The following is a 57,671-nucleotide window of genomic DNA, read 5'->3' as shown; positions in this document are numbered from 1 at the left end:
GCGGGGCCGCCGGGGCTGATCGGAACCGTCGCTCACGGCGACTCCCTTCGTCGTACCTGGCCATCCAAGTCGTTCAACATTACCGACAAACTTGTATGTATGTTAATCGAACGCCGGCTGCGGCGGGCGATGACCAGCGAGGGAGCGTCTTATTTATGCAAGGCGCGTTCGACCTGGGCGATCCGGTCGTCGGCGAAGTCCAGCACGATCTTCGTCGGGTACAGCGCGACCTTGAGCACCCGAATCAAGGGGTCCACGACGCCGATGAGCGTTTCGAGGCTCGTCATCGTTCTGGCCAGCGTCGTAGTGGTTTCGGCCAGGTTGTTCAACGTGAGGTTTAGCGAATCCAGAGAGTCATCGAGGCGCTCCAGGCTCGAATCGAGGTGATCGAGCATGCCGCCGACCCGATCGGTGAGATCGTGCACCTGGACGGCCATCGACTCGATGCTTCCGACGGTGCCGTCGATGTTCAGAGCGACGTTGGCCAGCTTGCGGATCTTGCCGGTCGGCGCGGACCGATGCCCGTTGCTGGTATAGACCTCCGCCATTGGAGTCACCTTTCCGTTGCTGACAGCGTAGGCGACGGGTTTGTGGGGGTCGATGAGCTATCCCGCCACGTGGTCATTTGATGCTCTTTTGTGACGTAGCGCACAGGCGCTGCTCAATGTGCCGATGCATGCTGTGAGGCGTGCGATCCGGCCCGTCGGCCGAAGAACGAGGCTTCGCCGAGCCGGGTTCCACTGCTGTAGCCCTTGCCGTCCTGAGCAATGTTCGACGCGCTGGCGCCCGCCGCATAGAGGCCGGATATCGCCTGCCCGGATTCGGTAAGGACACATCCGTCGGAGTCAGTGCGGAGCCCGCCGAGTGTGAACCCCGCGTAGATCGCCTTACCAAGGGTGAGGTCGAATGCGCCCCACGGCCCGGTTCCCTGCGGTGCAAGGTATTTCGGGTACTTGTGAAAGTCGGGGTCCTCTCCCCTGGCGGCGTGCTCGTTGTATCGCTGCAGCGTCTTCTCCAGATTGCCGGCCGGGATGCCCAGGGCTTTCTCCATTTCAGCCACGGTCTCCCAGCCGTCGATGAATGGTGTCAACGGCAGCGTCGGGCGATCCATATGTTCGGAATCGACGATCAGATAGGCGGCACTCTCGGGCTGGTCCATCACGAACCCGGAGGTTCGCGAGTGGTAGGAGTCCTCGGCGACGAACCGTTCACCGTTCTTGTTGACGATGATTCCGGTGAGCAGGCCCGAGGGCGGGTACACCGGTGCGGTCACGAAGATCTGATTCATGTTGCGGGTGTCCGCACCCGCGGACACCCCGAGCCTGATGCCGAGTCCGTCGTCATAGGTGCTCCCCAGCACGAAGGGCTTCTCGGCGAGCTTGGGGGTGTATTCGGCCACCATGGCGGGGTTCATCACGAATCCACCCGCCGCGATGATCACCGACTTGGCCCGTATCGCACCGGTTTCGGAGAAGCGCTTCCACGTGGCACCGACGACTGCGCCCTGCTCGTCGAGGATGAGCGCGGTGGCGCCGGTCTCGTAGCGGATGGGAACGCCGAGCTCGCCGGCACGCTGGGCGAGTAGTTCCACCACCATGCCTGCGCCGCCGGTATCTCCGGGCCTGGGGACCTTGTGACCGCGGGGTGCGGGGACTGCTTCATCGCGGTACGGCCAGACCAGCTCGTTACCCGTGAACATCAGCCCTTCGGTATTGGGCTGGATGACGGCCTTCTCCGGGTAGAAGCTGCGCTCGAACTGAAATCCCAGTGCCTCAAGCCAATTGAAATGCTCGACGCTCCCGTCGCAGTACAGCCGGATCTTCTCTGGATCGGGGTCGGGCGATACCGCTATGAGGTACTTGTACATCTCGTCGGCGCTGTCTGCGTGCCCGGTGGCCTCCTGCACCGCAGTGCCGCCGCCGAGGTAGAAGTGCCCGCCGGCCATCGCGGTGGTACCGCCCGCGGCGGCGGCACGTTCGAGCGCGAACACCTGCGCACCGGATTCGGCAGCCGAGACGGCGGCGCACCCGCCTCCCATGCCGAAGCCGATGACGAGCACGTCTACGTCATCCGACCACTCGGTGATGTCTTGGACCGCCACGGTTTCCGGTATCGCTGTCGTCATGCCTGCTCACTCTTGATGTAGTCGTAGAACGCCCGTATCTCGGGCGGGACGAAGGCCAGTTCCATATACGGCAAGGCGGCCGTGGGCGCCGACAGGTAGGCAAAGCGCATGCCACCGGGCATCACACCGTCCTGAATCACCTCCATGCCGTGTGCCTTGGCATGGTCGAGCGCGGCGTCAAGGTCGGGTGGTTCCACGCACACGTGGTGCAACCCTGTGGGATTGCGATCCAGGTACTCGGTGTAAATGCTCGTCCCGCTGACCGGGAGGATCAGTTCGAGCTGCATGTCGTCGAGATAGCTCAGCGCGATGGTCGCGGTGAAATCAGCAGGTGTGCCACGGTAGGTGCAACTGTCCGGGCCGAAGTGCACATCTGGTATTCGCGTCCATTTCTTGACCCCGAATACGGTGCTAAGCATGCCTTCGGTGGCATCGAGATCGTCAGTAACCCAAGCAATTTGGGTAACGGGTCCAAATCCAGGTACATCCGGCGACACTGCCGATGTGGTCATGGGCCGATAGTAGCGTCCGCTGTGGCGTGCGCCACGTCAGCCCGCGGTATAGGCCTCCGTGGTGCGATCGGCCATGCGGCGGGCTTGCGCTGGATCCATACCCGAGGCGATCGCGGCCTCGTACCACCGCTCGCTGGAGCCCGCCATGAAGGCGCGCCCCTCATCGCTGGCCGCCCACGCCATACCCTCCTCGGGGGTAATGCGGTCTTCGGGCGACGCGAGATATCCGGCCAGCCCGAGAAGTCCGGAATCCCAACCGACTCCGACGGCACCCGGCCCGAACTGCAGCCAGTGTTCGTCGTCATCGCTGATATCGGATATGTGTTCGAGGGTGAAAGTGGCCCGGTCGCCGGATTCCGGTGTGATCGTCACCTCGATCCAGCTCATGCCGCCGCATTCCCATGTCGCCGTGAACGAATGAGGTGCATCGCAGGTCAGTACTGTGCCAGAAGCGTTACCTTCCAACGAATAATGTCCACCCAGGCGCAAGTCTCCCGCGATCGGCAGGAACCAGCGCGGGATGCGCTCGAGGCTGGTACAGGCATCCCAGAGGTCCTCTGCGTCGGTGTCATAGGTCTGACTGACCGTCACGACGCGTGCCGCGCGGGCCTCGAATGTCTTGGTGCCCAGGGTGCGGCGGACGGAGTTGAGCTGGTGCTGAACATCGATCATGTGGCGTTCTCCTTCTGGGTGTCAGTGGTCCGGCGTTGCCGCTTGCCACGGGCGATCTCGGTGGCCAATGCGTCCAAGTGTGGTGTCCAGTTGCTACGGAAGGTGTCGAGCCAGCGGTCCACCTCGCGCAGCGGAGCGGTATCAACGCTGTACAAGCGGCGGGTCCCCTCGGCACGTACGAGGGCAAAGCCGTTGTTGCGCAATACCTTGAGATGCTGCGACACGGCCGGTTGGCTGATCAAGAACTCTGATCGGATCACGTCGGTGATGGCGCCGGAGGACATCTCCCCCTTGTGGATCAGTTCCAGAATGCGCCGGCGCACCGGGTCTCCGAGTATGTCGAAGGCATGCACGTTCGCATATTAAAAGGAATGAATTATATAAGTCAAGAGTGAAATACTAACCCCAGGTCAGCGGGTCGAGCTGCAGGTAAAAGCCCAGACGCTCGGGATCGGCCCGTGTTCCATAGACCTGCTCGAATCGCGCATGAGCGTTGGCGGCGCGGGTGTCTTCGGGCCAGGTTTCTCGGGAGTTGGCGAACAAGAGCGCGAGATCGGCGTGCCGGTCGGCGAGCCCGAGCCTGCCGAGGTCGATGAAACCGGCTACCGAGAAGTCCTTCGGCGCGATGACGATGTTCGGCAGGCACAGATCCCCGTGACACACCACCACATCGGATTGTTCCTGGCCGAGGCGTTCGGGCAGAGTGCTTTCCACCCGCGCCAGGAGGTCACGCGCCGGAACCGAACGATCCGCGTCCGGCAGGAAGTCCGGGTTGACGGCTTCACGAGCTACCACGGCGCGCGCCATGGCCATCATCGCGCCCAGGGTTCGCGTGAAAGGGCAGCCGGACGTCGGCAGCGCATGCAGCCGCCGCACCGCGTCCGCGATAGCGGGCCAGGCTTTGTCGAGATCGTCCGCATCGAGCTGGTCGGCGGAGATGCCCTGAACGGCCGAGGTCACCAATACCGGACCGTTCGGCCCCGTTGACCAGTCGAGCACCGTGGGGCTCGGGATGTGTTGAGCGCTTAACCATTCGATCCGGTCGCGCTCCGCCTGAAGGTCCGTCTCAAGGTCCGCCAGAAGGTTGACGCTTCCCGTTTTCGCATAACGAGCGCCGTCGGGTGACCGGTAGACCACGGCGCCGGACTCCCCCGTCGTGACGGACTCCCAGGCCGAGAGGTCGATCAAACGCCCGTCCAGGCCGAATCGAGTCGGTGTGCGACGTCAATTGTGCGCGCCGCCATGGCCTTGGGGTTGTCAACCTCGTTGGCGACGTACTTGGCGATGAACCGGCTGATCAGCTGGTCAACCCCCGCCAAGATGCGCAGCAGCTCCCCACGGATGGTGGTCGAGGACACATCCACCGTGATATCCGAGGGTCCGGGCGGCGCGACGTCGATGATCAGCTGCAGCGGCGCGGCGGCGCGGGCGGTGGCCTTCAAGTTGATATTGCCCGCGACCTTGAAACGGCTCTTGTCGAGCTTCAGGTCGATCAGCAAATCGATGGCCAGCGGCACCTGGATATCGAAGGTGATGATGTCGCCCGCGTTCCGGGTGACGATCGGGTCCTGGATCTGGACTTTTGCGGTCACCTTCGCGATCTTTCCCGGCCCTTGAGCCATGGGGCCGACCTCGAACGGTTCGCCGGCGATCGACGCGACCGCGGCCCTCACCCGGGCTTCGCTGACGGCTATCTCGAAGAACGCCCGACCGAACTCCTCGTAAGAGAGGTACTGATGGCTATCCGTGCCCATGATGAGAACTACGTTCTCATGGACCGGCGCCGAAGTGTTAACTGCCGGCGCCTCCGTGTGTCGAGAATCGTGTGCCTTGAGCTGCGGCAACCGCCGTCGCTTCCACAGCAAATAGGTGACAGTGGTTACAGGGCCTAATCAGGTATTCATGCTTTGCGCCGTGGCCATGCTCAAGCAGTAGATCGTGTCGAGCCAGAAATCTCCGACAAGCTCGCGGAACACCTTCCTTCGACCGAGACTCCACCCGCTACAGGATGTAGAGCAGTTCCTGGTAGGTCGGCAGCGGCCACAGATCGTCGGCCACTATTCCCTCAAGCACATCAGCAGCCGCGCGCACCGCATCCATTCCGGGCAGCAGGCTCTTCGCATGCTCTGCCTCCTCCAGCGCGCTGGTCGCGGAATCACTCTCGATTCCCTTCCGTAGATCGGCAAGCGCGTTGACCAGATCGGAGATCGGAGCTGACACGTCCTCCAGCAATGTGGTGCTGGGTTCCATCCCGGCGGCCTTCAGCGCAGCGACATTCTGTGCGAGCTCGGTCTGGTAGCGCAGTGCCGCGGGCAGCACCACGGTCGAACCCAGCTCCAAGGACAGCTTCGCCTCGACATGAATGGTCAGCGCGTACTGCTCAAGACTGATCTCGTATCGGCTGTGCATCTCGCGATCGTTGAAGACCTTGTACTTATCGAACAGCTCAAGTGCATCCGGCTTGATCAGCTCAGGCAGCGCGTCCAATGTGGTCTTCAGATTCGGCAGACCACGAACGGCAGCCTCGCTCTGCCACTCGTCCGAATACCCGTCTCCGTTGAACACCACCGCACCGTGTTCGGTGATGATGTCGGTGAGGAGCTGCTGAACGGCCTTGTCGAAGTCGGTGCCGTCGGCGACCTCCTTCTCCAGGATGGTCGCAATGTAGTCCAGCGAATCGGCCATGATGGTGTTGATCGTGACCATCGGTGCCGCCACGGTCTGCATCGAGCCTGGTGCGCGGAATTCGAAGCGGTTGCCGGTGAAGGCGAACGGGCTGGTGCGGTTGCGGTCGCCCGGATCGGTAGGCAGGACCGGCAGCGTGTCGACGCCGATGATCATGCTGCCCTTGCCCTTTGATGATGTCGCCGCGCCCTTGGCGATCTGCTCGAACACGTCGGCCAGCTGGTCCCCGAGGAAGATCGAGATAATGGCCGGCGGGGCCTCGTTCGCGCCGAGGCGGTGATCGTTGGTGGCTGAGGCCACTGAGACCCGAAGCAGGCCGCCGAACTTGTGCACGGCGCGGATCACCGCGGCGCAGAAGACCAGGAACTGGGCGTTCTCGTGCGGGGTATCCCCCGGCACCAACAGACTGCCGAACTGCGAGTTGCCCAGCGAGAAGTTGACGTGCTTGCCCGAACCGTTGACACCGGCGAAGGGTTTCTCGTGGAACAGGCACTCCATGCCGTGCTTCTTGGCGATCGTCTTGAACGTCGTCATGAGCAGCTGTTGGTGGTCGGAGGCGATGTTGGCGCGCTCGAACATCGGAGCGATCTCGAACTGGCCGGGGGCGACCTCGTTGTGTCGGGTCTTGGCCGGGATACCGAGCTTGAACAGCTCACGTTCGGTATCCATCATAAAACCGAGAACGCGCTCGGGCACCGCACCGAAATAGTGGTCGTCGAACTCCTGGCCCTTCGGGGGCTTTGCGCCGAACAGCGTGCGACCGGCGTTGATCAGGTCGGGGCGGGCCAGGAAGAAGTGGCGATCCACCAGGAAGTACTCCTGCTCAGGACCGCAGAACGACACGATGTGGTCGAAATTGCTGTGGCCGAACAGTTTCAGGATGCGCTCGGCGTGCTCGCCCATCGCCTGCTGGCTGCGCAGCAGCGGGGTCTTGTGGTCCAGCGCCTCACCGGTCATCGACACGAACACGGTTGGGATACACAGCGTGTTGCCATTGGGATTTTCGAGGATGTAGGCGGGGCTGGTGACGTCCCAGCCGGTGTAGCCGCGAGCCTCGAAGGTATTGCGCAAGCCGCCGCTGGGAAAACTGGAGGCATCCGGTTCGCCCTGGATTAGAGTCTTGCCCGCGAACTCAGCCAGCGTCGCACCGTCGCTGACCGGCTCGAGGAAGCTGTCATGCTTCTCGGCGGTCAGACCGGTAAGCGGGTAGAAGACGTGGGCGTAGTGCGTTGCGCCCTTCTCAAGTGCCCAGTCCTTCATCGCTGAGGCGACGGCGTCAGCCACGGCCGGGTCCAGCTTGGCGCCCTTTTCGATAGTGGCGGTTACGGATTTGAAGACGGACTTGGGGAGGCGCTGTTGCATGACAGCCTTGCTGAAGACGTTCGCGCCGAACACTTCACCCGGCTCTTCGCCGACCACAAAGCTGATCGCTGGAGGCACATAGGCCTCGACATTATTGATTGCCTGCAGACGGACAGCATTTCCGCTCAATTGAGTTCCTATCGCTATGAGGGGCCCGCAGCCGATTCGTGGCCGACGAACGTGGCTACGTTAGAGACGACCGATATCCGGCATGTTTCCCGCACATCAACAGCAGAATGCCGAGCAGCGGAACGCCACCGGCGTGCTGTTCCAATTTCGGCTCACGCTGATTGCTTCACGGAGATGCAACACGCCCGCGCCGTGTTCGACACATCTGCTGCGCATTGTTCTGGCCGCGGCTCTTACGCCGTACGCCCCTGAGATCAGTCGAGAGGAATGCCGCTAGTGGATGGTTTCCCAGTAATGGGTGTCCCGAATACCGGGGACACCGCGTGGATGTTGGCCAGCGCTGCGCTGGTACTGCTGATGACACCCGGTCTGGCCTTTTTCTACGGCGGCATGGTCCGTGCGAAGAACGTGCTCAACATGATCATGATGAGCATCAGCGCGATGGGCCTGGTCACGGTGCTTTGGGTGCTCTACGGGTACTCGTTGGCGTTCGGGAATGACGTATCCAACTTGTTCGGTAATCCGACGCAGTTCTTCGGGTTGAAGGGCCTTATCGGCGGTAACGGTGCTGATGCGGTGGCTGCGGATCCGGCCGGTGGTGTTGATGCGGTGGCCGCGGTGCAGGTGCCGTTGGTGGGCACCATCCCGGCGACGGTGTTTGTGGCGTTCCAGCTGATGTTCGCGATCATCACGGTGGCTCTGATCTCAGGTGCGGTGGCGGATCGGTTGAAGTTCGGATCCTGGCTGCTGTTCTCGGGGTTGTGGGTCACGGTGGTGTATTTCCCGGTCGCGCACTGGGTGTTCGCGTTCGATAAGGCATCGGCTGAACACGGTGGCTGGATCGCCAATAAACTTCTTGCAATCGACTTCGCCGGTGGTACCGCGGTGCATATCAATGCCGGTACCGCGGGTTTGGTGTTGGCGCTGATTTTGGGTAAGCGCAAGGGTTGGCCGGGTACCCCGATGCGGCCGCATAATCTGCCGTTCGTGATGTTGGGTGCCGGGCTGCTGTGGTTCGGTTGGTATGGGTTTAACGCCGGATCGGCAACCAGCGCTAATGGTTTGGCCGGAGCCACGTTCGTGACGACCACGGTGGCCACGGCGGCGGCGATGCTGGGCTGGCTGCTTACCGAACGTATCCGTGATGGGCATGCGACCTCGTTGGGTGCGGCCTCGGGGATCGTGGCCGGTCTGGTGGCTATCACGCCGTCGTGTTCTTCGGTCAATGTTGTTGGCGCCCTTGCCATCGGCACCATCGCAGGCATCGTGTGTGCGTTGGCGGTGGGTTTGAAGTACAAGCTGGGATTTGATGACTCGCTCGATGTGGTGGGCGTGCATCTGGTCGGTGGCATCATCGGTACGTTGTTGATCGGGTTGTTCCTTGCACCCGGTACCGGGGCGGCGGGCACCACCGGGGTCAAACTTGGCTTGTTCTATGGCGGCGGACTAGAACAGTTGGGCCGTCAAGCCATTGGCGCCGGGGCGGTCCTGCTCTATTCGGCGATAGGCACCGCTATCGTTGCCTTTATCGTGAAGTACACCATTGGCCTGCGCATCAGCGACGAGGGAGAGGCGGCTGGCGCCGACGAATCCCAACACGCTGAAGGCGCATACGATTTCGTCGCGCTCGGCGTCGGATCAGTTATAGGGAATTCCGGAGTCTCCCACTCAGAGGGACGCCCCCTCATCTCCAACAGAGAGGCATGAGGGACATGAAACTCGTCACCGCGATCGTCAAACCATTCACCCTCGAGGACATCAAGACGCAACTCGAACAAACCGGCAATCCCAGCATGACGGTCAGCGAGGTGCAGGGCTACGGCCGGCAAAAGGGCCACACCGAGGTGTACCGCGGCGCCGAGTACCAGGTCGACTTCGTCCCGAAGGTCAAGATCGAGGTCCTTGTCGACGACAGTGCCGTCGACAAGGTGGTGGAGATCATCGTGACCGCCGCACGCACCGGCAAGATCGGCGACGGCAAGGTATGGGTGAGCCCCGTCGAGTCTGTGGTGCGGGTGCGCACCGGCGAACAGGGCGCCGAGGCCCTCTAGTATTTCTTCTAACACCCGATGGACATCCGGGCGGCTGGACAATGGCCGCACAGTAGACAGATGGTGTTTCGGCTCAATTGATTTCGTCTGAATGCAGCTCTTCGCGTTGTTTGGCGTGTACAGCGGGTGTAGCACGGATAGCCGTGCGTTCCGGCTTAGCATCCTCGGCCGCAAGATAATTCCGAATTTGCGGTCCGGAGTGTGAAGCTGCCTTCTACGCGCTAACGTCATCAAGAGTGGAGAGACATACCATCGTCTACGGCAAGGACGCGCTAGCGATCCGGATCGCCGAAGAACTCTGGACCGCCGGTGTTGCCGTCGCCGCTTTAGACAGTGTTGACGGTCTGGGCGCGGTGGGGATAGCGGGTGCCGCCGCGATTGTGTGCGCCGGGTCCGATGATGCGCAAAACCTCGAAATTGCGCTGCTGGCAAGACAACTCAACCCGACAGTGCGCGTTGTTACCCGTATGGTCAACGACGTACTTCGCGAGGCCGTCGCGGTGGACGGCGGGCCGGGTGCGGTGCTCGGTGTCGCCGACCTCGCCGCTCCGTCGGTAGTGGAGGCGTGCCTGCGCCGTACCACCCACACCATCTCAGCGGCCGGCACCGACTTCATCATTTCCGGTACTGATGCACCGCGCGACGGCACGTTACGCGAGTTGTACGGCGACCTCGCTCCGGTCGCCGTTGTGCACGGGCACAGCTCGCCCACACCCGACCAGGTGGTGGCGTGTCCCGGACGAGACTTGCAGGTGCGCCGCGGAGACTGGACAGCCATGATCGGAACCGTCGAGGAGATTGCCGCCCAGGGAATTACGCCAACGTCGGGCACGGCACCTTCCCGGTGGCGGCGCTCGCGAGTGTCACGGTTACTGCTCGGGATACGGGCATTCCGGGAGGATATGAATCCGATCTTTTTCCGCGCGCTGGGGACCGCGATGGCGTTGTTGGCCGGGGCTACAGTGCTACTGCGGTACACGTATCAGCGGCCTGGGATGAGTTACGTGGACGCGCTGTACTTTTCGACCGAAACCATCGCGACTGTGGGCTATGGGGATTTCAGTTTCGCTAACCAGCCGACCTGGCTGAGGTTATTCAGCATCTTCCTGATGTTCGCTGGGATCGCGACGACGGCGGTGGTCATGGCATTCGTCGTGGACCTGCTGTTATCGCAGCGCATCGCCCAGAACTCGGGACGGCGCAAGGTTCGGAACCTCACCAACCATGTGATCGTGGTTGGCCTCGGGTCATTCGGCATCCGGGTGGCCCAAGATTTGAAGGCCGCCGGGCACGATGTCGCCGTGATCGAACAGTCCGAGAACAACAGGTATCTGGCGACTGTCGCCAATCTGGGGATCCCGGTGATATTCGGCGATGCGAGCCTGCCGCAGACATGGGATGCAGCACAGATCGACGAGGCGCAGGCGGTTGCGGTGCTCACCCACGACGATATGGTCAATATCGAGACGGGCATCGTGTTGCGGAACCGGTTGGGCGCCAGATGGTCCGATGTCCCCGTGGTGCTGCGGATCTTCGACCGCAATCTGGGCACTGCGGTGGCTCAGCGGTTCGGGTTCGGCAACGTCCGCTCGACCGTCGATCTTGCGGCGCCATGGTTTATCGGTGCTGCGATGGGGCTGCACGTGCTGAGCACCTTCTCGGTCGGTCGGCAATCCTTCACCGTTGGTGGGGTCTTCGTGGAGGCGGACAGTGAGCTGGACGGCATGCGGATGGCCGATTTATCCACGCAAACAAGGGTTATCGCGATCAACCGGAGTGGCGGGCCAATTCGGTTGCGCCCCCGTCGAGAAACGCAGCTAGCTGCCGGGGATACCGCCTACATCGTTGGACCGTATCGTGAGCTGCTGGAGACGCTTCGGAAGGGGCGTGCGGCCAGCGCCGCGTGAGGGACCGGTCTCACCGGTGCGTTTCGGGAGAGACCGGCCCGCTTTTGGACCGACACCGCGGTAGGCCGGCCTTCCTGCGACGCCGGACTTGTGTTCGCATCCGAGTTCGGTACTCCAGTCGATCCCCGGAACATCTTGCGGACGATTCAGATCGCGGCGGAGAAGGCAGGCATGACGGGATCGGCGTTCCCACGTTCCGGCACTCTGCTGCGGTCGCTTGGCTCGAGGCCGGTGTCGGTATCAAGGCTGTCGCTGATCTGCTCGGGCGAACGGTCCCCGGCAACATGTCCGTGAGACGTTGCCATCCACGCTCCTCCGGGTAGCAGAAAAGGCGGTCCGGATTTCTCCGAAACCGCCCCTCAACTGCAAGAACTCTGGTCGGGCTGACAGGATTTGAACCTGCGACCACTTGACCCCCAGTCAAGTGCGCTACCAAGCTGCGCCACAGCCCGCCGCCGTTGTTAACGGCAGACGGAAGCCTACCGTAGGTCTAGTCAGATCCCGAACTCGGTTTCGGTGCCGCGACGACGGTTCTTCGAAATCACTTGTGTCACAACAAAATCATCCGCAACATTTGGCGGTTACTTGTCGGAGTGGCGACCTACTATTCGAACATGAGTTCGATAATCGACGTTGACGCAGATCAGGTCCTTGCCGGGCTCGCCTCCGCTGTCGATGCGCTGCAGGCAATCGATGCTCAGACGCTCACGCAATATGACCGCCTCGTCGTTCTTCGCGACGTAGAGACGCTTATGCGACGAATTCCCGCGGCCACACATTCGATCGTCAACGAGCTTGTGGTCGAGCATGTTCCGGGGCGATTCGGTGGCGCCAATCTGGCGGATGTGCTGGCCGACGCCCTGCTGATCACCCGTTCGGACGCGCGCAGGCGCATGCGGGATGCCGCGGAGTTGGCTCCGAGTGCCGCCCTAAGCGGCGAACCGATCGAACCGGTGCTCGCGGCTACCGCCGCGGCGCAGCGTGCGGGCACTGCCGGGCACGATCACATTGCGGTCATTCGCCAGTTCTGGGACCGGCTCCCCCGTGCCGTCGATATGGAGACCCGGGTGGCCGCTGAGAAGCAGCTTGCCGAGCTCGCGGGAACGCTCCGGCCGGATGAGCTCCGCAAGGCTGCGGACAGGCTCCTGGCGTATCTCGACCCCGACGGCGGCCTCACCGAAGATGCCGACCGCGCCCGACGGCGCGGGTTCCGCATGGGGCGCCAAGGCGCGGACCTCATGACGCCCGGGACATTCGACCTCGACCCGGAGCTGCGCTCCTATCTTGACGCGATCTTCGCAAAGTACGCCGCGCCGGGTGCGGGTAACCCGGACGATGAAACACCCTGTGTGGATGATGATCCCGATGTTGACGCAGCGAAACGCGATACGAGATCCGTCGCGCAACGTCAGCATGATGCCCTCAAGGCGGTCTGCCGGTCCGCATTGTCTTCGGGTGGGCTTGGGCACCATCGCGGGCTGCCGGTGACGGCGGTAGTCACCATGACGCTGCGGGAGCTCGAGGCGGGCGCGGGAGTGGTGGTGACCGGCGGTGGCTCGCTGTTGCCGATACCGGATCTCATTCGGATGGCAAGCCACGCTCACCACTATCTGGCGATCTTCGATGACGACGGCCGTGCGCTCCATCTCGGGCGCACGAAACGGATCGCCACCGAGGATCAGCGAATTGTGTTGACCGCCAAGGACCGTGGCTGCACCTATCCGGGGTGCGACCGGCCCGCGTATCACTGCCAGGTGCACCACATGAACGAGTGGGCGGTCGGCGGCAAGACCGATATCGACGATCTCACGCTTGGCTGCGAAGAGCATCACAAACTGCTAGGGACCGAGGATTGCCACTGGCAGGCCGTTCGTGGCCCAGACGGCCGAACGTGGTGGATCCCGCCGGCACACGTCGATCCGTCCCGCATTCCGCGCGCCAACCGGTTCCACCACCCCGACGGCTATCTGCGGGAGTAGAACGACATCGGCCCCGCCGGGGGTTAACCCGACGGGGCCGATGGGGCCAAGAGGCTTAGAACTGCCAGGCCGGAGTGGTTACTCCGGGACGGTCAGCACCTGACCCGGCTGGATCAGGTCGGGGTTGGAGATCCCGCTTGCATCCGCGATCTTCTGGTACTGGTTGCCGTCGCCGTAGAAACGCTCGGAGATGGCCCACAGAGTGTCACCCGAGACCACGGTGTAGGTGCGGGGCTCCGGGGCGGGAGCCGGCGTCTCAACGGCTGCGGGAGCAACCTCGACAGACTCGGCAGCGGGAGCGGCCGGGGTGTCGGTCTGGGTGCCCGAAGACCAGACGGAGTCCGCGCCTGCGTAGAGAACCAGGTTGCGGTCGTCCTGCAGAACCAGCTTCACGTCGGAGCGACCCTCGGTGTTGCTGCTCCACAGCGCGCCACCACCGTTGTCGTAGACGACGAAGTTGCCGTCGCCCTGTACCTCTGCGTGGCCAGCGGTGTGTCCACTGGTGTCTGAGGCCCAAACGGGGCTACCGCCGTCGTTCAGGACCAGGTTGCCGTCGTCCTGCAGAGTCAGCGAGTACGCGCCGTTGTTCGACGTGAGGCTTTGACCGGCTTCCAGCTTCTGGCCTCCGGTAAGTGTGTCCGCCACTGTGTTGCGCCTTTCGGTAGGTGGTTTTGGTACCGCCGCAGGATGGTAGACGGTTAAACCAGCCTAGGTCGGCAAACCGGAAAAGTGGGCGATTCGGATCGGGTAGATCTCAACGTGAACGCGAATATTCGGTGAACAGAGCCTGAGAGGGCAATGTGCATGAGGTCTTTTGGCTTGTGCCCGTTGCTATCTCATTGACAGTTAGCGTTTGGGTCCGCGCTTCTCGCGCATCCGAATGTTGATCCGGATGGGAGTTCCGTCAAAACCGAAACTTTCGCGCAACCTGCGTTCTAGGAAACGCCGGTATCCCGCTTCGAGGAAACCGGTGGTAAATAGCACGAATGTGGGTGGTCGGGAGGTGGCCTGCGTCGCGAACAACACTCGCGGCTGTTTCCCGCCACGCACCGGGGGTGGCGTCGCGGCAACCACTTCCTTGACCCAGGTATTCAGCTGACCGGTGGAAATCCGTCTATCCCATGATTGCAGCGCAGCCTCTAAGGCTGGCACGAGCTTCTGCACGGCGCGCCCGCTCTTGGCCGAGATATTCACGCGTTGTGCCCATTTCAGCTGTGAAAGCTGAAGGTCTACTTCACGTTCAAGGAGGTCGAGACGGTCTTCGTCAACCAAGTCCCATTTGTTGAACACGAGCACCAATGCACGTCCGGTCTCGATCACCATGGACAGCACCCGTTGGTCCTGCTCGGTGATGGGCTGCGATCCGTCGAGGAGAACGATCGCGACCTCGGCGGCCTCGATGGCTCCATGGGTCCGTAGTGAGGCGTAGTACTCGTGACCGGAGGCTTGCCCCACCTTGCGACGCAGTCCCGCCGTATCGATGAAACGCCAAGTCTTGCCGCCGAGTTCGATCAATGTGTCCACCGGGTCGACGGTGGTCCCCGCGGTCTCGTGCACCACCGCGCGTTGGTCTCCGGAGAGTCGATTGAGTAGAGAGCTCTTGCCCACGTTGGGTTTTCCGACGAGCGCCACGCGGCGGGGGCCGCCCTCGGCGGATCCCCGCGCGGAAACCTTGGGCAGGTCGGCAACGACGCGGTCGAGCAGATCCGCCACGCCGCGACCGTGCATCGCGCTGATCGCCATGGGCTCCCCCAGTCCCAGCGACCACAGTGTGGCGGCGTCGGCCTCGGCGCGGTCGCTGTCAACCTTGTTGGCCGCCAGGAAGACTGGCTTACCGGAGCGGCGCAGCAGCTTGGCCGCGTCTTCGTCGGTGGAGGTTGCACCAACTGTGGCATCTACCACCAGGATGATCAGGTCGGCAGTCAACATCGCGTGGCGCGCCTGTTCGGCGACGAGCTGCTGCAGGCCGGTCGCATCGGCTTCCCACCCGCCAGTGTCCTGCACGGTGAAGCGGTGATCCAGCCACTGGGCGTCATAGGAAACTCGGTCGCGGGTCACCCCGGGGATGTCCTGGACGACGGCTTCGCGCCGCCCGATGATCCGGTTCACCAATGTCGACTTGCCGACATTCGGTCGACCGACCACGGCCACCACCGCGGGCGGTGCCGACGGCTCTTCTGATTCCTCACCGTCTTCGAATTCGGTCAGTTCCCAATCATTTTCGTCAACCCATGTGCCATCGGTCATCGTGATACCCCTGCTCTGCTCTGGACCAGTTCCAGCAGGTGGGCCACCACTTGGTCCTGCGTCATCTCGCTGGTGTCGATTTCTACCGCGTCCTCGGCCGGGCGTAATGGCGACACCGCCCGCGTGGAGTCCAAGTGGTCGCGGCGTTGGACGTCGGCCAGGACCCGGTCGTATTCGTCGGCCTTGCCGTCGGAAACGTTCTGCGCATTGCGGCGCCGTGCCCGTGCCTGTGCCGATGCGGTCAGGTAGATCTTCACGTCGGCCTCCGGCAGTACCACGGTGCCGATATCGCGGCCCTCGACAACGACCGCTTCGGGACCTTCGGCCAGCTCGCGCTGCCGCTGTACCAGGCGCTCGCGCACCGCGGGCACCGCTGAGACCGCCGAGACCGAGCCGGTCACCTCCGTGCCGCGGATGGGCACCGAAACATCCTCGTCGGCAAGCAGAGCCGTCTCCACATCGGGATCGGAGCCGACGGACATCGGAACCTGTTCGGTTGCCGCCGCAATGGCCTCAGGGTCGGTGAGGTCGACGCCGGCGCGCAGCACCCAGAGCGTGACGATCCGGTACATCGCACCGGTATCCAGGTATGCGGCACCGAGTTGCCGCGCCAATTCCTTGGCTACCGACGACTTGCCGGTGCCGGACGGGCCGTCAATGGCGACCACAACACGGGTCGGTACGCGATGTTCTTCGCGCGAGTCGCTCGTCACAGTCCCACCGCTTTGTACAGCGAGCCGATCTCGTCACGGCCGAGGGCGCGCAGGCTCCCCGGGCGCTGATCGCCCAGCGTTACTTCGCCAATCTTGGTGCGCACCAATTCCAATACCGGATGGCCGACGGCGTCGAACATGCGTCGCACGATTCGGTTGCGACCCTCGTGGAGAGTCACCTGAAGCATCGTTCTGCCGCCTATTTCCCCGCCGAACTTGAAGTCGTCCACCTTGACGGGCCCGTCGTCCAGGGTCACACCCGCCCGCAGCCGTTTGCCCAGGCCCCGCGGGACGGTTCCCGCCACGGTTGCCACGTAGGTCTTGGGCACCTCGAACGACGGGTGCATGAGCCGATGCGTCAGCTCTCCGTCATTGGTCAACAGGATCAGTCCCACGGTGTCGGCGTCCAGGCGTCCCACGTTGCGGACGCCCTGATTCTTGCGGACGCGCTCCTCGATCAGCTTCCCGATGCACGGGCGCCCCTGCTCGTCGGACATCGTCGACAGCATGCCGAAGGGCTTGTTGAGGGCCAGATACACCAGCTCGGAGTTCATCACCACGCGCACACCGTCGACGCGAACCACGCTGGTTGCCGGGTCGATTCGCCTGCCCTGTTCGGTGACGATCTTGCCGTCCACCTCGACGCGGCCCTCGTAGATCATCCGCTCAGCTACCCGGCGTGACGCAATTCCCGCTTGCGACAACACCTTTTGTAGCCGAATGCCTTCTTCTTCGCTCATTGGTCAGTCCTGATCCACAGTAAAGGCGGGCGCTGCAACAGTGGCAGGCGCGCGGTTCAGCCGCGCGAATCGCGGTTCTTCAGCCAGATTCTGCGACAGGTCGTCGATGACGTCGATATCCGGAAGTAGCGGTGCGATATCGGGAAGGTCCGACAGCGAGGTCAGCCCGAGGCGCTCGAGGAACAGCTCGGTGGTGCGGAACATCACAGCGCCGGAATCGTCGTCCGTACCCGCCTCCGCGATCAGCCCGCGCATCAGCAGAGTCCGCATGACGGCGTCGACGTTGACACCACGCACAGCGCTGACGCGCGACCTCGTCACGGGCTGCCGATAGGCCACCACGGCCAGCGTCTCCAGTGCGGCGCGGGTCAGCTTGGAACGTGCTCCGTCAAGCAGCAGCTTCTCGACGTACGGGGCGTACTGGGCGCGCGTATACATCCGCCAGCCATCGGCACTCTCGCGCAGGTCGATACCGCTGGCGCGGTCGGTCAGAATCTCGGAAACCCGTTGCAGCGCTTCGGTTACGCGATCGAGCGGCTGGGAAACCAGAGAAGCCAGGGTCGGGGCGTTGATGGGTGTATCCACCACGAGCAGCAGCGCTTCGAGGGTGCTGGTCAGTTCGTCATCGGACATCGGGACGAATTCGTCCTCGCGACGCTCTTCACCGGAATCGACGGGGTCGTCGAGCTCGGTGGACTCCCCTGACCCCTCGACCGAGGTCGTCTGCTCGCTCATGTGTAGTCCACTGCCTTTTCCAGATCATCCTGCGCCGGACGCTCACCGGTCCACGAAACTTGGAGCGGTCCAAGCGGTTCAGATTGCTCGAATAGTACCGCCTTGGACCGGTACAACTCGAGCACGCCCAGGAAGCGGGCAACGATCTCGATGGGCGCCGAGCATTCGGCCACCAGCTCGGTGAACGTCATCCACTGTCCTGCACCACGTCCGGAGAGTAATTCGACCATCCGTTTGGCGTGTTCGGGCACCGAGACGCGCTGTACATGCAGGTGTCCCAGCCCCACCGTCGGCACCGGCCGGGGCGTGAACGCGCCCGCCGCGAGCTCAGCGAACTGTGCCCCGTCCAAGCCGAGGTGGACCGGCGGCAGCAGCTCACTGAACCGCTCTTCCAGCGCCACCGCACGCGGATACGACCGCAAGGCAGCGGCCTCCAGTTCGGCGAACATCTCGGCCACATGCTTGAAGGCCCGGTACTGCAGCAAGCGAGCGAACAGCAGGTCGCGGATCTCCAGGAAGGCCAGATCGTCGTTGTCCTCGACCTGGCCGGAGGGCAGCAGGCGGGCGGCCTTGAGGTCCAACAATGTGGCCGCCACCACCAGGAACGCGGTGACCTCATCCAGGCTGTACGTATCGCCCAGCGACTTGGTGTAGGCGATGAACTCGTCTGTCACCCGATGCAACGCCACCTCGGTGACGTCGAGCCGGTGCTGCGAAATCAGTTGCAGCAGAAGGTCGAAAGGACCCTCGAAGTTCGAGAGCCGAATCCGGAAGCCACGAGTATCGGCATCAGGTTCCGGAGCCGCGGAGTCGGCGACGACGGGATCTGTGTGGGTCTCGGCGACGTCTGGCTCCTGGTCCAAACCAATCGTCACGATTCGAACCGGGCGATTACCTCGCGGGCCAACGAGATGTACGCCAGCGCGCCGGAGGACTTGGGCGCCCAGGTGGTGATCGGCTCCCCCGCCACGCTGGTCTCCGGGAAGCGGACGGTGCGGGTGATGACGGTGTGGAAGACCTGATCGCCGAACACCTCGATGACCCGGGCCATCACCTCACGTGCGTGCAGGGTGCGGGCATCGAACATGGTGATGACGATTCCGGACACCGACAGTTTCGGGTTGAGCCGGTCGCGCACCTTGGCGACGGTGTCGGTCAGCAACGCCAGCCCGCGCAGCGAGAAAAATGCGCATTCCATTGGGATGACCACGCCCTCGGCGCAAGCCAACGCATTCACGGTCAACAGACCCAGCGACGGCTGACAGTCGATGAGCACGTAGTCGTAGCGGTCGAGCACCGGATGCAGCGCGCGAGCCAGTGAGTGTTCCCTGCCCACCTCGTTGACCAGCTGAATCTCGGCCGCAGAGAGGTCGATGTTGCTCGGGATCAGGTCCAGTCCCTCGACGCGGGTGCGCATGAGGACCTCGTCCACCGACACCCTGGGCTCCACCAGCAGGTTGTGCACGGTGGTCTCCAGCTCGTGGTGCGCGATTCCCAAACCGGCCGACAGGGCCCCCTGCGGGTCAAGGTCAACAAGCAGGACCCGTCGGCCGTACCCAGCCAACGCGGCACCCAGATTGATAGTCGACGTGGTCTTACCCACCCCGCCCTTCTGGTTGCACATGGCGATGACCTTGGCTAGCCCATGGCTGGTCAGCGGCTTTGGTTCGGGAATGTCTTTGTGAGGACGCCCGGTGAGATCAAGGTCGGTGTCTTCGGCGGGAAGATCCTCGTCCGTCACGTCACCTCCCGATCCACCGTTGATCCTCTTCGCGCAAGCGGCTCATCGGCCAGCATTCGGGCAAGTCTAGTGGGGTTGCGGCGTCTGGTAGCGGCAACCCGCGCATGCGATCGCTACTACCGGGCACGGGGATGCGCACCGGCCCACACTTCGCGCAGCGAACTCACCGTCACCAGGGTGTAGATCTGCGTGGTCGTCACCGAGGCATGGCCAAGTAACTCCTGGACGACGCGGACATCGGCACCGCCCTCGAGAAGGTGCGTTGCAAAGGAATGCCGCAGGGTGTGCGGGGACACCGCCGCGCTGATCTTCGCGCGCTCGGCGGCATCGGCGAGCACCTGCCAGGCACTCTGGCGAGACAATCGCCCGCCCCGAGAGTTCAAGAACAGCGCGGGAACGCCACCTCGTCCTCTTCGTGCCAGGTCGGGACGGCCACGCACCAGATATGCCTGGAGCGCTTCCACCGCGGGCCGCCCGACCGGGACCAGCCGCTGCTTACCGCCCTTGCCCCAGAGCAGGGCCGAGCGGGCGTGGACGTCGACGTCGTCGACATCGAGCCCCACGGCCTCGGAGATGCGGGCACCGGTCGAATACAGGAGCTCCAGCAGTGCGCGGTTGCGGAGATCGAGAGGGCCGTCGGCAGCGCTGCCGGGACCACCGCCGGCGGCGACCAGCAGTGCCTCCACCTGGTCGACGGTCAAGCTCTTGGGCAGCCGTCGGTTAGGAGTGGGCGGTTTCACGGCGCGGGCGACATCCGTCGGCACCAGACCCTCGACGGCTGCGAAGCGGTGCAGTCCGCGGACGGCGATCAGCGCGCGGGCGGCCGAGGATGCGGACAGCTCGGGCACGCCGTTATCGGGGTCACCCCTGCGCAGTGTCACGACGAAATCGCTGACATCGGGTTCGGAGACGTCCGCCAGTCGGCTGATCTTGCGTTCGGCGAGATGCTGTTGATAGCGGCGCAGGTCACGACGGTATGAGCTGAGGGTGTTGGCGGCGACGCCGCGTTCCACGTCCAGGTGATCCAGATAGGACTGGATCTCGCCATCGAGGAGCCCAGCGATGAGCCTCTCGGGCGAAGAGCCGGGGGCCAGAGCCGGAGTCACGTCTTGCTCTTGCGTTGTGTGAATGCTGTCGGTCGGTCTGGCCAAGGGGCGTCGGAGGGGCGCGAGTGGTGGCCCTCGAGTGCGACGTGTGCGGCCAGAATGCCCGCCGCGGCAATGGCATTCACCACATCACCGGTGAGCACCATGGAGACCGCCTCAGGCAGCGGCAGCCAGTGCACCGTCATATCGGCCTCTTCGTCATGGCTTTCACCGCGGCCCGGATGCGACAGTCCCGTCGCCAGGAACACCCTGACCACCTCGTCGGTGAACCCGGGCGAAGCGGCGGCATCCACGAGCACCCGCCAGGTGGTGGCTTCGACTCCGGCCTCCTCCAGCAGCTCCCGTGCGGCCGCCTGCTGGACGTCCTCGCCCGCGATATCCAACAGCCCCGCGGGCAGCTCCCACAGTCGGTGTCCGAGCGGATGGCGGTACTGATGCACCAGCGCGATCCGACCGTTCTCGTCGATGGCGGCGACAGCCACCGCCCCATAGTGTTCGACGACCTCCCGGATCGCACTGCCGCCGCCGGGCATCGCAACACGGTCACGGCGTAGCGCCAAAATGCCGCCCAGGTAGATGGGCTCGGACTCCAGGGTGACGAACTCGTGGCGTTCGCCCTCCCCGGAAGCCCCGTCACTCACTGTCGGGGTCCAACGGAAGACGTTCGGCTGCCTTGTATTCCATTGCGGCACGGATGAATGCGACGAACAACGGGTGCGGACGGGTCGGACGGCTCTTGAGTTCCGGGTGAGCCTGGGTGGCCACCGCGAAGGGGTGGATATCTCGCGGATATTCCACGAACTCCACCAGATGTCCGTCGGGCGATGTTCCGGAGAACCGGAGGCCGCTCTCGGAGATCTTGTCGCGGTAGGGGTTGTTCACCTCGTAGCGATGCCGGTGCCGTTCGGACACCTCCGTCGTTCCGTAGGCCTCGGCGACGATTGAGCCGGCCTCCAGGACGGCGGGATAGGCGCCGAGACGCATCGTTCCGCCGAGATCCGCCTCGCCGGCCACCGCCCGCACCTGATCGGCCATGGTGGCGATTACCGGGCTCGGGGTGTCGGGATCGAACTCGGCCGAGTTGGCATCTGCGAGACCCGCCGAGCGCGCCGCCTCGATCACCATGCACTGCAACCCCAGGCATAGGCCCAGCATCGGGAGGCGCCGCTTACGGGCGTACCGGATGGCGCCGAGCTTGCCTTCGATGCCTCGGATGCCGAAACCGCCGGGGATCAGTACCCCGTCGGTGTCCCCGAGCGCGGCCTGCGCACCGGCCTCGGTCTCACAGTCGTCCGACGGCACCCATTTGATGTCGACCTTGGTGTGGTGCCGGAAGCCTCCGGCCCGCAGCGCCTCGGTGACCGACAGGTAGGCGTCGGGCAGGTCGATGTACTTGCCCACCAGGGCGATGCGCACCGACTCGCTGGGTTCGTGGACTCGTTGCAGCAGATCGCCCCATTCCGTCCAATCGACGTCGCGGAACGGCAGATTGAGCCGGCGCACCACATACGCGTCGAGCTCCTCGCGATGCAGCACCTTGGGGATGTCGTAGATGGACGGAGCGTCCGGTGTGGAGATGACTCCGTCGATATCGACGTCGCACATGAGCGCGATCTTGTTCTTGAGCGGCTCTGGGACATCGCGATCACAGCGCAGGATCAGGGCATCGGGGGTGATACCGATACTGCGCAGCGCGGCGACGGAGTGTTGAGTGGGCTTGGTCTTGAGTTCACCGGACGGGCCTAGGTACGGCACGAGCGAGACGTGCAGGAAAAAGACGTTGTCGCGACCGACGTCATGGCGGATCTGGCGCGCCGCTTCCAGGAAGGGTTGCGATTCGATGTCGCCGACGGTGCCGCCGATCTCGGTGATGACGATGTCAGGCCGTTGTCCCTTTTCGTTGGGTTCGGCCATCGCCAGGATGCGACGCTTGATCTCATCGGTGATATGCGGAATCACCTGGACGGTGTCGCCGAGATACTCGCCACGCCGTTCCTTGGCAATGACCGCCGAATAGACCTGTCCGGTAGTGACATTCGCAAATCCGGAGAGGTTGCGGTCCAGGAAGCGCTCGTAATGCCCGACGTCGAGATCGGTCTCGGCCCCGTCCTCGGTGACGAACACCTCACCGTGCTGGAACGGGTTCATGGTGCCCGGATCCACGTTGAGGTACGGATCGAGTTTCTGCATGGTCACTTGCAAACCGCGCGAGGTGAGGAGTTGCCCCAGGCTGGAGGCGGTCAGACCCTTGCCCAGCGAGGAGGCGACTCCGCCGCTGACAAAGAGATGCTTGGTAGCGGTTTGAGGATGCTTGCGTAGAGCTGGCAAGAAGACTCCCGTGACGACTGCGCAGGGCAATTCTTGATTGCTCGGGGCCCTGCTGACCCACGGAACCTCACCCTAACAAAGACGCCGACAGCCGGCACTGAACACGCCGCGCAGTGTGAGCTTGATCCGTGTTTTACGGCACCGTGATGGCGGTAGCACCGGGGCCCAGTCCGTACCGGCCCGAGTGGCCGTCGGACTGTTCACGCAGCGCGAGGACGGTGGTGACGCGCCCCGACGCCATCTCGATATCGTCGACCGTGCTGGCCGCCGAGGCCATGGATCCGTCGGCCCGGGTGACCGCGATCGACGCGATACCGCTGGCTGATCCGCTGCGTCCGGCCAGCACGGTGCCGGAGCCGCGCCGGTCCAGTGCGGCAGCGAAGCGCGCGACGGTCGAGCCCTTGTTCCCGGCGTCGTCGGGCAGTGCTCCCCCGGTCACGACCACCGCGAGATTCCCCGCCGACACCTGCCCATCGGTGTAGGTGATGAATCCGCTTTGACGCAGCGCCGACAGCGCGGTGTCCCGCTGCATATCGGTTACCGGCGGTGCCGGCTCTTCTGGACGGTTCGGTGCGATCTGCAGCACGATGCCCACCAGGTCACCCGCCTGCGATCCCTGGTCGACGGCATCGGTGCGCAGCTGCGTTCCGGCGGGCAGGATCGATGAATTCACGATGGTGCGCAGCCGTTCGCCCTGGTTGGCGTCGGTGAACTGATCCGTCAATCCGATCCGGCCCGATACAGCCCCGCCTGCCGTGGAGATCAGTTGTGCGATCCCCTCCACGTCCGAGCGGTCGGCCTCGGGGGTGGTGATCAGGACCACCTTGCGATCGTTCAGGGCGCCGGAGAGCATGCGAGGTGCCATGGTGGCATCGAAATTGCTTGCCGCGTTGAGTTTCTCATTGAGCGCGTTCTTGTCTTGATTCAGATCCTCGATCTGCCGCTGCTGGCTGCGTTTGTCCTCACGCAGGCCCGAGAGCAGGGTGTCGTTGAGCAGGCCGGAGCCGAGTACAACGCCTATCGCGAGGGCGAGGAACACCGCGGCTAGGGATATTGCGTGCTGGCGCAGGGTAATCACGTGTGGTCCCTTATGGAATGTGGCGGGCTCGTCAGCTGACTAGGTTCTGCGCCCAGACCGTGAGCCGGTTCCAGTAGGCGAGTAGCCATTCGGCCGCGCTGTCGCCTGCGCTGGTTACCCACAGCATGGTGATCACGGCCACCAGCACCGCGAGGATCAGCAATGCGATCGCACCGCCCGAGAATCGGTTGCGGTACAGCGTCGCAACAGCTTTGGAGTCGACGAGCTTGGCGCCGACCTTGAGTCGGGTCAGGAAGGTCGATGGATTGGACAGCTGGCGTTCGCGATCGAAGAACTCCTCGATGGATGCGGTATGCCCGACGGTGACGATCAGCGATGCCCCGTGATGATCGGCCAGCAGCAATGCCAGGTCGGCGGCCGAACCTGCCGCAGGGAAGGTCACAGCCCCAACTCCGAGGTCCTGGATGCGTTCGAGCCCGGCCGCATGTCCGTCGGCGTCGGCCGGAAGGACGACCTGCGCACCGGATTTCAGAACATCGGTGCTCATCAGCAGCGGATCGCCGACGACAATGAGCGGCCGATACCCGGACTTGCGCAGGATATCGGCACCGCCACCGACACCGATGAGAACCGGTTGGTACTCCTTGATGAACGGTTTGAGATTCTTCAGGTCCTGGGCAGTGCCCACGCCATCGGACACGACAACGACGTGCCGGTTGCGCAGGTCGATGTCGACGTCGGGGATGCCGATGCCGTCGATAAGCAACGGGCTTTCACTACGGATGAATTCGATGGTGTTACCGGAGAACGCTTCCAGATGTGCCACGAGACCGGTCTTGGCCTCAGTCATCAGATCGTGGACGTCCGCGTCGGTGCGCGGAGTCCCCGCGATGAGTCGGCGGTCACCGCTGTAGATGCCGCCGTTGTGTACCCGAACCGTGGAGCCGTCCTTGACTTTTTTGAAGACCTCCGGACCGATGCTGTCGATCAGGGTGATGCCGTTGGCGACCAGCACCTCGGGTCCGAGATTCGGGTAGCGCCCGGAGATCGATGGCGAGGCATTCACCACGGCGCTGACGCGAGCGTCGACCAGAGCATCCGCCGTGACGCGGTCCAGATCGAGAATGTCGATGACGGCGATATCACCCGGGTTCAGGCGTTGTAGCAGCCGGTTGATGTCCTTGTCGGTGCGCACTGTTCCGACGATGCCGGGTCGAGAGCTGCTGCTTCGCGTGAGCATCGTGGTCAAGTTCATACAGGTCATGATGGCCCGAGGGCCTGCTGAGGCTGTGGAGGCGCGCCGTAACACCTGTCACATTAGTCACTCCCGTCACCCCCGCTTTTCCCCGGAGCGACGGGTTCAGGCGCGCTCGGAACGGGCGGCGTCGAGTAGCTCGCGGGCGTGCGCCCGGCCCGTGTCGGAGTCCCCCAGACCGGCCAACATCCGAGCCAGCTCGGCAACCCGGTCCTCGTCATCAAGGCGTCGGACACCGCTGCCCTTGCTGTTCACCCGATCAACAGTGAGGTGGATATCCGCGAAGGCGGCCACCTGCGGCAGGTGGGTCACCACGATGACCTGATGGGTGTGCGCCAATTTGGCGAGCCGTCGCCCGATCTGTACCGCCGCGCGGCCACCCACACCGGCATCGACCTCGTCGAACACCATGGTGGTTCCGGCGGTCGAGGCGGCGAGCACCACCTCGAGCGCCAGCATCACGCGCGAGAGCTCACCGCCGGAGGCGCTCTTGGCCAACGGCAGCATCGGGTTATCGCGATGCGCGGCAAAACCGAACTCGACGGCGTCGGTACCCGATGACCCCGCGTGCACGGCCTGTCCAGGCGACAGTTGCAGCGGCGCCGAATCATCCGCCCTGGCCGGAATCGGTTCGACGGCGATGGTGAATGCGGCCCGGTCCATCGCCAGGCCGGCGAGCTCGCCGGTGACGGCCTTGCCCAGCGCCTTGGCGGCCTTCGTGCGCGCCTTGGTCAGACCCGTTGCGGCGGCCGCCAGCTCACCGGCAAGTCGATCCACGCGTTGTGAGAGGGCGGCTAGAGTTTCCTCGGAGGTATCGACCTCGGCCAGCCTGCTGCGCGCCTCCTGCGCCCACGCCATCACCCCGTTCAAATCGGCGGCGTACTTACGGGTCAGCGTGCGAAGCTGTCCCTGGCGTGCCAGCTTTCCCTCGAGCGTGCTTGCATCGCTGGGCAATTCATCGGTGAAGGCGGTGAGCTCACGGGAGACATCACTGACCACGGCCAGCGCCTCGGCCAGTTGAGGTGCCAGGGTCCGCAGGGCCGCTTCATCGGTTCCCTCCAGCAGTGCCTTGGCCTTCGCAATGCGATCGATCGCCGAATCGGATCCACCATCAGCGTCGTCGGCGCCGGCGAGAGCGCTACGAGCCGAGGCTGCGGCATCGCGCAGCGCATCGAGCTCGGAGAGGCGATGGATATCGGCGGTGAGCTGGTCGTCCTCCCCCAGTTTGGGGTCGACGGCGTCGATCTCGTTGAGCGCGAACCCGAGTCGATCGGCTTCCTGAGCCAGCTCGCGGGCCCGGTGGGTGCGGTCGATGAGATCACGCCGCGCGGTGAGCCACTCCTCGCGCCGCTTGCGATATGTGGTGAGCAGCGCCTCGATGCCGGCTGGACCTTCCGAGGCGAACCTGTCCAGCGCGGCAAGCTGCTGGTCCGGGCGCATCAGCCGCAGCTGGTCGTTCTGGCCGTGCACCGTGAGCAGTCCCGCGGTGAAGCCGGCCAGCGATTTGGCGGGCACGCTGCGCCCGCCGAGGTACGCCCGCGAGCGGCCGTCGGTGGTGACGGATCGGGTGGCGATCACGCTGCCGTCATCGTCGCGTTGCGCCCCTGAGGAGTCCAGGATGTCGGTGACCTCCGCGGGTTCGGCGCCAAGCGGGTCGACGGTGAGAAATCGACCCTCGACGACGGCGCGGTCGGCGCCCACGCGCACCCGGTTGGCGTCGGCGCGAGCACCACCGAGCAGATGGAGACCGGTGACCACCATCGTCTTGCCGGCACCTGTCTCGCCGGTCAGCACGGTCAGTCCGCTGTCGAATTCCGCGGTAGCAGAGGGTATGGCGCCAAGGGACTCGATGCGAATCTCGGTAAGCACGGCTACCGTCCCCGCCAACCCTTGACGGGCAACTGGAACTTGCGCACCACTCGGTCGGCGAACGGGTTGCTGTCCAGACGTGCCCACAGCACCGGCTGATGGCCGCGCACCACCTCGACCCGTCCACCCGGCGGTACCCGGATCTCGCGGCGGCCGTCACAGAACAGCAGCGCGTGATGTCCGTCGGCCTCGATCTCGACGGCCACGGTGGCAGCGGGGCTGGTCACCATCGGCCGAGCGAACAGGGCGTGAGCGTTGTTGGGCACCACCAGGATCGCATCCAGATCGGGCCACACGACCGGTCCGCCAGCCGAGAATGCGTAGGCGGTAGAACCCGTGGGTGTCGAGATGAGCACCCCATCGCATCCGAAGGCCGACACGGGACGGGCATCCACCTCCAACACCACTCCGAGCACGCCCAGTCGGGGGCCCTTTTCGATACTCACCTCGTTGAGCGCCCAGCCGCGCTCGGTTATCTCACCACCGATGCGGACCTGGACGTCCAGTGTCATGCGTGTCTCGACGCGGTAGGTGCCCTCCACCACGTGAGTGAGTACGGCGTCGATCGCCTCGGCCTCGACCTCGGCGAGAAATCCGATACGGCCCAGGTTGACGCCGAGTACGGGTGCGGTAGCGCTGCGCGCCAGATCGGCCGCCCGCAGGAAGGTGCCATCCCCGCCCAGTACCAACACCAGCTCGCAGCCGGTGGCGGCATCCTGATCCGCATCGACAACCTCGACATCCACACCGAGGGAACGGAACTCGGCGGGGTCCAGGTGCACGGGGCCGCTATCGATGGCCTCTGCGGTCAGCACCCGGAGCGCGATACCGTTCTCCCCCAGTGTTTTCGCCACGCGTCGGGCGGTTTCGGTTACCTCATCGCGTCCGGTGTGTGCGACAAGCAGAATCTTGCGTTCGGTCACTGGGGTCCCTTTGCGACGGCTTCGGTGACGGCGGCCTCGAGGTCCAGGCCTGAATCTGTGTTCCGCAGCCACAGGAAGTACTCGACGTTTCCGGATGGCCCAGGTAGCGGACTGGCGGTTACACCGGCGGTATGCCAACCATGTGCCTGGGCGCGACGGGCGACGGACACGACGGTATCGGTGCGCAGCTGCGGATCGCGCACCACGCCTCCCGCGCCAACGAGCTCCTTGCCCACCTCGAACTGAGGCTTCACCATCGGCACGATATCGGCATCCGTTGTGGCACAGGCAATCAACGCGTCAAGCACCAGCGCGAGTGAAATGAAGGACAGGTCGGCGACGATCAGTTGGACAGCTCCGCCGATCAGTTCCGGCGTCAAGGTGCGCACATTGGTGCGATCGAGAACCGTGACTCGGTCGTCGGACTGAAGTGACCAGGCCAGCTGTCCGTACCCGACATCGGCAGCGACCACTTCGCGGGCGCCTGAGCGCAGCAGCACCTCGGTGAAACCACCCGTCGAGGCGCCCGCATCCAAACACCGTCTGCCGTCGACGGAAAGTCCCTGTGGACTAAAGGCATCAAGCGCGCCGAGGAGTTTGTGGGCACCGCGCGAGACCCATCGCTCGTCGGATTCCCCTTGCACTACAAGAGAAGCCGTCGCCGACACCGCGGTGGCGGCTTTCGCGGCGGGGATACCGTCGATACGGACCAGCCCCGCGTCGATGAGTTCGGCCGCCTGTTGGCGAGAGCGAGCGAGCCCACGGCGCACCAACTCGGCGTCGACCCTGGCGTGCCGGGCCATGGCTATCCGTTCTCCGCGGATTCCAGTGCTCGGACCAGAACGTCATGTGCCTGCTCCAGAACCTGTGCCTGGGTCTCCAGATCGAGCTCGCTCTGGCCCTCTGGTCCGGCCGGCGGGCCGAGCTGACCCAGCAGGGCCTGCACCTGCGACCTGACCGCATCAGGGTCGGGGCCGGAGGTGTGGCGGGCGACATCGTTCGGAGTGGTCATCGCGGTCAAGGCTAGTTGATGGGCCCCGAGCCGCAGGGCCGGCGACACACTATCCGGCGGAAAGCTGCTGCAAGATCTGTTCGGCCAGGTCGTCCGTGGCCACGACGGGCCGGATCGCTGGGGCGGGACCGGTAGCCCAGACCGCGGCCGCCAACGCCTGTGCCAGCGATAGCACCGATCCCGTGCTGTCGAGTGATGCGACCGAAACCTGGTCTGCATCCACCGTGATCTGCCAGGAACCCTTGGGTTCGATGCGCACATCGGTCTCTGGGAGGTGCAGGGAGCTCAGATCCGTCCCCAAGAAGGTGGGTCGATGCGCGGTATCGGCCCAGATCGCGTCGATGGCGTCGTTCACGCCGGTGAGCACCATGAGACTGGGCAGGCCCGCGGCATTGGCTCCGGCGATATCGGTATCGAGGCGGTCGCCGACAACTAGCGGGCGCGCGAAATTGCCGCGTGCCAACGCATCCTCCATCAGCGCGCGTCCGGGCTTGCCTGCCACAACCGGATCGGCATCGGTGGCAGTGTGCAGTGCGGCGACCATCGACCCGTTTCCAGGTAGTAGACCGCGCTCGGTGGGCAGGGTTGCGTCGATATTGGCTGCCACCCAGTAGGCACCCGACCGAATGGCGAGTGCGGCCTCGGCGAGGATGGTCCAGCAGGTATCGGGTGAATGCCCCTGCACGACGGCGCGCGGCGCCTTATCGAAGGTGCGCACGGGCGTAAGGCCGACCGCCGATACCTCGGCGGCCAGTGCCTCGGTGCCTACGACCAGGACGGTGTCATCGCGCCGGAGTGCCTCCGCGAGCAGTCTCGCTGCACTTTGAGCGCTCGTCACAACGTCACCGGCGATCGCCGTGAAACCCAATGAGATGAGGTGTTCGGCCACCTCAGGTGCGGACCGGCTGGCGTTGTTGGTGACATACAGCTGCCGCGCGTCGCCGGCAGCCGCCAATGCTGCGATGGCATTCGGGGTGGGTTCGGAGCCCCGGAATACGGTGCCGTCGAGGTCTAGGAGCAGGCAGTCGTACGAGTTGGCGAGTGTGTCAGGCAAGCTCGGCGGCCCGATCCTCGGCGTCGGTGTGACCCTCGACATCGGCATCGGCGGCGTGTAGGAACCATTGCACCGCTTCCGGTTTGCGATCCAGGGCCAGGAGAATATCGGCGTACGCGTAGAACAGCCGCGCTGCGATCTCGCCGACGCGCGTCGGATCGGGTGCGGGAGTGGAGAGCACCGCCAGCGCCTGCTCGAGCTGTCCCAGATCGGCGCGCGCTCCGGCGGCGACTATGCGCAGTTCGTCGGCGGCATCACCGGTGAGTGCCTTGGCCTCATCGCTGCGGGCGAGTTCGATGGCGCGTTCCGGCCGACCCACTCCGCGTTCGCAGTCGGCAACCAATGCCAGCAGTGGCGACCTGCTGCCCATTCGACGGGCCGCACGCAGCTCAGACAGCGCCTGCGCCCAGTCTCCGCAGTGATATGCGGCGATGCCGACCGCTTCGCGGACGCCCGCGATGCGAGCGGCGCGGGTCTTGGCGGCCTTCGCGTGATCCAGCGCGGCCTGCGGATCCTCGTCGAGCAGGTTGCCCGCGGTGACCAGGTGCCTGGCCACCGTGTCCGCGGTGTTCTTATCGAGTGTCCGCAGCTCAGCTCGCACGTCCGGAGCGAGCTGCTTGGCCACTACCTCATCGGGGATATGCGGGCCGAAGTTTTGTGAGGGCTGTATCTGCCCCCTCGGGGAGCGGTCGTCGGTGCGACGGGGCCTGCTGGGACGGTCGCCGGCGCGATCTTCCGACCGGCGCGGCTGTGCGGGGCTGCCGCCACGCTCGTCGCCAGCGCCGGGACGGCCGCGCTCATCGGACCGATGCGGCCGCGCTGGGCCGCCACCGCGGTCGTCGCGCCGGGCGCCGGAATCGCGCGCAGGCCGACTCGGCCCCTGCCTCTTGGGCCCCTGCTGCCTGGGACCTCGCTGGCTGGCGTCTTGCCCCACGGGCGCCTCCTTCTATCGATGAGCCGCATGCGTGAAGACCATCGGTTACAGCGCGAGTATGCCGGTACGGGGGCCAACCTCGGAAATTCGGTGGCACTCAACACGGCGGGTTGCGCAGACTTAGCCGTATGAGCCATGTGCAGCTCGATGCCATCGGCTACCACCTCCCGGACGGCAGAGCGCTACTTCACGATGTGAGCCTGCGGGTCGGCGAGGGCAGCAAAACCGCGCTGATCGGCCCTAACGGGACCGGTAAGACGACGTTGTTACGGATCATCGCGGGCGACACCGACCCACACGACGGGGCCGTCACCCGCGGCGGTCAGCTTGGCGTGATGCGGCAGTTCATCGGTTCCGTTCGAGACGATTCGACGGTCCGCGATCTGCTGCTATCGGTCGCACCCGATCGAATCAGGCTGGCTGCCGACCGCCTGGACCGAGCCGAGCTGACGCTGATGGAGCGCGATAGCGAGCAGGATCAGCTGAAGTACGCACAGGCGCTGGCCGACTGGGCCGATGTCGGCGGCTATGAGTTCGAGACCGAGTGCGATGTGCACACCATGGCCGCGCTGGGAATTCCGTTTGACCTGGCCAGGTTTCGCGGTGTCAACACGCTCTCGGGTGGCCAGCAGAAACGTCTGGTTCTCGAATCGCTGCTGCGCGGGCCGCATGAGGTGCTGCTGCTGGACGAGCCCGACAACTATCTCGATGTGCCGGCGAAACGCTGGCTTGAGGAGCGACTCGCGGAGTCGCCCAAGACGGTGTTGTTCGTCAGCCATGATCGGGAGCTGATCAACCGGGCGGCCGGCCAGGTCGCCACCTTGGAGCCCACGCGGTCCGGGTCGACCCTGTGGGTGCACCCGGGTTCGTTCGCGACGTATCACCAGGCCCGGGCGGACCGGAACGCCAGACTCGCCGAGTTGCGCCGTCGCTGGGACGAACAGCGGGCGGCACTGCGCGATCTGGTGTTGATGTACCGGCAGAAAGCTGCCTACAACTCCGATATGGCCAGCCGGCTGCAGGCCGCCGATACTCGGCTACGCCGATTCGACGAGGCGGGGCCGCCCGAAGCGGTGCCGCTGCGGCAGAACGTTCGCATGCGCCTTGCCGGCGGTCGCACCGCCAAGCGTGCCGTGATCGCGGAGAGTCTTGAATTGACCGGTCTCACAAGGCCGTTCGATGCCGAAGTGTGGTACGGAGATCGAGTGGCGGTGCTGGGCGGCAACGGCACCGGCAAGTCACATTTCCTGCGCCTGCTGGCCTGTGGCGGCACTGACCCGGAACCGGATCAGCTGCCGGTGGGCGACATGATTCCCGAACCCGTGCGGCACGACGGTCAACTACGGCTGGGGGCGCGGGTCCGTCCCGGCTGGTTTGCGCAGACGCACCATCACGAGGGGCTGATGGATCGGACGCTGCTGGGCATCCTGCATCACGGGGATGAGCGGCGCGCGGGGCATGGGCGAGAGCAGGCATCGCGGATCCTGGACCGCTACGGGCTGGCGCGGTCGGCCGAGCAGACCTTCGGCTCGCTGTCCGGCGGCCAGCAGGGCCGCTTTCAGATCCTGCTCTTGGAGTTGATGGGGTCCACCCTGCTGTTACTCGACGAGCCGACCGACAATCTGGACCTGCATTCGGCTGAGGCGCTGGAGGATGCGTTGGCGGCCTTCGACGGCACTGTCGTCGCGGTCACCCACGATCGGTGGTTCGCCCGGGCATTCACCCGTTTCCTCATTTTCGGTGAGGATGGCAAGGTGAAGGAATCCGTTGAGCCCCAATGGAACTAATCTAGCGGATGCGCTGAACTCCTGCGATGTTGCGCTTTCCGCGGCGAAGTACCAGCCAGCCGCCAGTGAGGTAGTCGCTATCGGTCGGAGTCCAGTCCTCGGCGTCAACCCGGGTGTTGTTGACGTAGACGCCGCCCTCTTTGATGGTGCGGCGTGCGGCACCCTTGCTATCCGAAAGCCCGCTGCTCACCAGAAGATCCACGATGGTGTCGGGTTCGCCGCCCGCGAGCCGGGCGGGCTCTCCGTTGCCGGCCTCGGTGAGGGCCGCTGTCAGTGTGCCCTCGTCGAGCCGGTCCAGCTCGCCGCGACCGAATAGTGCTCCGCTGGCGAGTTCGACAGCCTGGGTGGCACTTTCGCCGTGCACCAGGGTGGTGACCTCGACGGCCAATCGACGCTGAGCGGCACGCTCGTGTGGCCGTTCCGCTGTCGACGTCGCCAGCTCGCCGATTTCTTCGGCGGACAGGAAGGTGAACCAGCGCAGGTATCGCACCACGTCGGCGTCGGCAGTGTTGATGAAGTACTGGTACCAGGCGTACGGACTCGTCATCTCGGGGTCGAGCCAGAGGTTCCCGCCGCCGGTGGACTTACCGAACTTGGCGCCGTCGGCCGATGTCACCAGCGGAACGGTTAAGGCGTGCACCGCCGCGCCGTCTTGCTGGCGAGCCAGCCGAACTCCGGCCACGATATTGCCCCACTGATCCGAACCGCCGATTTGCAGCGAGCAGCCGTACTTGCGGTGCAGCTGCACGTAATCGTTGGCCTGCAACAACATGTAGGAGAACTCGGTGTAGGAGATGCCATCGCCGTCCAGGCGTCGGCGAATCGTGTCGCGCTCGAGCATGACATTGACCGAGAAGTGCTTGCCCAGATCGCGCAGGAATTCCAGGGCGGTGAGCTGGCCGGTCCAGTCGAGGTTATTCGCGACGATGGCTCCGGTTGGCGTGTCGTTGAATTCGACGAACCGCTCCAGCTGCCCGCGAATTCGGTCGGCCCATTCGGCGACGAGGTCGGCCCCGTGCAGGTTGCGTTCGGAGGTGTCGCGCGGATCTCCGATGAGGCCCGTCGCTCCCCCGGCCAGCACGATGGGCCGGTGGCCCGCCCGCTGGAATCGGCTCAAGGTGAGCAGGGGCACCAGATGCCCTGCGTGCAGACTCGCGGCGGTGGGATCGAAACCCCCGTAAACGCTGATCGGTCCCTTCGCGATATCGGCCGCGAGCGCGTCACGGTCCGTCGTCTGCGCGATAAGGCCGCGCCAGGTCAGCTCGTCGAGAATGTTGGAAACCACGGCATCGATTATCCCTTATGGGGTTTTGTGCGCCGGGTACCGCTCTTCCCAGTCCGGTCCCGCGCTACCGATGAGATCATCGGCGACGGTGGTAGAGCACGGGGGCTACGCCGGTACACGGAAACCTCCGGACACTCGGGCAGCCAGAACCGCCAGGGACGGTCCGCCGCCACGCTGACACCCACCCGTGGCCCGGAGAGCGCCTGCTGTTTCCGGTTCAACGTGATCCGTACCGGGCTGGAAGCGGAGAAGACGTCGACGCCGTTGTCCTCCGGTGTGATTCCGAGGGCGGCGCCCAGATTTCCTGGCCCGCGGGCCAAACCCGCATCGTCGCGAGCGGTGGGCCGCCGCTCCCAACACACGGGTGCGCCGTCGATGATCGCGGCGGCGCGGATCAGCACTCCGCCGGCGGTACCGTCCGGGCCGCAGACCACGTTGGCGCACAGGTGAATTCCATGGCTTCGGTATACATACAGGCGGCCCGCGGGTCCGAACATCACCCGATTGCGATTGGTCGGTCCGCGAAACGAATGTGAGGCGGGATCGGGCCACGGCCCATCTGGCACCCCGCCGTATGCCTCCACCTCGACGATGACCGCACGCACCCCGCGAGATTCGATGACTGCTCCGATTAGGCGCTGCGCGGCCTTTATCGGATGGGTCGTCAGGATCTGGGCGCTCACTCCACGATTGTCCTTGACAGTCGGATCGGCCGGGTCCATTATTCATCACATGATGAGTTCATTGGGTGGTGAATTAACCAATGGTCGGCATCAGGCCGTCATCGAGGTCGAGAGTCTCCGCGTGGTTCGCGGCGGTTTCAAAGCCCTTGACGATGTGTCGCTACGGATCGGCCGCGGCACCATCACGGGACTGTTGGGGCCCTCCGGATGCGGTAAGACAACGCTGATGCGCTGCGTTGTAGGCACCCAGATCATCGAGTCAGGGACAGTCCGCGTACTAGGTTTGGAGGCGGGCTCGCCCGCCCTGCGGCACCGCATCGGCTACGTGACGCAGAATCCGACGATCTACAACGATCTACGGTCGATCGATAACGTGCGGTACTTTGCCGCGCTATACGGTCGCAGCAAGTCCGACGCCGATGCGGCACTCGATGCCGTCGGATTGCGGTCACATCGCCTGGCCTACTGCGGCGATCTTTCGGGTGGACAACGCGGACGTGTCTCGCTCGCGTGTGCACTGGTCACCCGGCCCGAGCTGTTGGTGCTCGACGAGCCCACGGTGGGCCTGGACCCGGTGATGCGCGCAGAGCTCTGGGAACAGTTCGAAGGCCTCGCGGCGGGTGGCACCACGCTTCTCGTCTCCAGTCATGTCATGGACGAGGCCGATCATTGTGGCGACCTGGTGCTTATCCGCGAGGGCCGCGTGCTCGCCCACACCACACCCCTGCAGCTGCGCCGCGATACGGAATGCGATGGCTTGGAAGAGGCGTTTCTCGCCGTTATCCGACGCACCGAAACTACGGCCGCGTAGCGGCGAGACGGAGCGGAATCCCATGTACGCCAACGGTTATGTGGCCACCACCGGACGCGTGTTGCGACAGCTTCGCGCCGATCATCGCAGCTTGGCGATGATCCTGGTCGTACCCAGCGTGCTGATCACCCTGTTGTATTTCCTCTACCGGGACCTGCCGACTCTCCCGAACCGCCCATCGCCGTTCAACATCGCCTGTCTGTTCGTGCTTGGGCTCATCCCGTTCGTGGTCATGTTCCTCATAACCTCGATATCGATGCAGCGCGAACGGGTTTCGGGGACCCTGGAACGCATTCTCACCACTCCCCTAAGGCGGTTCGACCTATTGGCCAGCTACGGCACCGCCTTCTCGTTGGCGGCCGCGGCCCAGGCCACGATCGCCTGCCTGGTCTCCTACGGGCTGCTGGATCTCACCACCGCGGCCGGCGCGCAATGGGTCTTCCTGATCGCCATCGGAAACGCCATTCTCGGTGTCGGTCTTGGCTTGCTGTGTAGCGCGTTCGCGCGCACCGAATTTCAAGCCGTGCAGTTCATGCCGGTGGTGGTGATTCCGCAGCTGCTGCTCTGCGGGATTCTGGTCCCCCGCGCGGCAATGCCGGAATGGCTGCAGTGGTTCAGTAACGTGATGCCGGTGAGTTATGCGGTAGAGGCGTTGCAGCAGCTGGGGAGTCACCCGGAACTGACGGGTGTGGCGGCACGGGATATCGCAGTCGTCTTCGGATGCGCGGCGGTGGCGCTGGGCTTGGCCGCAGCCACCCTGCGCCGTCGGACACCATGACGCCAAAGCGGCCGGGCCGTCGGCCGGGTGGGGCAAACACTCGCGAGGATATCCTCGCAAGTGCTCGAAAGCTTTTTTCGGTCAACGGAATCGACAAGACGTCGATCCGCTCCATTGCCGCCGACGCGGGCGTTGACCCGGCCCTCATTCACCACTACTTCGGGACGAAGCTCGATCTTTTCCGTGAGGTGGTGCAGCTGCCGGTCGATCCGAGTGTGGTGTTGCAGCCGCTGCGGGATATGCCCGTCGAGGAGCTTGGACTCGCGATTCCGAGGCTGATCATCCCGTTCTGGGATTCGGAGTTCGGGGCCAACGTGCTGGCGCTCTTCCGGTCGGCCCTTACCGGCGCCGATGATGGGCTGGTGCGCGTCTTCTTCCGTGAGGTCCTGGTCAATATCATCGCCGACCGGGTGGACAATCCAGTCGGGAGCGGAGTGTTGCGTGCCGAGTTCGCGATCACCCAGATGGCGGGGATATTGGTGGGCCGCTACATCATGGAAGTCGAGCCGCTGGCCTCGCTGACGGCGGAACAGATTGCCCTCACCGTGGGGCCGAATATTCAGCGGTATTTGACGGGTGAGCTGCCGGGCATCGCTACTCGGTGAAGCGCTGGTGTTCCTCGTCGGACACCTCACGCGCCTCATCGGGTAAGAGCACCGGGATGGAGTTCTCGATCCGGTAGGCCTTACGCAGCCGCGGGTTGTAGAGGAGGCCGTTAGTGTCGTCGCCGACGAGCAGGAGTGGCCCGCGGTCGATCGGGCAGACCAGGATGTCTAGAAGCGCAGCGTCAAGGGGCATATCGGTGATATCAGCCGACCGGGATGTTCTCGTTGAAGATCTGCTGCCCGCCTCCACCGGTGACACCGATTCCGTTGCCCGGGTTAACGTTCGGAGGTCCGCCGTTGGGGTTGCCGCCCCCGTTGATGGGGCCCACCCCGATGTGTACCGGCTGCTGTGGCTTCTGAGCGGCCTTGAGGAACTGGGACTGCGTCGCGATAACCGACTTCAGCGAGTTGATCAGCGGCATCTGGCTGGGACGTTTGTCCAGCGCGGCCTTGAGAGCATCGTTCTGAGCTGAGCTCACCTGGGCACCCTTCGCGCGCAGCTGGAGCGCGGTGCGGACCAGATTCGAGACCTGGCCGCCGCTGGTCCCGAGGGAGTATTCGTGCGCGATATCGTCCAAAACGTCGGCGCTGGCAGTGCCGACACCGGGCCCGAACACCAGGGCGGCGGAGAGGCCGGTGGTGGCCAGTGCGGTACCAGCGAGGGCACGTAGGCGTGACGGCATGACGAGATCCTTCCGGTGTTCCCGGGCATTACGAATGGTCAGCCTAACAACATGCAGCCACATCAGCAGCGGAAGGTGATGGGAACGTGTGGTGGCCCGCGAATAGCGGGGGTGTCTCGCCATTCTGGTTGACCTGCCAGAACGGGATCGCGATCACCGTGAACGGCTCGTGCCTGCAGTGGGCTTTCTGGCCGCGGCCGGCTTCTCGTCGTACCGGCGGGTCGTTGGATTGAACAGCCACACCCCAGTCCCGGAACGCGGCAGCGTGCGCATCTTGGGTGGCAAGGGCCGATACGACGCGCTGAGCGCGATCTCCTTGACGACGCGCACGCAGCGGGGACGCTGGTGCGGGTCCAACGTGGAAATCGCCATATTGAGATCGATGGTCGTCAATGACTTTCCGCTGCGCAGTGAGACAACCGACATCACCTCGGGCTCGCGATTCGCCGTTATCTGGAACGTCACAGCCAGGTCGACGGCGCCCATCGTGTTAAGGGCGTCGGTGATGGGCTGGGTGAACACGGCCCCGCGCGCGGTGTGCACAACCCCGGACAGCGAGTCGGCGAGCCAATAGTCCCCGTCGGCATCGCGCGAGAACAGAAAGTCTGTTGTCACCCAGCTATCCCCGGCTTCGAAGACCCCGTGTCGGGTGGCGGTGCCGGCGTCGAGCCGGCCACGGGGCTTGGCCAGCAGCAGGCCCACCTCTCCCCGTTCGGGTATGGCCGCGAGACCGTTGGCGTCGTCGATGATCTGTCCCGCCGTCACGTCGTATTTCGCGAGCTTGACGCGCCCCGAGCCCGGGAGTGAGCGACCCTTGCTGCCGATCTTTCGGCTCGCCACATTGGCCAGTACGGCCTCGCCCTCGGTGGTCGTGAAAAACTCCAGAACCCTTGCAGGGGCAAAGGTGTCGAGAACCCGCTGCCACAGCCCGATCGGCATGCCCGAGCCGATGAACATTCGAACCGGATGATTCGGATCGACTGTCAGTGCCGGGTGGTCGAGTATCTCACGCAGCATCGCCCAGGTGTAGCAGACCACGGTCACGCCGTACCGGCGTATCTCGGCTCCGAACTGCGCGGGATCAAGGCTGCGGGCCAAGGCTATTCGCGCTCCCCCGGCTACTGCTCCGCCAAGGCTGACCAGTAGGCCGGCTTGGTGATGCAGCGGCGTGAGGCAGTACACGGTGTCGTTGGAAGTCAAGGCTGCTGCCGACGCGGTACCGAACGCCGATAAAGCCCACCGCTGATTGGTGATGTGCTTGGCTGCGATCTGCCCTCCGGCCGAGCTGAACATGACGAAAGCGAGGTCCTGGGCCTTGCCCGGGTTCGGTCGGTACCACCCGGGAAGAGTGACCGCGCCTGGGCGGATCTTTTCCATATCCACCACGGAGCCGTTTGCCGGTAGCGCCAGCTCGCGGGTCTCCCCGCCTCCCAAGACCAAGACGGGCACGGAAACTCGCCGAGCACCTTCGAGGTTGGGCGGATCGCAAAGGAGTGTGGTGATGTCGCCGAGCCGTGCGCATTCCGCCAGATCGCCGTCGGGGGCCAGAAGAACCGCAACGGCCCCCAATCGCGACAGCGCCGCGATGGCGACGAGCGCGCTGGGCCGGGTGTCCATCAGTACGCCGACCCGGGTCTGCTGGCGGACACCGCTATGAATCAAGCCTTTCACCACATTGTCGACGCGACGCTGGACCGATTCATTGGTGTGCACTCGGTCCTCGAAGAGGAAGCACTCCCCGGAGGGTGCGCGTTGTGCCTGTTCGGATAGCAAACGTCCCAACGAGATCTGGGTACTGGGATGTATCTGGTCCAGTCGATTGAGCCGCGGGAGAGTACGCACGGCCTCCACGGCCAGCCGCGTAACACCGACTTGCCGGAGGCGACGCGGCGCGCCCAGAAGTAGCGGAAAGAGAACCCTCGACGTCTGTGCGGCGCTGTCGTACACCGCCGACAACGCGGCGCTCACGCGTTTGGTGATGGTTACCCCGGAGCCGGTCACGGGACCGGTTGGCATCGGCACGATGCCGGCAGGCTTGCTGGTACTGCCCTGTACCCACGGTATCCACTGGGCGACGGTCGGCCAGGTCGAGGTGGTAGCGCCGGATCCGACGATGAGGCCGAAATGCCCGACGGGCAGCGTGGATTCGTATACCTCCGCGCGCGGTGCGGCACGCCCGATACCACGGACCGACACCGGCTGTCCGATGTCGTCGGCGTCACCGATGAATGCCAGCACCGGACAGGTGATGTCGGTGAGGGTCACCAGCTGATCGTCGATCACGAAGCCACCGCTCATCATCCGGTTCTGCGTCACGAACTGCCGCAAGAATTCCGCGACCGCCGGCCCGGACCACGCGATCCAGCCCTCCCCGCCCAGGAAGCGGCGTTGTTGCTCTCGAGGCAGCAGTGCCTCGCGGTTGTGCAACTGAAAGAGGAATCCCAGCCTGTTGCGCAGCGTCTTGATCGGGGTCATCAGTTCAAACCCGATACGGGCCAACCATCCTGGGATGCTCAGCCAACCGAACAATCCGAATATGCCGGCGAGCAGGCTCGCGCCGCGGGCGCCAAGGTCGGCCGGGATCCCCATGGGAAGTGCCGCCACCGCGTCGACAGGCGCACCAAACGTGATGACGCTGGCGATGTCCTGGCACTTGCGCAATGCTGCCGCCGTGTAACAGAACATGCCGCCCTGGGAGTATCCCGCCAGGTGAATCGGGCGGCCCGTGAGCCGGTGCACCGTGTCGACGGCCGCGCTGACCGCGACGACGTGATCGGCGAAGGTACGTTTCATACCGCCGCGGATCCGGTTGGGGTTCCCGAAGTCGATCACCCATACGTCTGTGCCGCGCGCATGCAGGATGCCGACTGCTCCGTCCTGCCGATTGACATCGAACATGTTGGCCGACACCATCATTGGATGCGCCAGTAGCACCACGGGGCGGTTGACGCCAGCACTGCCCGGGAAGTAGTGCCGTAGTCGATACATCGAAGTCTGTTCAACTACAGAGAATGGCGATGGCTGGGTATCGCCGCGTAGCCCGCCAAGCCGGAGCACCTCAAAGCCGTTCTGCATCGTGGCCATGAGGCGTGCCCCGGCGCGTGTCACGACATAGCCTCCTGTAATGCCTCGTAGGTCGCGGCGGTAAGTCGGTGGTACACACCCGACTCCGGGTCGAGGTGCCAGGTCTGCCGTCCCGGCTTTGGCAACCCGAATGTCCGTAGGTGCGTGGTGGACGGCCGATATGTCGCACTGAGCGGCAGTGTGGGCACCACCTTGATAAGGCCGGGACGCTCCGAGATAGATACGGCGGCAAAGGCTTCCGATAGGTCAGCGGGCGATATTGCCTCGCCAGGTCGGAGCACCACGGCAGTCACTGCAATGTTGGTCTCGCCGACCTCCACGGGATAGGTCGCGACTAGGTCGATGGCACCCACGGAGCCCAGCGCGTGACTCGTGGCTTCGGCGTACACCACGCCGTGTGCGGTCCGGATCGCGGAACTACGTCCATCGAGCATCCAGAAGTCACCGTCGTCATCACGGCGGAAGAGAGACTCCGAAGAGACCCAGGTGTCACCCGGGGCGAAGACGCCGCGCCGAACCGCGGCGGCGGGGTCCACATCGCCAGGTGGCTTCGCAAGTAGCAGACCGACCTCGCCGGGCTTGGCGATCTGAACGAAACCGTCTTCCCCCTCGATGATTACATCGTCGATCGGGTCATACGCGGCGAGTCGAACCTGACCGCCGCCGGGCAGCGGGCGCCCCTTGCTACCGATCTTGGTACCGGACACATTCGCCAGCACCGCCTCCCCATCGGTGGTTGCGAAGAACTCAACGACACGAGCGGGCGCGAATCTCTCGGTGACCCGCCGCCACAGCCCAGAGGGCATACCGGAGCCGATGAACAGCCGCACTGGGTGATGCGCACCCAAGGCCAACCCGGGATCGTCGATCACCTCGTGCATCATCGCCCAGGTATAGGAGACGACGGTCACGCCGTACTGGTGGATCTCCTGGACGAATCGATCGGGATTGAGACCGCGCGACAGGGCAATTCGTGCGCCGCCGGCGACGGCCCCGCCCAGGCTCACCAAGAGCCCGGACTGGTGGTGCAGCGGGGTGAGGCAATACACGGTGTCGTTGGAGCTCAGTGCGGCCGCCGATGCGGTACCAAAGGCAGACAGTGCCCATCGATGGTTGGTGATTTGCTTGGGTACCAGACGGGATCCGTATCCGCTGAACATCACGAAGGCGAGATCGCGAGCCTGCCCGGGATCGGGCCGGTACCAGCCGGGTAGCTCGACCGCATCGGGGTCGATCTTCTCCATGTCGATAATCGAGCCATCGTCGGGTATCGACACGTCGCGGTTAGCGGTGGCGCCGAGTACCAGCACATGCACGGAAAGACCTTGTGCAGCAGGAAGATTCGGAGGGTCGGTGAGTAGCTCGGAAATCTCCCCCAGCTTCACGGCGAGCTCGAGATCTGCGTCCGGCGGCAGTAGCACCGCGACGGCGCCCAGACGGGACAGTGCGGCGATCGCCACCAGGGCGCTGGGACGGGTCTCCATGAGAATCCCCACCCGGACACCCTGGCGGACGCCCACCTCGATGAGGCCCCTCACTACATTGTTGATGCGTCGATCCACCGCTTCGTAGGTGTGTACCCGGCCGTCGAAGAGGAAGCTCTCTCCATTGGGAGTGCGGCGTGCCTGTTCGGCCATCAACCGGCCCAAAGAGATTCGGGTGTGATCGTGAATCTGACCCAGACGTGTCAACCGTGGAAGGGTGCGAACCGCTTCGATGGCAATGGATTTCACCGACTTGTTGGCGGCGGCCGCAGCCATTCCGGCCGTGCGCGCGGCGGCGATCGCGACCTCGGTGGTGGTGCTCAACCCATGCGCGACCCGCGAGGTGATGGGCACACCCCCATCGAGCTGGCCACTTTCGTGTTCGTACATCAGGTCGACCGCCGGCGGTTTAGGTCCCTCACCGTCGCGCCACTGCACCCATTGGCCTACCGTCGGCCAGGTCTGGGCCACGGCAGTGGAGCCGACCACGAGACCAAAGTGTCCTGCCCGGATCAGGTATTCGTAGACATCGGCCTTCGGGGCTGCCCGCAGGATGCCGCGCACCGAAGCGGGTTGCCCGATGTCATCGACCTCGCCGACGACCGCGAGAACCGGGCAGGTGATATCGCTGAGGGTGACGACGCGGTCGTTGACGGTGAACCCGCCGGTGGTCATACGGTTGTGCACCACGAACTGGCGCAGCAGCTCGGCGATGGCGGGGCCAGACCAGGCGATCCAGCCGTCGTTGGCCAGGAACTTGCGCTGCTGTTCCCGGGGCAGCAGGGCGTCACGGTCGTGCAGCTGTCGGAGGAAGTCGAGGCGGCCCTTGATGGTCTTGACCGGGTCGAGCATCTGAAACCCGATCCGAGCCGACCAGGCCGGGATGGAGAATCGACTGAACACGTGGTCTGCCATGAACTCGGCGATATCCGCGGACAGCCCGGCGGGCATCCCCATGGGCATCGCGGCGGTGGCGTCGACCGGCGAGCCGAAGGTGATGATGCTCGCGATGGTGCGTGATTTACGCAGGGCAGCAGTCTGATAGCAGAACATGCCGCCCTGGGAGTATCCAGCCAGATGCACCTGGCGGCCGGTGATGCGATGCACGGTCTCGATGGCGTCACTGACGGCGACGATGTGATCTGACAGGGTGCGTTCCATGCCGCCGGCAATCCGGTCGGGGCTGCCGAAGTCGATGACCCATGGATCGATACCGGCCCGGTGCAGGATGCCGACGGCACCAGCGTCCTGGGCGACGTCCCACATATCGGCGGCCATCATCATCGGGTGCACCATCAGGACCACGGGGCCTGCGTCCTCGCCCGGCGAGCTCGGTGCGAAGTAGCGGCGCAGCCGGTACATGGGGACGCTCTCGACGATCTGATGCGGTGACGCCGTGTTGTCGGTTTCGAGCCCACCGAGGCGCAGGACCTCCAGGCCGTTCTGCGCGGTGGCTGCCAGACGTGCCACGGGTTTGGTCAAGGAGGAGAGATTGAAGGCCACAGCTGCTCCTAGATACCGGTCGTTTACCCGTGCCGCCCAGGTGAGGGCCCGCTCATCCTGTCACAACGGGTGTGCCGGACTGGCCGAATCGTCTATCGCATGATCGAGCGAAACAGACCGCAGCGAACCTCTACGATGACCCGGTGGGGAATCTGTTACTGCGGCCTCTGCGCCTCTGGCTCACCTATCTTCCGCAGCTGGCTGCGTGTTACCTGCTGGGGCTATTGGGGCGCAATATCGTCATCGAACTCGCCGCCAAATACGGCTGGAACAACTATCTAGTAGTCGATCTGCTCATGCCATTCGCCGGTCTGGCCCGCCTTGGGTCGATCATCGCGATGTTCCTGGTGCTGAGACCGGCCATCCCGGTGCTCGCGGGGATGCCCAAGATCTCGCTGCGCAATATCGATCTGTTCGCCAGTATCGTGCTGCCATTCTTCGTTATCTACCTCGCGTGGAAGATGTTCCAGGACGACTGGTTGACCTACGAGCAGAAGGTGATGTGGCACCGCATCGGCGCGCGGATGACCACTGGCGACCAGATAGCCGACTTGGGGAATGTTCCGGTAACCAGTTATGTCTGGGTTCTTATTACCGGTGCCTTTATCCTCCGGCTAGCGTTGAACCTCGGGCCGATCAAGAAGAGATTGCCGGGGTGGTTTGTCTTCATCAGGGTGTATCTGGATGCCCTGTGGGTCTTCCTGGTGCTCTCCTTCTCGGCCAGCAAGGGTGTGAGCTTCTTCCTCAGTCCGTCGGCCTGGTTTAAGGAACGCCGCATCGTGGTCTGGGCTGAGGACATGCGTCGCGAGTTGTTCTCGCATTTTCGCCCGCTGGAAGTTCTGTGGAGCATTGTGGGCGACGTGTGGCATATCGTCTGGGGCGCTGCGGCAGTACCGCTGGTCTGGTTGGCCATCGCAGGCATCATCTACGGCTCGTCCGACAAGGCCAGCTGGCGTGGAGTGCTTCGCCGATTAGCTGGTAGGCAGGCCGATGCGGCGGCCGACAAGCTGGCGCCCGCCCGGGACCGGGTGCAGCGCCAAGTGAGCGGCAGGCTGTCCGAGCAGACCAGAGGTAAGGCTAAGGATTGGCTGTTGTCCCAATTCGGCAGCGCCAAACCCGTTATCGATTCGGCGCGCCTGGTGCTGCACGGCGGTTTAGTGGTGCTGTCAAGCTACGTACTGGTTTACCTGTGTCTGTCGTGGTTAGACATGTCCGATAGTTTCTTGACGACACAAATGCAGGTTGGCGGGTATTTGACGCGTGGCTTCGCCTGGATATTGGGGCCCCATCCCCTGTCGTTCTGGAATGGTGTCGCCCCCATACTTACGGCGATTTCGGGTGTTCTTGTTGCCTCACTACGTATTTGCGTCATTGCGTCAGTCTTCGCCCACTGCGTTGAACGAGTCGAGGCGGAATCGTCCGTGCCATACGAGCCCGCGACGCACGAGAATGAGATTTTTGACTATCCGGGCGACCCGGATGATTCCCGCCCGGCAAATCCTGCAGTCTCCGGAGCGTAAAACTCAGGGAATTTCAAGCCTGACCAGAATTTGGTTTCCGCCGCCCACCGGGTTCACTATGTCGACTGCCGTCATAGTGACATCGTCGGGCACCAGGAAGGTGAGCTGGAGGTTCCCCGGTTTGTCACAGTGATCGACGACACCGTCGGGAGGCGGCACCGTGTACGTCAGGAATGGAGCCTCCGGCCATAAACGCGCGCCGTCGGTGAGTCTTCCGTCGCAGAAAAAATCTTCTGGAACCGCACCCGAACGTTCGATCGTGACCACCGCCAGCTCTGCCCCCTTCGGCACAATCCCGTTGGCTCCGTGCGGGGCCTTGCCGAGGTGTTTGATCCCGGCAAGACGCCAGCTCTGTCCGTAGGCATCACCGGACTGGCCGGCAGGAATTAGATGAAGAGGCGTCACGCTGGCTCGATAGTCACGCCAGGGGCCACGGAGCGAGATAGCCCACACTCCGGTGAACACGGCGATAACGACCACTCCTGCGATGGCGTTGCGAAACCACAATCGTGACCGCAACGGCAGCTGATCTGTAGCGTTGTCACGCCGATGGCGTGGGCCCTCGGTACTGGTTGCCATATCACTCATTGCTTGCCCACCACCGTTATCGGAAGCGCGATAACGGACGAACGTGGCGCATGCTCGATGTCAAGCGGAATGTCGATGACAAGCCGCGAGTCCCATTTGTATTGCCCAGCAGCGTAGAAAATGTACAGCTTCGCCGAGCTGGCATGCTCAAGTACACCCGAGCTGACCTCGAAAACGAAAACACCGGTCTGAGGGATCAGCGGAGTCAGCTGTGCGCCAAGCAATGTGGAACCTCGAAGCCGGTCGTCGGGCGTGTAGCCCTTCTCGCCAAATGCCAGTATCGCATCGGCCTGAGGGGCTTCGGTCATGGACGTGATGTTGAGCTTGACGACCACCCACTGGCCGACGGACTTGATATTCCGTTGCCGAGGGGAGTAACCCGTGTGTTTGACCACCGGCGCCACCCCGACTTTCGTCACTGTGGCAGAGAACAGCCGCCCGGTGACGGAACTTCCCATCGAGCCATGAACGTCAAAGGCATTCTGCGTCGCGGCGGCATTCGGCAGACGATTCCAGACGAATACCGACGCGGACAAGATGACGGCGACCACGACGGCCGTGCTGGAGAGGCGCAATAGCGGTGAAGAGGCGCGTAATGCCGCGAGATCTTTCGACAAGATCATGATGGAACCTCCACCGGTACAGTGGCTGTCGCTGTCTTGCCGTTGTCAATCCAGCCCTCGCCATAGTTCACGAAGCCACGGCTGAAAGCTCGATACGGCACCTGAACCGATACCTGGGAGCCCGGTGGTACGGCGGCGGTAGGAACGCTCCACACGACCGCCACCTTCTCGGTCAGATCAGGTTGCAGCTCAATCAGATTGCTGCCGTCCTCGATCCGGAAAACCGTAGCGTTCTGTAGCTTCGGCAGGAAGATGTCCTGCGCATCTGTCATATCTGGCAGGGCGAAGTTGCCGGCGACAAGACCCACCCTATCGGCATGATTGGTAACCTCCGCGACGACGGCAAGGTACATCCGCCCGGGCTTTTCCTTCGCAATCACGGCGCCACCGCCGGCGATTTGCGGCCGCAGAATGGCCTTCTGCACCGTGATGGTGAATTCACCATTATCGAACGGCGTGCCCAGCTCGAAGGTCTGTGGAGTCGTGTCGACGGCATCCAATCCGCCGAACCCTGCGGTAGCGGCAACCGCGATCACGGCGACCACATGCCACATCTGTACAAACTCGAGGTCGTTCCACCAGCTGCCTACCGTGTGGGCAGTTCGGGCGAGGACTCCTTGTTCGGGCGGCGTTCCGGCAGGCTCAGCGGCATCGGAGCCTGGCGGCTCGGCGGAAACAGCCTCCACAACCCCCGGACGGCGCCAGGCCGCATTCGGGTCGTCCGGTATGTCGCCCCCCGGACCGGGGCCCGATGACATCGGGTCCGGCTCGCCGTCCATGGCTACGGATGTTAGCCGCTCTGACCGCGCAGCAGGTTTAGACGTGCCAACACCAGCTCGCGCTGCTCGCTCACCCGTTCGGGTGCAGTACCACCGCGCGCGTTGCGAGACGCGACAGATCCGGAGGTGGTGAGCACCGCACGCACCTCCCCGGTCAGGTCCGGGTGAATGCCCGCAAGTTCGTTGTCGGTGAGGTCCTGCAGGCCGACACCACGAGCCTCGGCCACCCGCACCGCCTCCCCCGCTGCCTCGTGCGCAATACGGAACGGCACGCCCTGGCGCACCATCCATTCCGCCAGGTCGGTGGCCAGCGTGAACCCGGCCGGGGCCAGCTCGGCCATGCGGTCTATCTGGAACCGCAGCGTTGCGACCAACCCGGCCATCGCGGGCAACAGCATCTCCAGCTGGGCCACCGAATCGAACAGCGGCTCCTTGTCTTCCTGCAGGTCCCGGTTATAGGCCAGCGGCTGAGCCTTCAGCGTGGCGAGCAGGCCGGTGAGATTGCCGATCAGTCGCCCCGACTTCCCCCGGGCCAGCTCCGCGATATCGGGGTTCTTCTTCTGCGGCATGATCGAACTGCCGGTTGACCAGGAGTCATCGAGCTCCGCATATCCGAATTCTGTTGTGCTCCAGAGGATAATATCCTCAGACAGCCGCGACAGGTCGACCGCGATCATCGCGAAAACGAAGGCGGCTTCGGCCGCGAAATCGCGTGCCGAGGTCGCATCGATCGAATTATCCGCGGCCGCGGTGAATCCTAGGTCCAATGCGATGACATCGGGGTCCAGGCCCAACGAAGAGCCTGCCAGCGCGCCGGCCCCGTAGGGCGAGACGGCGGTCCGTCGGTCCCAGTCGATAAGTCGGTCCACATCGCGCAGCAGTGGCTGCGCGTGCGCAAGTAGGTGGTGTGCGAGCAGCACCGGTTGGGCGGCCTGCAGGTGGGTCTTGCCCGGCATGATCGCCTCGGGGTGCGCGCCGGCCTGATCGGCCAGTGCCTGCACCACGTCGAGCACGCCTTCGGAGACCCGCCCGGCCGCATCGCGCAGCCACATCCGAAACAGCGTGGCCACCTGATCATTTCGAGACCGGCCGGCACGCAGTCGGCCGCCGTTATCGGGTCCGACACGTTCGATCAACCCGCGTTCGAGCGCGCCGTGTACATCCTCGTCGGTATCGGCCGGGACGAACTGCCCAGACGCCACATCGCGGTCTAACTGCCGCAATCCGTCGACCAGAGCCGACAGCTGCTCATCGGTGAGCAGGTCGGCCTTGCGAAGCACTCGGGCATGCGCGATCGAGGCGCGGATGTCGTAACGGGCCAGCGCCCAGTCGAAGTGGGTCGACTTGCTCAGCGCCGCCAGCGCGGGTGCCGGGCCGCCGGCGAACCGGCCGCCCCACAGGGATCCCTCGTTGGTGCTCACTTCCCCGACAGGTCCCGCTGGGCGGAGATCTTCGACGAGAGACCATGAATATGCACGAAACCCTTGGCGCTCGACTGATCGAAGCTGTCGCCTTCGTCGTAGGTGGCCAGGTTGAAGTCGTAAAGGGATTCGGCGCTGCGGCGACCGTTCACCGAGATGTTTCCGCCGTGCAGCACCAGTCGGATGTCGCCGGAGACATGCTGCTGGGTATCCGCGACAAACGCTTCCAGCGAGCGCTTCAGCGGTGAGTACCACAGGCCGTCATACACCAGCTCGGCCCACTTCTGGTCGGTGTGCCGCTTGTACCGGCCGAGCTCGCGCTCCAGGGTGACGTGCTCCAGCTCCTCGTGTGCGGTGATGAGAACCATCGCGCCTGGGGCCTCGTAGATTTCGCGGCTCTTGATGCCGACCAGTCGATCCTCGACGACGTCGAGGCGGCCCACGCCCTGGGCCCCTGCACGCCGGTTGAGCTCGACGATGGCCTCCAGCACTGTGACCGGGTTGCCGTCGATCGCGGTCGGCACACCCTTGTCGAAGGTGACGATCAGCTCGTCGGGTGCACCCCAGTTGAGGGTCGGGTCCTCGGTGTAGTCGTACACGTCCTTGGTCGGAGCGTTCCAAAGATCTTCCAGGAAGCCGGTTTCCACCGCGCGGCCCCATACGTTCTGGTCGACGGAGAACGGTGACTTCTTGGTCACGTTGATCGGGATCGCGTTCTCGGAGGCGAACGTGATGGCCTTCTCGCGGGTCCAGGCGTAGTCGCGGACCGGCGCCAGCACCTCCAGATCCGGTGCCAGCGAAGCGAATCCGACCTCGAACCGCACCTGGTCGTTACCCTTACCGGTGCAGCCGTGGGCGACGATACCGCCGCCGTGCTCGCGAGCGGCGGCAACCAGGTGCTTGACGATCAGCGGGCGGCTGATCGCCGACACCAGCGGGTACCGATCCATGTACAGCGCATTGGATTGCACGGTCGGCAGGCAGTACTCGTCGGCGAATTCGTCACGGGCATCGACGACAACCGCTTCGACGGCGCCGCAGTCGATGGCACGCTGGCGCACCACCTCCATGTCCTCGCCACCCTGGCCGAGGTCGATCGCGACGGCGACCACCTCGCGGCCGGTCTCCTTGCCGATCCAGCTGATCGCCACCGACGTATCGAGCCCGCCCGAGTAGGCCAGGATTACGCGGTCACTGCTAGTCATGATTCTCCTTATTAAGCAAGCTGTTCGAACTGTGCGGCGAGCTGGGCTCCGGTCAACGGTTCGCGGGCGATCACCGCAATGGTGTCATCCCCCGCGATGGTCCCGACAATGTCGGGTAGTGCAGCGCGGTCGATCGCGCTGGCGAGATAGTGCGCGGCACCGGGAGGCGTGCGCAGTACCGCGAGATTACCGCTGGCATCGGTGGATACCAGCAGCTCCCCCAGCAACCGGGAGAGCCGGTCGGTGCCGCCCGATACACCGCGGACGGGACTACCGTCCTCGGGTACTACGTACACCCCCACCCCGCCGTCGGCCGCACGGAGTTTGACGGCACCGAGCTCATCGAGATCCCTGGACAAGGTGGCCTGGGTGATTTCGATGCCCTCGGCCGCCAATAGGGCCGCCAATTCGCCTTGGCTGCGCACTGATTGGGTGGATAGGAGCGCCACGATGCGGGCCTGGCGTCCCGCCCGGGTATCGGCCGCGTGTGCGGCTGTCATCGCCTGTTCTCCAACAACCAGACCAGCAATGCCTTTTGTGCGTGCAGACGGTTCTCGGCCTCATCCCACACCGCACTCTGCGGACCATCGAGCACCTCGTCGGTGATCTCATGGCCGCGATGCGCGGGAAGGCAGTGCAGTACAACGGCTTCGGTATCCGCGAGACCAAGGAGCTCGTCGTTGATCTGGAACGGCCGGAATGGGCGGACCCTGTCGAGCCCGTCGTTCTCCTGTCCCATGGAGGTCCAGGCGTCGGTGACGAGTACGTCGGCACCGGCCGCGGCCGCCGCCGGGTCAGCCGTCACCGTCACCGTCGCTCCGGTGTTTGTGGCGATCTTCTGAGCCTCGGACACGTACTTGGGGTGGGGCGCAAACCCGCTCGGTGCGGCGACCGTGACATGGATACCGGCAGTGACCCCGCCGATCATCAAAGAGTGCGCCATATTGTTCGCGCCGTCACCGAGATAGGTCAGACGCAGCCCTGCCAGGGAGCCCTTGCGCTCTGCGAGCGTCTGCAGATCCGCAAGGACCTGGCAGGGGTGGAAGTCGTCGGACAGGGCGTTGACGATCGGCACCGTGGAACCGGAGGCCATGGCGGTCAGGCGTTCCTGCGCGTAGGTGCGCCACACGATGGCTTCTACGTAGCGGGACAGCACCTGTCCGGTGTCTTCGAGGGTCTCCTCGCGGCCCAGCTGGGTGGTGCGACTGTCGACGACCACCGCGTGCCCGCCCAGCTGGGCGATGCCCATCTCGAAAGAGAAGCGGGTTCGGGTGGAGTTCTTCTCGAAGATGACGGCCACCCCATGCGGGCCCTCAAGCGGCCGCCGCGAGAACGGCGCCTTCTTGAGTTCGGCGGCCAGCGTGAGGACTTCGGCCTGTTCGGCAGGTGACAGATCGTCATCCCTCAGAAAATGCCTGATGTTTCCCGCCGGGTTCATGCCAGCTCCTGTTCTGCTGCGGTGTCGAGGATGCCAGGCAATGCGGCGACAAACTCCTCGATCTGTTCGTCACTGATGATCAGCGGTGGGGCCAGCCGCAGCACATCGGGTGCCGCGGCATTGAGAAGGAAGCCGGCATCGCGTGCCGCGGCCTCGGCGGCCTTGGCGCGCTGTTCGTTCAGGACGATGCCAAGGAGCAGACCGGCACCGCGTACCCGCGCGACCAACGGATGGTTCAGCCCTTCGATGGCGTGGCTCAAGGACTTCCCCGCCGCAGCGGCGTGGTCGACGAGATTCTTCTCATCGAGGACGCGCAGTACCGCCAGGGCCGCCGCGGCACAGACGGGATTGCCCCCGAATGTGCTGCCGTGCAAGCCCGGAGTGAGCAGATCCGCGGCCGCTCCGGTCGCGATGCAGGCACCGATGGGCAACCCGCCGCCGAGTCCCTTGGCCAGGGTGACGACATCGGGGGTGATACCCACCTGTTGGTGGGCGAAGAATGTTCCCGTGCGTCCGATTCCGGTTTGCACCTCATCGAGCACCAGGAGTGCACCGTGGCGCGTGGTGATCTCTCGTACTCCAGCGAGGTAACCCTCCGGCGGGACCACCACACCGCCTTCGCCCATGATCGGTTCCAGGAAGACGGCGGCGGTATCGCCGTCGACTGCCGCCTCGATGGCGGCCAGGTCGCCGTACGGTACGTGTACTACCCCGGCGGGCAGTGGCTCGAACGGCGCCTGCTTGGTCGGCTGGCCGGTGAGTGCAAGCGAACCCATGGTACGGCCGTGGAAAGCACCTTCGGCCGCTATGACTTTGGTGCGTCCGGTGAGCCGGGTCAGCTTGAACGCGGCCTCATTGGCCTCGGTACCGGAATTGCATAGGAACACCCTGCCGGGCACGCCCAATCGTGCGATCAGCGCCTCGGAGAGCTCGATGCCGGGCCCCGTCGCGTACAGATTGGAGGTGTGGCCGAGCGTGGAGAGCTGGTGCGTGACGGCGTCGATGACGGCTTGATTGCGGTGGCCCAGAACATTGACGGCGATGCCGCCCAACAGATCCAGGTATCGCTTGCCGTCGACGTCGGTGACGACGGCGCCATCGCCCTCGGCAAGAACAACCGGTGGTGTCCCGTAGTTGTTCATCATGACGTGTTCCCAGCGCTGCTGAGTCTGACTGGTGTTGCTCATGATTGGCTCCTGACGATCGTCCCGATGCCCTCGTCGGTGAATAGCTCGACCAGCACGCAATGTTCGACGCGTCCGTCGATGATGTGGGCACTGGGAACCCCGCCGTCCACCGCCCGCAGACATGCCTCGATCTTGGGGATCATCCCCGACTCCAGACCGGGGGCGAGCTCGCGCAGATCCTCAGCCCCGATCTCGGTGACAAGTGAGGTGCGGTCGGGCCAGTCGGTGTACAGACCCTCGATATCGGTGAGCATCAGGAGACGTTCGGCGCCAAGGGCTTCGGCGAGCGCGCCGGCCGCGGTATCGGCATTGAGGTTGTGCACCACACCGTCGGCGTCGGGTGCAAGGGTGGACACCACGGGGATCCGCCCGGCGTCGATCAGGTCGAGGATCGCTTCCGGATTCACCTGTGCCACATCGCCGACCAGGCCAATATCGGTCTCTACGCCGTCGATGGTCGCGGTACGCCGGACCGCCGTGAACAGTTGTGCGTCCTCGCCGGTGATGCCGACCGCATACGGTCCGTGACCGTTGATCAACCCGACGAGCTCACGACCGACCTGGCCGAACAGCACCATGCGCACGATATCGAGGACTTCTGGTGTGGTGACCCGGAATCCGCCCTTGAACTCGCCCGATATGCCGAGCTTTTTCAGCATCGACGTGATCTGGGGGCCGCCGCCATGCACGACGACCGGGTGGATACCGCAGTTACGCAGGAACACCATGTCCTCGGCGAAGGCATTCTTCAGTGCATCGTCGGTCATCGCGTTACCGCCGTATTTGATGACGACGATGGTGCCGTGCAGCTTCTTGAGCCACGGCAGCGCGGCCGCTAGGACTTCTGCTTTTTCTTGGGAAGCCTTCATGAGCTGTACGCCGAATTCTCTTCGACATAGGCGTGCGACAGATCGGTGGTACGGATGGTCGCCGTCTGGTCTCCCGCCGCGAGGTCGATGAGCACCTCGACATCCGGCCCGGACAAATCGATGTCGCGGGCACCCGGCACGCCGGTGCAGTTGGCACACACCAGATTTCCGTTGAACGATACCGTGACACGATCCGGGTCCAGGTCCACCGGCGCCATCCCCACCGCGGCGAGCACCCGGCCCCAGTTGGGGTCGGAACCGAACAGGGCGGTCTTGACGAGGCTGTCGCGGGCGACGGTCCGGGCGGTGGCGACAGCGTCGTCCTCGCTGACCGCGCCGGTGACGGTGATCAGGATCCGTTTGGTGACGCCTTCGGCATCGGACTGCAGCTGCGCGGCGAGGTCGTCGCAGACCTGGAAGACCGCCTCGGCGAATTCTTGAGCGTCAGGTGCGATCTCGCTTGCGCCGGAGGCCAGGAGAAGCACGGTGTCGTTGGTGGAACAGCTGCCGTCGACATCGAGCCGGTCGAAGGTGCGTGCAGTTGCTGCCCGCAGCGCGGAATCGAGCTGCCGGGCGGGCACGGCGGCATCGGTGGTGATGACCACCAGCATGGTGGCCAGGGAGGGCGCCAACATGCCCGCGCCCTTGGCCATGCCACCTACTGTCCAGCCGGCTTTATGGTGTAGTGCAACCTCTTTGGGCACGGTATCGGTGGTCATGATGGCGTGCGCCGCATCGGTCCCGCCGCCCAGGCCGCCGGCCAGTTCGTGCACGATTTCCTGCACTCCGGCCAGCACCTTGTCCATGGGCAGCCGATCGCCGATGAGGCCGGTGGAACACACGGCGACCTCGATGGCGCCGGTCTCGGTGCCCCAATCGCTGAGGGTCTTCGCGACCTCTTCGGCGGTGGCGTGGCTGTCCTGGAATCCCTGCGGTCCGGTACAGGCATTGGCTCCACCGGAATTGAGAATCACGGCGCGCAGGCGGCTCGTGGTGAGTACCTGCTGCGTCCACAGCACCGGGGCCGCCTTCACCTTGTTGCGGGTGAACACTCCTGCCGCGGCATAATCCGGCCCCTCGTTGAAGACCAGCGCGAGATCTGGTTTGCCAGAAAGCTTGATACCAGCGGTGATTCCTGCCGCCTTGAATCCTGCGGGCGCGGTGACGCCCTGGGTGCGCAGCAGTGGTGATGTCATGGCATCAGTCGTGGATGAGCCGCTTGCGGGAAGACCATCGGTCACGGTGCCACTCCTACGATGGTCAGACCATCGCCCTCGGGCCACCCGAGTGCGAGGTTCATGGATTGAATCGCGGCGCCGGCGGTGCCCTTCACCAGGTTGTCGATGGCCGCGATCGCGACGAGTACGCCGGCGTCGGGGTCCACGGCGAGGCCGATATGGACGGCGTTGCTCCCCGAGACCGCCTTAGTGGTCGGTAACTTTCCCTCGGGCAGCAGATGGATGAACGGTTCGTCGCGGTACGCCTCTTCGTACGCCTCGCGGATCTTGGCTTGGGTTGCGGTAGTCGGCGCGGTGCAGGTGGCGAGGATCCCGCGGGGCATGGGGACGAGGACGGGGGTGAACGAGACCGTCATCGGCTTGCCCGATGGATGATTCAGTCCCTGTGCGATTTCCGGGGTGTGGCGGTGCGCACCGGCGATGTTGTAGGCGCGCGCCGATCCCATCACTTCGGAGGCGAGCAGGTCGGCCTTGGGGGCGCGTCCCGCACCGGTGGTGCCGCTGACGGCCACCACGGTGACCGACGGCTCCACCAGACCCGCCGTCACCGCAGGGGACAACGCCAGTAGCGCCGCTGTCGGATAGCAGCCGGGAACCGCGACGCGTTTGGTGCCGTGCAAGGCGTTCCGTGCGCCCGGAAGTTCGGGAAGCCCATAGGGCCAGCTGCCCGCGTGCTTTGACCCGTAGTACCGCTCCCACGCCGCGGTATCGGTCAGCCGAAAGTCGGCGCCGCAGTCGATGATGAGGGTCTGTGGCCCCAGCTCGTCGGCGATCTTCGCCGAAGATCCGTGCGGTAGCGCGAGGAACACCACGTCATGGCCCCGCAACAGTGTGGGATCGGTGGGCTGTAGTTTGTAGTCAGCCAGCGGTGTCAGGTTGGGATGATGCTCGAGGACGTCGGTTCCGGCATTCGAACCGGCGGTCAACACCCCGATCCGCAGGCGGCCCGCAGCGTATGCCGGATGCGACAGCAGTAGGCGCAGGATCTCACCTCCGGCGTATCCGCTGGCACCGGCGACCGCGACCGAGAACCCACTAGTCATAGCGACAATTCTGTATCTTTATGCAGAAGAACGCAAGTTTATTCGTCACGGGTTCTCGCCAAAAGGTATCTACGCAGGCGAATCGCCGAAAACCGCAGCATGAGTAGGTTCCCGCCGCGAAATGTTCACGTAAACCTCAAGTTGAGCTCAACGGTGTAATGCGCGGTGGCCACAGTTACGGTGGAGATAGCTGGCGAATGTGCCGGCAGTCAGAAACGAACGAGAAGGGAGCCTTCCATGTCGGATCGTGCCGATCGTCAGCGCCAGGAGCAGCACCGCGAGCAGGCTGACCAGCGAGGCAAGTAGACCCGCTACGCGCGTTGGGTCGCCCCGACGCGCGAAGCCGCAGAAGCCACCGCCGCCACCCGTGCGGCGGTGGCTTCGTCTTCTGTGAGGGTGCGATCCGCTGCACGGAAACGCAGCCGGAAGTTCAGCGATTTGTTGCCCTCGCCAATCTGCGGTCCGGTGTAGATCTCCACCAGCCGCACATCTTCGAGCAACTCCCCCGCCCCGTCGCGCAACGCATCGGTGACGGCATCTGCCGGCACCGTCTCGGCGACTACCAGTGAGACATCCTGAAGCACCACCGGAAACGGCGAGATCCTTGGCGCAGGGAGAGGATTGGTGACAGGAAGCGCATCAAGACTCAATTCCAGGGCGCAGGTGCGCTTGGGCAGTCCGAGACGCTCGATCACTGCAGGATGCAGCTCGCCGGCATGGCCGATCACCTGGCCGTCGGCCACAATCTCTGCGCAGCGCCCGGGATGCCAGGGCAATTCCACACCGGCCCGCAACGACACGTCGACGTACGCGGCACGCCCGATGATCCGGGCCGCCTCCAGCGCATCGGTGACATCGGCGGCACGTCCGCGGCCCCAAGGTCCGCTCGGCTCGCGGGCCCCGGCCAGCACGAGTGCCACGTGGACGGGCTGTGCGGGCAGGGATTCGAATAGTGCCTTCAGCTCGGCATCGGACGGGCGGTCGGTGACGTCGAGCAACGGGATGGCGCGGGTCGTCTCGGTTGGCCGTACGACCTGGCCGATGGTGAACAACGCGATATCAGTGGCACCACGAGAGATATTGCGTGACAACGCCTCCAGTACACCGGGCAACAGGGTGCTGGCCAGCTCCGGGCGATCGGATTCCAGTGGGTTGAGCACCTTTGTGGTGCGTCGCCGTGGATCCTCGCTGTCCAGACCCCACGCGTCGAATATCCCGGCCGGTAGAAACGGCATCGGCAAGATCTCGGTGTACCCGTTGAGCGCCAACGACTTCCCCACCGCACGGCGACGCTGTTGTGCGGGCGTGAGACCACCGCCCTGAGGTGCGGCGGGCAGGATCGATGGGATGTCCTCCAAACCTTCGAGTCGCAGCACCTCCTCGACCAGGTCTGCGCCCTCGATGATGTCCGGGCGCCAGCTCGGCGGCGTCACCCGCAGTGTGTCGCCCTCGGCTGTCTTGTCTCGGCTGACCACGGCGCCGATCTGGCGGAGCCGGCGTTCCACCACGCCATCGGCGTATTCCACGCCGGCGACACGCGCCGGCAGTTCGACCGGGATGGAAATGATCCTGTTTGCGCTGTCGTCCAGGTCTTCGGCGGTCCAGTCCGTCAGTTCGGGGGGCGTGGTTCCACCGGCGATATCGCGTAGCAGCGAGGCGCAACGGTCAAGCGCGGCAGCCGATATCGCAGGATCCACGGAGCGTTCATAGCGACGCCCGGCCTCGCTGTGCAGGTGTAGCCGGCGTTGGGTGCGCAGCACTGAGGCCGGGTCCCATACCGCGGCCTCGAGGAGCACATCGGTGGAGTCGTCGCGCATCTCGGTGCTTCCGGCGCCCATGACACCACCGATGGCGGTGACCCCGGCGTCATCGACGATCAGGACATCTCCAGGCTCGAGCTTGCGTTCCGCGTCGTCGAGCGTGACCACCGTTTCATCCG

General features: G+C 64.4%; 53 protein-coding genes, 1 tRNA gene and 2 pseudogenes (2 of these 56 only partly in view). 9 read left to right on the top strand and 47 right to left on the bottom strand.

Going from position 1 to position 57,671, the window contains the following annotated elements:
* The 9 genes from MLB1_RS12405 to MLB1_RS12365 all read right to left on the bottom strand — a co-directional run.
* On the bottom strand, positions 1-36 hold the beginning of the coding sequence (locus MLB1_RS12405; protein ID WP_180750110.1) for an AarF/UbiB family protein. The gene continues 1,332 nt to the left of window position 1, outside the view; the window shows 36 of its 1,368 coding nt (coding positions 1-36); its start codon is at positions 34-36; its stop codon lies beyond the left edge, outside the window.
* Positions 37-149: 113 nt separating this feature from the next.
* Positions 150-548: a hypothetical protein gene (locus MLB1_RS12400; protein WP_180750109.1), complete on the bottom strand. Its 399-nt coding sequence runs from the start codon at positions 546-548 to the stop codon at positions 150-152.
* A 113-nt stretch (positions 549-661) separates the two neighbouring features.
* On the bottom strand, positions 662-2,125 hold the full coding sequence (locus MLB1_RS12395) for an FAD-binding protein (RefSeq protein ID WP_180750108.1): 1,464 nt from the start codon (positions 2,123-2,125) through the stop codon (positions 662-664).
* Positions 2,122-2,637 carry a VOC family protein gene (locus MLB1_RS12390; protein ID WP_180750107.1) on the bottom strand — a complete coding sequence of 172 codons (516 nt, stop codon included), beginning with the start codon at positions 2,635-2,637 and terminating at the stop codon, positions 2,122-2,124. The genes MLB1_RS12395 and MLB1_RS12390 overlap by 4 nt, the downstream gene beginning before the upstream one ends.
* A gap of 36 nt (positions 2,638-2,673) precedes the next feature.
* The gene (locus MLB1_RS12385) at positions 2,674-3,309 is read right to left on the bottom strand and encodes an SRPBCC family protein (protein WP_180750106.1); all 636 of its coding nucleotides are present in this window, start codon (positions 3,307-3,309) and stop codon (positions 2,674-2,676) included.
* Positions 3,306-3,662 carry a metalloregulator ArsR/SmtB family transcription factor gene (locus tag MLB1_RS12380; RefSeq protein ID WP_180750105.1) on the bottom strand — a complete coding sequence of 119 codons (357 nt, stop codon included), beginning with the start codon at positions 3,660-3,662 and terminating at the stop codon, positions 3,306-3,308. Before MLB1_RS12380 ends, MLB1_RS12385 begins: the two co-directional genes overlap by 4 nt.
* Positions 3,663-3,708: 46 nt before the next feature.
* Positions 3,709-4,509, bottom strand: a complete 801-nt coding sequence (locus MLB1_RS12375) for an APH(3'') family aminoglycoside O-phosphotransferase (protein WP_180750366.1) — start codon at positions 4,507-4,509, stop codon at positions 3,709-3,711.
* Entirely contained in the window at positions 4,494-5,063 is a 570-nt protein-coding gene (locus tag MLB1_RS12370; protein WP_180750104.1) for a hypothetical protein, read from the bottom strand. The genes MLB1_RS12375 and MLB1_RS12370 overlap by 16 nt, the downstream gene beginning before the upstream one ends.
* Before the next feature lie 247 nt (positions 5,064-5,310).
* The gene (locus MLB1_RS12365) at positions 5,311-7,485 is read right to left on the bottom strand and encodes a glutamine synthetase III (RefSeq protein WP_180750103.1); all 2,175 of its coding nucleotides are present in this window, start codon (positions 7,483-7,485) and stop codon (positions 5,311-5,313) included.
* A 294-nt stretch (positions 7,486-7,779) separates the two neighbouring features.
* Here MLB1_RS12365 and MLB1_RS12360 point away from each other — a divergent pair, with 294 nt between their 5' ends.
* The 3 genes from MLB1_RS12360 to MLB1_RS12350 all read left to right on the top strand — a co-directional run bounded on the left by MLB1_RS12360 (position 7,780) and on the right by MLB1_RS12350 (position 11,443).
* The gene (locus MLB1_RS12360) at positions 7,780-9,192 is read left to right on the top strand and encodes an ammonium transporter (RefSeq protein WP_180750102.1); all 1,413 of its coding nucleotides are present in this window, start codon (positions 7,780-7,782) and stop codon (positions 9,190-9,192) included.
* A 5-nt stretch (positions 9,193-9,197) separates the two neighbouring features.
* The gene (locus MLB1_RS12355; protein WP_180750101.1) at positions 9,198-9,536 is read left to right on the top strand and encodes a P-II family nitrogen regulator; all 339 of its coding nucleotides are present in this window, start codon (positions 9,198-9,200) and stop codon (positions 9,534-9,536) included.
* A gap of 236 nt (positions 9,537-9,772) precedes the next feature.
* Positions 9,773-11,443: a potassium channel protein gene (locus MLB1_RS12350; RefSeq protein WP_180750100.1), complete on the top strand. Its 1,671-nt coding sequence runs from the start codon at positions 9,773-9,775 to the stop codon at positions 11,441-11,443.
* A 146-nt stretch (positions 11,444-11,589) separates the two neighbouring features.
* On the opposite strand, the gene MLB1_RS12345 is transcribed toward MLB1_RS12350, so the two are convergent.
* Complete coding sequence (locus tag MLB1_RS12345; RefSeq protein ID WP_180750099.1) at positions 11,590-11,748, bottom strand: hypothetical protein; 159 nt, start codon at positions 11,746-11,748, stop codon at positions 11,590-11,592.
* 70 nt (positions 11,749-11,818) lie between these two features.
* A tRNA-Pro gene (locus tag MLB1_RS12340) sits at positions 11,819-11,895 on the bottom strand.
* A 162-nt stretch (positions 11,896-12,057) separates the two neighbouring features.
* On the opposite strand from MLB1_RS12340, the gene MLB1_RS12335 reads away from it, so the two are divergent.
* The gene (locus MLB1_RS12335; RefSeq protein ID WP_180750098.1) at positions 12,058-13,422 is read left to right on the top strand and encodes an HNH endonuclease signature motif containing protein; all 1,365 of its coding nucleotides are present in this window, start codon (positions 12,058-12,060) and stop codon (positions 13,420-13,422) included.
* Between the two features lie 78 nt (positions 13,423-13,500).
* Here MLB1_RS12335 and MLB1_RS12330 read toward each other — a convergent pair whose 3' ends face one another.
* The 18 genes and pseudogenes from MLB1_RS12330 to MLB1_RS12245 form a co-directional block, all read right to left on the bottom strand.
* Positions 13,501-14,067: a LysM peptidoglycan-binding domain-containing protein gene (locus MLB1_RS12330; protein WP_180750097.1), complete on the bottom strand. Its 567-nt coding sequence runs from the start codon at positions 14,065-14,067 to the stop codon at positions 13,501-13,503.
* Between the two features lie 201 nt (positions 14,068-14,268).
* Entirely contained in the window at positions 14,269-15,669 is a 1,401-nt protein-coding gene (gene der / locus MLB1_RS12325) for a ribosome biogenesis GTPase Der (protein ID WP_180750096.1), read from the bottom strand.
* Positions 15,666-16,337, bottom strand: a complete 672-nt coding sequence (gene cmk, locus MLB1_RS12320; RefSeq protein ID WP_180750365.1) for a (d)CMP kinase — start codon at positions 16,335-16,337, stop codon at positions 15,666-15,668. The genes der and cmk overlap by 4 nt, the downstream gene beginning before the upstream one ends.
* Before the next feature lie 41 nt (positions 16,338-16,378).
* A complete protein-coding gene (locus MLB1_RS12315; RefSeq protein WP_180750095.1) occupies positions 16,379-17,122 on the bottom strand; it encodes a pseudouridine synthase in 744 nt (247 codons plus the stop codon).
* A gap of 3 nt (positions 17,123-17,125) precedes the next feature.
* Positions 17,126-17,857: an SMC-Scp complex subunit ScpB gene (gene scpB / locus MLB1_RS12310; RefSeq protein WP_180750094.1), complete on the bottom strand. Its 732-nt coding sequence runs from the start codon at positions 17,855-17,857 to the stop codon at positions 17,126-17,128.
* Entirely contained in the window at positions 17,854-18,732 is an 879-nt protein-coding gene (locus MLB1_RS12305) for a segregation/condensation protein A (RefSeq protein ID WP_180750093.1), read from the bottom strand. The genes scpB and MLB1_RS12305 overlap by 4 nt, the downstream gene beginning before the upstream one ends.
* A complete protein-coding gene (locus MLB1_RS12300) occupies positions 18,729-19,598 on the bottom strand; it encodes a ParA family protein (protein ID WP_180750092.1) in 870 nt (289 codons plus the stop codon). The genes MLB1_RS12305 and MLB1_RS12300 overlap by 4 nt, the downstream gene beginning before the upstream one ends.
* A 116-nt stretch (positions 19,599-19,714) precedes the next feature.
* A complete protein-coding gene (xerD, locus tag MLB1_RS12295) occupies positions 19,715-20,662 on the bottom strand; it encodes a site-specific tyrosine recombinase XerD (protein WP_180750364.1) in 948 nt (315 codons plus the stop codon).
* A 38-nt stretch (positions 20,663-20,700) separates the two neighbouring features.
* Positions 20,701-21,345 (bottom strand): NUDIX hydrolase, encoded by a 645-nt coding sequence (locus tag MLB1_RS12290; RefSeq protein WP_180750091.1) that lies wholly within the window; start codon positions 21,343-21,345, stop codon positions 20,701-20,703.
* 7 nt (positions 21,346-21,352) lie between these two features.
* Positions 21,353-23,032 (bottom strand): annotated as a pseudogene (locus MLB1_RS12285) (CTP synthase); the annotation flags it as partial.
* A gap of 133 nt (positions 23,033-23,165) precedes the next feature.
* Positions 23,166-24,110 carry a copper transporter gene (locus MLB1_RS12280; RefSeq protein ID WP_180750089.1) on the bottom strand — a complete coding sequence of 315 codons (945 nt, stop codon included), beginning with the start codon at positions 24,108-24,110 and terminating at the stop codon, positions 23,166-23,168.
* 31 nt (positions 24,111-24,141) lie between these two features.
* Positions 24,142-25,326, bottom strand: a complete 1,185-nt coding sequence (steA, locus tag MLB1_RS12275) for a putative cytokinetic ring protein SteA (protein ID WP_180750088.1) — start codon at positions 25,324-25,326, stop codon at positions 24,142-24,144.
* A gap of 105 nt (positions 25,327-25,431) precedes the next feature.
* Positions 25,432-27,195, bottom strand: coding sequence for a DNA repair protein RecN (recN, locus tag MLB1_RS12270; protein ID WP_180750087.1), 1,764 nt, complete (start codon positions 27,193-27,195; stop codon positions 25,432-25,434).
* Between the two features lie 2 nt (positions 27,196-27,197).
* Entirely contained in the window at positions 27,198-28,118 is a 921-nt protein-coding gene (locus tag MLB1_RS12265; protein ID WP_180750086.1) for an NAD kinase, read from the bottom strand.
* Complete coding sequence (locus MLB1_RS12260) at positions 28,115-28,921, bottom strand: TlyA family RNA methyltransferase (protein ID WP_180750085.1); 807 nt, start codon at positions 28,919-28,921, stop codon at positions 28,115-28,117. Before MLB1_RS12260 ends, MLB1_RS12265 begins: the two co-directional genes overlap by 4 nt.
* Before the next feature lie 2 nt (positions 28,922-28,923).
* Positions 28,924-29,130, bottom strand: coding sequence for a hypothetical protein (locus MLB1_RS12255; RefSeq protein ID WP_180750084.1), 207 nt, complete (start codon positions 29,128-29,130; stop codon positions 28,924-28,926).
* A 49-nt stretch (positions 29,131-29,179) separates the two neighbouring features.
* Positions 29,180-30,184: an HAD-IIA family hydrolase gene (locus MLB1_RS12250; protein WP_180750083.1), complete on the bottom strand. Its 1,005-nt coding sequence runs from the start codon at positions 30,182-30,184 to the stop codon at positions 29,180-29,182.
* Positions 30,177-30,809 (bottom strand): hypothetical protein, encoded by a 633-nt coding sequence (locus MLB1_RS12245; RefSeq protein ID WP_371750620.1) that lies wholly within the window; start codon positions 30,807-30,809, stop codon positions 30,177-30,179. The genes MLB1_RS12250 and MLB1_RS12245 overlap by 8 nt, the downstream gene beginning before the upstream one ends.
* A gap of 437 nt (positions 30,810-31,246) precedes the next feature.
* Between MLB1_RS12245 and MLB1_RS12240 the strand changes: the two genes are divergently transcribed.
* Positions 31,247-32,905 (top strand): ATP-binding cassette domain-containing protein, encoded by a 1,659-nt coding sequence (locus MLB1_RS12240; RefSeq protein ID WP_180750082.1) that lies wholly within the window; start codon positions 31,247-31,249, stop codon positions 32,903-32,905.
* Position 32,906: 1 nt separating this feature from the next.
* On the opposite strand, the gene tyrS is transcribed toward MLB1_RS12240, so the two are convergent.
* Together tyrS and MLB1_RS12230 are read right to left on the bottom strand one after the other, a co-directional pair.
* A complete protein-coding gene (gene tyrS / locus MLB1_RS12235; protein WP_180750081.1) occupies positions 32,907-34,190 on the bottom strand; it encodes a tyrosine--tRNA ligase in 1,284 nt (427 codons plus the stop codon).
* Positions 34,191-34,276: 86 nt separating this feature from the next.
* Positions 34,277-34,873 (bottom strand): annotated as a pseudogene (locus MLB1_RS12230) (DNA-3-methyladenine glycosylase); the annotation flags it as partial.
* Positions 34,874-34,922: 49 nt separating this feature from the next.
* Here MLB1_RS12230 and MLB1_RS12225 point away from each other — a divergent pair.
* From MLB1_RS12225 to MLB1_RS12215, 3 genes are read left to right on the top strand one after another with little or no spacing between them, the layout of a single operon-like run.
* Positions 34,923-35,684, top strand: a complete 762-nt coding sequence (locus tag MLB1_RS12225; protein ID WP_180750079.1) for an ABC transporter ATP-binding protein — start codon at positions 34,923-34,925, stop codon at positions 35,682-35,684.
* Between the two features lie 22 nt (positions 35,685-35,706).
* Positions 35,707-36,462, top strand: a complete 756-nt coding sequence (locus tag MLB1_RS12220) for an ABC transporter permease (RefSeq protein ID WP_180750078.1) — start codon at positions 35,707-35,709, stop codon at positions 36,460-36,462.
* Positions 36,459-37,067, top strand: a complete 609-nt coding sequence (locus MLB1_RS12215) for a TetR family transcriptional regulator (protein ID WP_180750077.1) — start codon at positions 36,459-36,461, stop codon at positions 37,065-37,067. The genes MLB1_RS12220 and MLB1_RS12215 overlap by 4 nt, the downstream gene beginning before the upstream one ends.
* Here MLB1_RS12215 and MLB1_RS12210 read toward each other — a convergent pair.
* The 4 genes from MLB1_RS12210 to MLB1_RS12195 all read right to left on the bottom strand — a co-directional run bounded on the left by MLB1_RS12210 (position 37,057) and on the right by MLB1_RS12195 (position 43,821).
* Positions 37,057-37,260 carry a Trm112 family protein gene (locus MLB1_RS12210; RefSeq protein WP_180750076.1) on the bottom strand — a complete coding sequence of 68 codons (204 nt, stop codon included), beginning with the start codon at positions 37,258-37,260 and terminating at the stop codon, positions 37,057-37,059. The genes MLB1_RS12215 and MLB1_RS12210 overlap by 11 nt on opposite strands.
* Positions 37,261-37,270: 10 nt before the next feature.
* Entirely contained in the window at positions 37,271-37,750 is a 480-nt protein-coding gene (locus tag MLB1_RS12205; RefSeq protein WP_180750075.1) for a hypothetical protein, read from the bottom strand.
* 153 nt (positions 37,751-37,903) lie between these two features.
* Positions 37,904-40,834: an AMP-binding protein gene (locus MLB1_RS12200; protein ID WP_180750362.1), complete on the bottom strand. Its 2,931-nt coding sequence runs from the start codon at positions 40,832-40,834 to the stop codon at positions 37,904-37,906.
* A 20-nt stretch (positions 40,835-40,854) separates the two neighbouring features.
* On the bottom strand, positions 40,855-43,821 hold the full coding sequence (locus tag MLB1_RS12195; RefSeq protein ID WP_180750074.1) for an acyl-CoA synthetase: 2,967 nt from the start codon (positions 43,819-43,821) through the stop codon (positions 40,855-40,857).
* A 143-nt stretch (positions 43,822-43,964) separates the two neighbouring features.
* On the opposite strand from MLB1_RS12195, the gene MLB1_RS12190 reads away from it, so the two are divergent.
* On the top strand, positions 43,965-45,341 hold the full coding sequence (locus MLB1_RS12190; protein WP_180750073.1) for a hypothetical protein: 1,377 nt from the start codon (positions 43,965-43,967) through the stop codon (positions 45,339-45,341).
* Positions 45,342-45,344: 3 nt separating this feature from the next.
* Here MLB1_RS12190 and MLB1_RS24075 read toward each other — a convergent pair whose 3' ends face one another.
* The 12 genes from MLB1_RS24075 to pheT form a co-directional block, all read right to left on the bottom strand.
* Positions 45,345-45,929, bottom strand: a complete 585-nt coding sequence (locus tag MLB1_RS24075; RefSeq protein WP_255485834.1) for a hypothetical protein — start codon at positions 45,927-45,929, stop codon at positions 45,345-45,347.
* Positions 45,926-46,552: a hypothetical protein gene (locus MLB1_RS12180; RefSeq protein WP_180750072.1), complete on the bottom strand. Its 627-nt coding sequence runs from the start codon at positions 46,550-46,552 to the stop codon at positions 45,926-45,928. Before MLB1_RS12180 ends, MLB1_RS24075 begins: the two co-directional genes overlap by 4 nt.
* Entirely contained in the window at positions 46,549-47,331 is a 783-nt protein-coding gene (locus MLB1_RS12175) for a hypothetical protein (RefSeq protein WP_180750071.1), read from the bottom strand. The genes MLB1_RS12180 and MLB1_RS12175 overlap by 4 nt, the downstream gene beginning before the upstream one ends.
* 11 nt (positions 47,332-47,342) lie before the next feature.
* Positions 47,343-48,752 (bottom strand): argininosuccinate lyase, encoded by a 1,410-nt coding sequence (gene argH, locus MLB1_RS12170; protein WP_180750070.1) that lies wholly within the window; start codon positions 48,750-48,752, stop codon positions 47,343-47,345.
* Positions 48,749-49,957 (bottom strand): argininosuccinate synthase, encoded by a 1,209-nt coding sequence (locus MLB1_RS12165; protein WP_180750069.1) that lies wholly within the window; start codon positions 49,955-49,957, stop codon positions 48,749-48,751. Before MLB1_RS12165 ends, argH begins: the two co-directional genes overlap by 4 nt.
* Positions 49,958-49,968: 11 nt before the next feature.
* Positions 49,969-50,457: an arginine repressor gene (locus MLB1_RS12160; RefSeq protein WP_180750068.1), complete on the bottom strand. Its 489-nt coding sequence runs from the start codon at positions 50,455-50,457 to the stop codon at positions 49,969-49,971.
* Positions 50,454-51,395: an ornithine carbamoyltransferase gene (gene argF, locus MLB1_RS12155; RefSeq protein ID WP_180750067.1), complete on the bottom strand. Its 942-nt coding sequence runs from the start codon at positions 51,393-51,395 to the stop codon at positions 50,454-50,456. The genes MLB1_RS12160 and argF overlap by 4 nt, the downstream gene beginning before the upstream one ends.
* Positions 51,392-52,582 carry an acetylornithine transaminase gene (locus tag MLB1_RS12150; protein ID WP_180750066.1) on the bottom strand — a complete coding sequence of 397 codons (1,191 nt, stop codon included), beginning with the start codon at positions 52,580-52,582 and terminating at the stop codon, positions 51,392-51,394. Before MLB1_RS12150 ends, argF begins: the two co-directional genes overlap by 4 nt.
* Positions 52,579-53,451, bottom strand: coding sequence for an acetylglutamate kinase (argB, locus tag MLB1_RS12145; RefSeq protein WP_180750065.1), 873 nt, complete (start codon positions 53,449-53,451; stop codon positions 52,579-52,581). The genes MLB1_RS12150 and argB overlap by 4 nt, the downstream gene beginning before the upstream one ends.
* Positions 53,448-54,647 carry a bifunctional glutamate N-acetyltransferase/amino-acid acetyltransferase ArgJ gene (gene argJ / locus MLB1_RS12140; RefSeq protein WP_180750360.1) on the bottom strand — a complete coding sequence of 400 codons (1,200 nt, stop codon included), beginning with the start codon at positions 54,645-54,647 and terminating at the stop codon, positions 53,448-53,450. The genes argB and argJ overlap by 4 nt, the downstream gene beginning before the upstream one ends.
* A 41-nt stretch (positions 54,648-54,688) precedes the next feature.
* Complete coding sequence (argC, locus tag MLB1_RS12135) at positions 54,689-55,732, bottom strand: N-acetyl-gamma-glutamyl-phosphate reductase (protein ID WP_180750064.1); 1,044 nt, start codon at positions 55,730-55,732, stop codon at positions 54,689-54,691.
* Between the two features lie 311 nt (positions 55,733-56,043).
* A protein-coding gene (pheT, locus tag MLB1_RS12130) for a phenylalanine--tRNA ligase subunit beta (RefSeq protein WP_180750063.1) crosses the window boundary here: on the bottom strand, positions 56,044-57,671 show its 3' portion. Its footprint extends 868 nt past the window's final position; only the last 1,628 of its 2,496 coding nucleotides appear in the window; its start codon lies beyond the right edge, outside the window; it ends in the stop codon at positions 56,044-56,046.

The sequence above is a fragment of the Mycobacteroides sp. LB1 genome, from assembly GCF_013449725.1.
GTDB lineage: Bacteria > Actinomycetota > Actinomycetes > Mycobacteriales > Mycobacteriaceae > Mycobacterium.
Note: the sequence above shows the minus strand (reverse complement) of the source record. Positions and strands in the feature narration are given on the sequence as shown.

Coding starts and splice junctions, on each gene's coding strand:
- MLB1_RS12400 (WP_180750109.1), bottom strand. CDS start 548: ATGGCGGAGGTCTATACCAGCAACGGGCATCGGTCCGCGCCGACCGGC.
- MLB1_RS12395 (WP_180750108.1), bottom strand. CDS start 2,125: ATGACGACAGCGATACCGGAAACCGTGGCGGTCCAAGACATCACCGAG.
- MLB1_RS12390 (WP_180750107.1), bottom strand. CDS start 2,637: ATGACCACATCGGCAGTGTCGCCGGATGTACCTGGATTTGGACCCGTT.
- MLB1_RS12385 (WP_180750106.1), bottom strand. CDS start 3,309: ATGATCGATGTTCAGCACCAGCTCAACTCCGTCCGCCGCACCCTGGGC.
- MLB1_RS12370 (WP_180750104.1), bottom strand. CDS start 5,063: ATGGGCACGGATAGCCATCAGTACCTCTCTTACGAGGAGTTCGGTCGG.
- MLB1_RS12360 (WP_180750102.1), top strand. CDS start 7,780: ATGGGTGTCCCGAATACCGGGGACACCGCGTGGATGTTGGCCAGCGCT.
- MLB1_RS12355 (WP_180750101.1), top strand. CDS start 9,198: ATGAAACTCGTCACCGCGATCGTCAAACCATTCACCCTCGAGGACATC.
- MLB1_RS12345 (WP_180750099.1), bottom strand. CDS start 11,748: ATGGCAACGTCTCACGGACATGTTGCCGGGGACCGTTCGCCCGAGCAG.
- MLB1_RS12335 (WP_180750098.1), top strand. CDS start 12,058: ATGAGTTCGATAATCGACGTTGACGCAGATCAGGTCCTTGCCGGGCTC.
- der (WP_180750096.1), bottom strand. CDS start 15,669: ATGACCGATGGCACATGGGTTGACGAAAATGATTGGGAACTGACCGAA.
- MLB1_RS12315 (WP_180750095.1), bottom strand. CDS start 17,122: ATGAGCGAAGAAGAAGGCATTCGGCTACAAAAGGTGTTGTCGCAAGCG.
- scpB (WP_180750094.1), bottom strand. CDS start 17,857: ATGAGCGAGCAGACGACCTCGGTCGAGGGGTCAGGGGAGTCCACCGAG.
- steA (WP_180750088.1), bottom strand. CDS start 25,326: ATGAACTTGACCACGATGCTCACGCGAAGCAGCAGCTCTCGACCCGGC.
- MLB1_RS12260 (WP_180750085.1), bottom strand. CDS start 28,921: ATGGCCCGGCACGCCAGGGTCGACGCCGAGTTGGTGCGCCGTGGGCTC.
- MLB1_RS12255 (WP_180750084.1), bottom strand. CDS start 29,130: ATGACCACTCCGAACGATGTCGCCCGCCACACCTCCGGCCCCGACCCT.
- MLB1_RS12240 (WP_180750082.1), top strand. CDS start 31,247: ATGAGCCATGTGCAGCTCGATGCCATCGGCTACCACCTCCCGGACGGC.
- MLB1_RS12225 (WP_180750079.1), top strand. CDS start 34,923: ATGATGAGTTCATTGGGTGGTGAATTAACCAATGGTCGGCATCAGGCC.
- MLB1_RS12220 (WP_180750078.1), top strand. CDS start 35,707: ATGTACGCCAACGGTTATGTGGCCACCACCGGACGCGTGTTGCGACAG.
- MLB1_RS12215 (WP_180750077.1), top strand. CDS start 36,459: ATGACGCCAAAGCGGCCGGGCCGTCGGCCGGGTGGGGCAAACACTCGC.
- MLB1_RS12210 (WP_180750076.1), bottom strand. CDS start 37,260: ATGCCCCTTGACGCTGCGCTTCTAGACATCCTGGTCTGCCCGATCGAC.
- MLB1_RS12205 (WP_180750075.1), bottom strand. CDS start 37,750: ATGCCGTCACGCCTACGTGCCCTCGCTGGTACCGCACTGGCCACCACC.
- MLB1_RS12200 (WP_180750362.1), bottom strand. CDS start 40,834: ATGGCCACGATGCAGAACGGCTTTGAGGTGCTCCGGCTTGGCGGGCTA.
- MLB1_RS24075 (WP_255485834.1), bottom strand. CDS start 45,929: ATGAGTGATATGGCAACCAGTACCGAGGGCCCACGCCATCGGCGTGAC.
- MLB1_RS12180 (WP_180750072.1), bottom strand. CDS start 46,552: ATGATCTTGTCGAAAGATCTCGCGGCATTACGCGCCTCTTCACCGCTA.
- MLB1_RS12175 (WP_180750071.1), bottom strand. CDS start 47,331: ATGGACGGCGAGCCGGACCCGATGTCATCGGGCCCCGGTCCGGGGGGC.
- MLB1_RS12165 (WP_180750069.1), bottom strand. CDS start 49,957: ATGACTAGCAGTGACCGCGTAATCCTGGCCTACTCGGGCGGGCTCGAT.
- MLB1_RS12160 (WP_180750068.1), bottom strand. CDS start 50,457: ATGACAGCCGCACACGCGGCCGATACCCGGGCGGGACGCCAGGCCCGC.
- argF (WP_180750067.1), bottom strand. CDS start 51,395: ATGAACCCGGCGGGAAACATCAGGCATTTTCTGAGGGATGACGATCTG.
- MLB1_RS12150 (WP_180750066.1), bottom strand. CDS start 52,582: ATGAGCAACACCAGTCAGACTCAGCAGCGCTGGGAACACGTCATGATG.
- argB (WP_180750065.1), bottom strand. CDS start 53,451: ATGAAGGCTTCCCAAGAAAAAGCAGAAGTCCTAGCGGCCGCGCTGCCG.
- argJ (WP_180750360.1), bottom strand. CDS start 54,647: ATGACATCACCACTGCTGCGCACCCAGGGCGTCACCGCGCCCGCAGGA.
- argC (WP_180750064.1), bottom strand. CDS start 55,732: ATGACTAGTGGGTTCTCGGTCGCGGTCGCCGGTGCCAGCGGATACGCC.